We start from the raw sequence: 57671 nt of genomic DNA on the forward strand, positions 1-57671 counted from the left end.
GGCAGAGGCCGAAGCCAACTTCTACGCAGCTCTGGAAACTGAAACCATGGCCGCGTAGCTTACATCAACCGGCCTCCGGCAAACCCGGGGCGGTTCAGGTCTTGATTCACCCGGAGATTGCGCCCCTTTTCGTTTCTGCCAACTTTGCGCCACGACGCGGGTTTTTTTGCTTAAATTTCAGTCAAAAGCGTTGGCGCATTGGCCTCGATCACGACGGCATGCTGGACAGATGGTTAAACATAACTCAAGATGAAGGACAGATGGCTGCAAGAGCCAAGGGCAATCAAGCCTCGTTTCTCCTTTGCGTGAGGGGGGCGGGGCTTTTTTGATATGGGTGCGAAAAAACCGTGGAACTTCGTCTGGGTCTCGTCTTCTCTACAACCGGCAGCTATGCCGCGCTTGGGCAAAGCGCGCTTGCCGGGGCGCTGGGCGCAATCGAGACCATCGGTGAGCGCAACGGTGACCTGATCACGCCGGTGATCGCGGATCCCGGCGGCGATTTGGCAGCCTACGAGCGGGTGACGCGAGAGCTCCTTGAAAGTGGTGTCCGTCACATTGTCGGGGCGATCACCTCGTGGAGCCGAAAGGAGATGATTCCGCTGCTGGAACGGTATGGCGGACTTCTCTGGTATCCTTGCCCCTATGAAGGTTTCGAGAGCAATGATCACGTTGTCTACCTTGGTGCGTCACCGAATCACCATGTCATTCCGGCAATGGATTGGATCGCAGCGCAAGGTTTCCGGCGCGCCTTTCTCGTAGGCTCAAACTATGTCTGGGGGTGGGAAACTCTGCGGTTGGCGCGGGAATGCCTGACGGCCCGGGGGGTCGAGGTGGTGGGCGAGCGCCATGTTCCGCTGGGGATGATATCGCCAAGCCGCATTTTTGAAGAAATCGGCGACCAGAATGCAGACTGTGTCATCGACAGCCTCATCGGGCCGTCCAATACGAGCTTTCTTCAAGGCCTGGCAGCGCGCAACATGGCGGGCGCTCAACCTGTCCAGGTGGTGAGCTTCAACCAGACCGAGGCGGATCTCGATGAGATCGGACCGGCGGCCAACGGGCTGCTCTCGGCGGGAAGCTTTTTCGAGCCGAACGCATCTGACATGCTGCGCGACGTCGCGCGGAGACACGCTCCGAACCAGCGGGTATCTTCCTTTTTTGCAACCTCCTTCGCGGCGGTTGAGATCATTTCCGCCGCCGTCAGGAGGGCCGGCACCGACGATCCGTCGACAGTATTCCGTGCGGCGGTAGAAACACCCGTCGTTACGGCCATGGGGGCAATGCCGATTGACCCTGTGCTTCGGCATACAATGCTAACGCCCCGGCTTTCGATTGCCAGGAACGGTAGTTTCGAGGTGGTGCAATGCGCCGAGGCGCCCATCGCCCCGGATCCCTACATGACTTCTCAGACTGCCGGATTCCCCGGTTCCAACCCCGTGCCGCGACGCGAGTTGAGGGTCGTCAAATGATACGTGCGCCCGTGCATAACTTTTCCGGTCAGACAGCTATTGTCGTGCATCGATCGCCGGAAATCGGCCTCCGTATCAAGGAGCGCTGCCACCGGCTGGGCATACGCGCCCGGGTCCGAAGCGAAGACCTTGATGCCCAGGAGGTGCGAAATGCCGATATCGTAATCCTCGATATCGACACCGCCGATGACGGCATTTTGCCGTGGGAGCGCGCCACGGCGCCGATGCCGCTGATCGGGCTGATTGGATCGGAAAGCCCCGGGAGATTGGCATGGGCTCTGGCGCAAGAGGTGGACGCTTTCCTGCCACTGACGGGGCTGGGCAACCTCTTTTCCGCGATGGTGATCGCCCACGAGGTCTTCGCGCGGAAAGCCGAACGCCGCGCCCGCGAGGCTGAACTGGCACGCCGCGGCAATCTTCGGCTCGAAGTCATCCGAGCCGTTCTTGCCTTGATGGAACACGGGCGCGATGAGGCGCTTGCGCTGAAACAGTTGCGGACAATGGCGATGGTCGAGCAGATCAGCCTCGAAGACGCGGCTGTCAGACTACTGACGGAGAGGCGCATTGCCGGAGGGCGGGCAATATGAGCGACGCACAAACCCTACGTCCGAAATCTCAGAGCCGGTTCATAGTCGTGATCAGCGAACTGATGCGCCGCCCGCGCGCGGCGTTCGGCATGGCGGTGATCATGGTGATGGTTTTCGGCGCGGTTTTTGCGCCCTTGATCATGCCGCACGATCCATTCGAGCAAAGCTTCGACGGGCTCGACCTGATGGGCGGCCCGCTTCCGCCCGGCGGCGACTACTTGCTGGGCACAGATCTTCTGGGGCGGGACCTGGCCTCCCGCCTCATCCTCGGCACGCGCACCTCGCTGATCATCGGGCTGGTGGCGAACGGAATCGCGGTTATCCTGGGCGCGAGTGTCGGCATCGCGGCGGGGTTTTTCGGCGGCTGGACAGCAGCCATTCTGATGCGTTTCACCGACCTGATGATGGCCTTTCCGGCGCTGTTGCTGGCGATCGTCCTGGCGGCCATCTTTCAACCCAGCCTCATGATCGTCGCGCTCGTGATCGCCATGGTCAACTGGGTTCAGATGAGCCGCGTGATCTATACCGAAACGCGCAGTCTTGCCGAGCGCGAGTTCATCCAGGTGCAGCGCGCCATCGGCTCGTCGTCGCTCCGTATCCTCGGCAAGCACCTTCTGCCACACCTTCTGTCGTCGATCGTGGTGTTTGGAACGCTGGGCATTTCGACAACGGTATTGCTGGAGGCGACGCTGAGCTTCCTAGGCGTGGGCGTTCAGCCCCCGATGCCAAGCTGGGGCAATATCATCTTCGAGAACCAGACCTACTTCTCGACCGCGCCGTGGCTGGTGTTCATTCCCGGACTTCTGATCGTCCTGCTGGCGCTGGCATTCAACCTTGTGGGAGATGCCCTGCGCGACATTCTTGATCCGACACTGAAAGGCCGTCACGGATGAGTGGTTACCTTGTAAGACGTCTGATCGAAAGCGCGCTGATCCTGCTCGGGATCACCTTCGTGACCTTTGTGCTCCTGTATATGGTGCCGGCCGATCCGGCCCGCCAAATCGCGGGACGTTCGGCCACCGCCGAGACCGTCGCCAACATACGCGACCAGCTGGGGCTGAACGACCCGCTCTTCGTGCAGTATTTCCGTTATCTCGGAAACCTTTTGCAGGGCGACATGGGGCGCTCCTACCTCCAACGCGCGGAGGTTGCGGACCTGATCGCAGCGCGCCTGCCCGCATCGCTGCTGTTGATGGTGTCGGCCATCGTCACCGAACTGATCCTCGGGCTGACCATCGGTGTTGTCGCCGCGTTGCGCCGCAACAGACCCGCCGACCATACGCTGATGATTTTCAGCTTCGTCTCAATTTCGGCCCCTCAATTCGTGATCGGCATCCTGCTGCTCTATGTCTTTTCCGTGCAATTCGGGTGGTTGCCGATTGGCGGCTATGGCACTTTCGCGCACCTGATATTGCCGTCGATCACACTGGGGTTCCTCGGTGCGGGCTGGTATAGCCGGATGATGCGCTCGTCCATGATTGACGTGCTCGAGCAGGATTTCGTGCGCACCGCCCGTGCCAAGGGCCTGTCGCGCCTGCACATCATTACCCGCCATGTCATGCCCAACGCGATCCTTCCGGTCATCGCCATGATCGGGATCGATATCGGGTTGTTCATGTCAGGCATCGTTGTCGTCGAAAGTGTGTTTGGGTGGCCGGGGATTGGCCAACTTGCGTGGCAGGCCATCCAACGTGTCGACATTCCCGTGATCATGGGCGTGACCATGGTCTCGGCAACGGCCATCGTGCTCGGCAATCTCATTGCCGATCTGGTGGCTCCACTGATCGATCCCCGCATCAAGACCAAATGAAACCAACAGAGGAGAGAAGACCCATGAAAAGAAATACATTCTTGGCCGGCGTTGCCGGGCTGGCGCTTGCCGCAGGTGGCGCGTTTGCCCAGGTGAACGAGGACGCGCCGCAGGGTGGCGAGATGGTCGTGACCTACCAGGACGACGTCGCCACGCTTGATCCCGCGATCGGCTATGACTGGCAGAACTGGTCGATGATCAAGTCGCTGTTCGACGGGTTGATGGGCTATGAGCCCGGCACCACCACGCTGCGCAACGAACTTGCGGCCAGCCACGAGATTTCCGACGACGGCATGGTTCACACCTTCGTGCTGAAGGATGGAATCAAGTTTCACAACGGGCGCGAGATCATCGCCGAAGACGTGAAATACTCGCTGGAGCGCGTGACCGATCCGACGACCCGCAGCCCAGGCGCGGGCTTTTTCGGCATGATCGACGGGTTCGACACCTGGAACGCGGGCGAGGGCGACGGGCTGAGCGGCGTCGAGGTGATCGACGACAAGACCGTACAAATCACGCTGTCGCGGCCCGACGCGACCTTCACCCATGTCATGGCGCTCAACTTTGCCTCGATCGTGCCGCGCGAGGCGGTCGAAGCCTCGGGTGAGGATTTCGGGCGCGAGCCGGTTGGTTCGGGCGCCTTCCGTCTGGCAGAATGGACTCCGGGCCAGCAGGTCGTGTTCGAGCGTTTTGAAGACTATCACCGCGCCGGCGTGCCCAAGCTGGACAAGGTGACCTTCGACATTGGCCTCGATCCGACGGTGGCCTTGCTGCGGCTTCAAAACGGCGATGCTGATGTGCCCGGCGACGGTATCCCGCCCGCGCAGTTCCTGCAGGTGATGAACAACCCCGAGCAGGCCGACAACGTGGTCGAGGGCGGGCAGCTTCACACCGGTTACATCACTCTGAACACGCAAATGGCGCCGTTCGACAACGTGAATGTGCGAAAAGCTATGAACATGGCGATCAACAAGGACCGGATCGTCCAGATGATCAACGGGCGCGCCGTGCCTGCCAACCAGCCGCTGCCGCCGTCGATGCCCGGCTACGCGGACGACTACGAGGGCTACCCCTTTGATCCCGAAGCCGCGCGCGCGATGCTGGCCGAGGCGGGCTTTCCGGACGGCTTCACCACCGAGCTCTTCGTCATGAACGTCGATCCCAACCCGCGGATTGCGCAGGCGATCCAGCAGGATCTTTCCGAGATCGGGGTCAAGGTCGAGATCCGCAGCCTTGCGCAATCCAACGTGATCGCGGCGGGCGGCGAAGCGGATCAGGCCCCCATGATCTGGTCGGGCGGCATGGCCTGGATCGCGGATTTCCCGGACCCATCGAACTTCTACGGTCCGATCCTGGGCTGCGCGGGTGCGGTGTCCGGGGGCTGGAACTGGTCCTGGTACTGCAACAAGGAGCTCGATGCCCGCGCCGCGGAGGCCGACGCGATGGCCGATCCGGCCCTGGCCGATGAGCGCGAAGAGGCATGGCGCTCAATCTATGTCGACATCATGGATGACGCGCCCTGGGTGCCGGTGTTCAACGAGCAGCGGTTCACGCTCGTCTCGGACCGGATGGCGGGCGATGACAGCCTGTTCGTGGACCCGGTGCACATCCCGGTGAACTACGATTACATCTATTCCGTCGAGGCGGAGTGATTTCATGTGCAAGGCTTGCGATTACACAATCCATGGCCACCATCACTACGGGTGGGATCATTCGATCCCACCCGCCCAGACGGTGGCGCCGGGCAGCCGGGTACATTTCCAATGCCTGGACAGTTCAGCAGGACAATTGACCCGTGAAAGCACCGTCGCCGACGTCGCGACGTTGGATTTCGGCAAGATCAACCCGGTCACCGGCCCCGTCTACATCGACGGTGCCGAACCGGGGGACGTGCTGAAGATCACTCTGGAGCAATTCCACCCGTCCGGCTTCGGCTGGACGGCCAACATCCCCGGCTTCGGGCTGCTGGCCGACCAGTTCAAGGACCCGCATCTGAAGGTTTGGGACTACGACCCCGACACGCTGGCGCCGTCGCTGTTCTCCGACATCGCGAGAGTGCCGCTGAAACCTTTCGCGGGAACGATCGGGCTGGCCCCTGCCGAGTCCGGGCTTCATTCGGTCGTACCGCCGCGCCGGATGGGCGGCAATCTCGATATTCGCGATCTGTCCGTAGGGTCAGTGCTTTACCTGCCGGTCGAGGTCGCGGGTGGTCTGTTCTCTGTTGGCGACACCCACGCGGCTCAGGGCGATGGCGAGGTTTGCGGCACGGCCATCGAAAGCCCAATGGATGTCGAACTCACGCTCGACCTGATCAAGCAGGAAAAGCTGGACTTCCCGCGGTTCTCGACGCCAGGGCCGGTGACACGGCACCTGGACGCCAAGGGTTACGAGGTCACGACCGGGATCGGATCGGACCTCATGGAAGGCGCGAAAAACGCCGTCTCCGGCATGATCGACCTGCTCGGCAAGCAGCATGGGCTGTCGGCTGAGGATGCCTATCTGCTGTGCTCGGTCGCGGGCGATCTGCGCATCTCGGAAATCGTGGACATGCCGAACTGGGTCGTGTCCTTCTATTTCCCACGGGTCGTTTTCGAATGAAGCCTGACTCTGAAATCGGGCGGGGCGACACCGCGCGCCCCGTTCTTTCCGTTCGCGATCTGACCGTTCAAGTGGCGACCGGCGAAGGCGGGAAGACCGTTCTCGATCACCTGTCCTTCGATTTGCAGCCCGGCGAGACGCTGGCGCTGGCCGGCGAAAGCGGGTCGGGCAAGTCGATGACGGCACTGGCGATCATGGGACTTCTGCCGCGCCCGATGGCCCGGATCACGGAAGGATCCATCCTGCTGGGCGACCAGGACCTGGTTGGTCTGAACGACAAGCGGTATCGCGACATCCGCGCGCGGCGGATCTCGATGATCTTTCAGGAGCCGATGACCTCGCTGAACCCGCTCATGACGGTTGAGCGCCAATTGTGCGAGGTGCTGCTGGAGCATCGCATGTGCACGCGCAACGAGGCGCCGGCGCGGGCGCTCAAACTGCTGCGCGATCTGCGTCTGACCGACCCGGAACAGCGCATGAAACAATACCCGCACGAGTTGTCGGGCGGCATGCGGCAGCGCGTGATGATCGCCATCGCGCTTGCCTGCGAACCCGAGATCCTGATCGCCGATGAGCCGACGACGGCGCTTGATGTCACCGTTCAGGCCGAGATCCTTGACCTGATCCGCCTGATGCAGAAAGAGCATGGAACTGCCGTGCTGATGATCACGCACGACATGGGCGTTGTGGCCGAGATGGCCGACCGGGTCATCATCATGCGGGAGGGCAAGCCGGAAGAGACCGCCCCGGTGGAGCAGATCTTCGACGCTCCACGTTCCGCCTATGCCCGGCAATTGCTGGCGGCGGTTCCACGGCTTGGCCATGCGCCGGAGCGCAGCGTCAAGGACAGCGCGAAAAAGCTCGTGGAGGTAGATGACCTGAGCGTCCGGTTCAATGTAACCGGCGGAATCTTCAACCGGACTGTTGCTCGGCTGCATGCGGTCGAAGGGGTATCTTTTGAAATCCGAGCCGGAGAAACGCTCGCACTTGTCGGCGAGTCCGGCTCCGGAAAATCCACCATCGGCAAGGCGCTTCTGGGGTTGGTGCCCTGGGACGGGTCGGTGCGGATCGACGGCACACAAACCCGGGGAATGTCGCGCCGGGCGATGCGTCCGGTTCTGCGAGATATCCAGATGGTCTTTCAGGACCCCGGCGCATCACTCGATTCACGCATGACGGTGGGAGAGCAGGTGGTAGAGCCGCTGAAAGTGCACCAACTCGCCAGCGGTTCCGAGCTGACCGATCGAGCGGAATTTCTGTTTCAACGGGTCGGTCTATCCAACGATATGCTTTCGCGTTACCCGCACGAATTTTCTGGCGGCCAGCGCCAGCGTGTCTGCATTGCTCGGGCGCTGAGCCTGTCGCCCAAGGTGATTGTCGCGGATGAAAGCGTGTCTGCGCTGGATGTCTCTGTGCAGGCCCAGGTTCTGGACCTTTTGCAGGAGCTTCAGGACGCGGATGGCCTGTCCTATCTTTTCATCAGCCATGATATGGCCGTGGTTGACCAGGTGGCCGATCGAGTGATGGTGCTGCGCCTTGGGCAAGTGATGGAAGAAGGCCCGCGCGAGGCCGTGCTTCACGACCCGCGACACCACTACACACGCAGGCTCTTGTCGGCCGTTCCTGTTCCGGACCCGTCACGCACCCGGGCGCTCCTGCCGCCGGCGCCCGATGCGCAAAGCCCGGTCCTGGCACTCGGCGAAAGTTTCCAACGCGTCCGGCTTGAAACGGTCGCGGGCAGCCACCGCGTCGCGACCGGCACTTGACCCCATGACAGGCGACAGGATCGGTGATCCAGCTCGCCGTTCAGTGTCTTTTTGTCTGGCGTAATCTTTGGTTACTTGCCGGGGTGTCGCCATGAGCCACCTCCCGATCTCGACGGGAAGTTCCTTAACCTGAGCCCCGGTCGGGCCGCCTGCTTCACCGCCCGCGCCCGGCCCGGGCAGCCTGCAGAAGGCACAAGGGCGATGAGAGCACGATCAATCATTTCGCCGCGGAAGGCATGACAATATCTCCGCCTCACCGGCATTTACATACCAGTCTGCAGTTCCCTGTCTGCCCGAAGCCGGCTTGTTTTTCGGTCACGCAAAGCACGCACAGCGGCGGTTTTCAGAAGCGGTCGGAAACCTCCACGGCAACGTCGATCATGACCTGTTGGCGCTTTTCGCGGATGACCGTGAGCGCCCGCGCCAGTGCATCGGGCAGGTCCGATCCGCTGGTGACCTTTTCAACATGGGCGCCGCCGGCTTCGGCCACCTTCACATAGTCCGGGGCAGGGGCCAGGGAGGTCAGCGGCATGGTGTTCATGCGTGCCGCCGCCCCGTCGGGATAGGCGTTGCGAACCGAGCGACGGACCGCGTTCCAGAGGCCGTTGTTCTTGACGATGGTCAGCAGCGGCAGTTCGAGTGCATTGGCAATCTGGTGACAGGCTACGGGGTTGGCGAAGATGTAGGAGCCATCGCCGATACAGGCCACGGTCAGCCGGTCACGGTCGGCGAGCTGCGCGCCGAGGGCAGCGGGCAAGGCCCAGCCGAGACCGCCGGAATGCGGGTTGGAAAACAAGCGGTTGGGCCCCTGCAGATCCATCGCGCCGGCAACCACCCCAAGCTCGGAAAACACCACCCCGTCGGGGCCCAGCACCTCAGAGAGGCACCGGCTGAGCCACTCCGCGCTCATCGGGCTGCCGTCCCCGCCGCTGGCCGAGGCCGCAACCTGGGACCGACGCTGCAGGGCGCGCTCGCGCAGCGACGAGACGCGGTCGGCAACCGTTTGCCCGGGCACCGCGGCGGCGTCGAGCGCATGCAGGAAGGCTGTCGGGTCGGACTGGATCGCAAGATCCGTGCGGTAGCCACGCACCGGCATCTTCAGGAAATGCGGATCCGGCCCGACATGGACGATTCGAACCGCGTCGCCCGGCCGGTGTGCCGCCTCGATCCACGGGATGTCGCAATCCAGCGCGATGACGAGGTCAGCGCCGTCCAGAACCTCGCCGGGATCGTATCCGAGGAAGGCGGGGTGCGCGGAAGGCATGACGTTGCGCACCGAGAACGGCTCGCCGACGCCGATACCATGCCGGGTCGCGATCGCTTGCAGGGTCTGCGACAGCGCGCCGCCGGGATCGCCCCGCTGCACGAGGATCACGGGCGCCCGGGCCTCGGCAAGCCAGCCCGCCACCCGGGCGACCGCGCCCGGGTCGGGCTGCGCCGGGGTCGCGGCGGGGCGGGGGCTCGGCGCGGGGATGCGCGTATCGGGAAAACTCTCGCTGAGCGGTTCGCGCGGCAAGCTCAGATAGACGGGGCCGGCCGGCTCCGAGGCGGCGGCGGCGAGCGCGCGGGCCACCAGCGGCTCGGCCTGTTCCGGATAGCGCATCTCGTAGTGGTATTTCACAACGTCAGCCACGAGAGACGCCTGGTGATACATCTCCTGACCATACTGGATCGGGGTCATCCGCGCGCCCTTGCGGCCCTGCTCGGTGATCGGCGTGCGGCCTGACATCACCAATACGGGGATGTTGTCGGACGCGGCATTTATCACCCCCATGACCGCGTTTGCGAGGCCGACGTTCACGTGCACCATGATTGCCTGTGGCTCGCCGGTGACGAGGTAATAGCCATGTGCCATCGCCACGCTTGCGGTCTCGTGCGGCACGGTGACCGGCTCGGGAATCTCACTGGGTGGGATTTGGGAGATCGCTTCGATGATCGGAGGGAAATCCGTGCCCGCGTTCGCGAAGAAGTAGGAGACCCCATGGAACCGTAGCGCGGCAAGAAGCGCCTCGGCACCTGTAGATTCTCTATTTTTTTCAATATTTTCCGGCATCTTCCATTCCTCCGCCCGTCGAAACACAAGCCTTTATCGGCCCCTGCGACAAAATGCCCTTGCCAAAACGCCGATGGCAAGTGAATTTAGAATTCTCATAAAAAGAGATTCTTGGCGGACTTTGCGGGTCCGCGAAGTTCAGGGAGGAAAAAAATGCGCAAACTATTCACCGCCATGACACTCGGGCTCGGGCTCGCCGCCGGGGGCGCCTCGGCGCAGAACGTTGGCATCGCGACGTCGAACCCCGGGTCGCTGTTCCACAACATCGGCACCGCCGTTGCGAACGCGGCGAACAACGCCGGCCTCGACACGACGATCCAGCCGGCCACCAGCCCGAACCAGTTCATCCCCTACCTCAACTCGGGCGGGATCGAGTTCGGCGTCGCGAACCTTCAGGAGGTCAGCTACGCCGTGACCGGCGACGCCTGGTGGAACGGTAACGTCAACGACAACCTGCGCCTTGTCGGCATGCTGATGCCGCTCAACGAAGCCATCTTCGTGCGCAAGGACGGCGACATCATGAGCCTCGAGGATCTCAAGGGCAAACGGATGACCGATGGTTACACGGCGCAGAACACGATCCTGCCGCAGCTCTCGGCGATCTATGCCACCGCGGGGATGACCCGCGATGACGTCGAAAAGGTGTCGGTGGCTTCCGTCGTGGCCGGGGCCGACGCGTTCATGGCCGGTGACACGGTGGGCTTCATCTTCGCGCACGGCGCGGGCAAGGTCCGCGAAGCCGATGCCGCCGTCGGCGGCCTGCGGGCTCTGACGGTTGCCGACAGCAGCCCGGAGGCGCTGGCCAAGGCCCGCGAGCACTGGCCGACCGCGAACTTCATCACGATGCCGGCCGGCTCCGCGCCGGGCGTGCTTGAGGATGGCGTCTACATCTCCTTCCCGCAGGTGGTCTTCACCCATGCCGGCGTGTCCGACGACGTGGTCTATGCGATGGCGAAGGCGATGTACGGCGGCAAGGCGGACATGGCAGGCACCTTCCCGCCGTTCAACGCCTTCAACCCCGACGACATGCACGGGGACGGTGGCAACGTGGCCTTCCACCCCGGCGCGCTCAAGTTCTTCGAAGAAGCCGGCTTGAACTAAGGGCACCTCGATGTCGCAATCTCTGCCTGGAGAGGCCGCTCGCGGCCTCTCCCCCCGGCTCTGGCGCCCGGTCGCCGATGCGCTGGCGACCATCCTGATCCTTGTCGCCTGCGGTTGGGCGCTCAACCTGCCGCGCGAATTCGGCTGGTCGTTCTATCCCCAGCAGTTCTTCGCGGCGATCCTCGCGCTGGTGCTGCCGCTGGCCTTTCTCACGCTGCCCGCGCGCCGCTCGTCCCGTCGTGACCGGCTGCCGCTCTACGACGTGGGCCTCGCCATCGCCAGCTTCGTCATGGTCGCCTACATCGCGGTGCGCTACCCCGAACTGGTGTTGCAGATCTTCAGCCGACCCATGGCGGTCTGGCTGCCCGGGCTGATCGTGATCGGCCTGATCCTCGAGGCGCTGCGCCGGGCGACCGGCTGGGCGCTCGTCATCATCATTTCCGTGTTCCTGCTCTACGGTCTGTTCGGGAACGTCTTCCCGGGCCGCCTGCAGGGCCGCGCGCAGCCGTGGGACATGCTCGCCGGCTACATGGCCTTCGACAGCAACGGCATCCTCGGCCTGCCCATCAGCGTGGCCGCGACCGTGGTGATCACCTTCATCCTGTTCGGCACGCTGCTCGCCACTACCGGGGGCACCCGGTTTTTCACCGACGCCGCGATGCTGCTCATGGGCCGGTTCCGCGGCGGTTCGATGAAGATCGCCGTGCTGTCGTCGGGGCTGTTCGGGTCGATCTCCGGCTCGGCGGTGGCCAACGTGGTGGGCACCGGCGTCATCACCATCCCGATGATCAAGTCCGACAAATACCCCGCCCACAAGGCCGGGGCGATCGAGGCCGTCGCCTCGACCGGCGGCCAGCTCATGCCGCCGGTGATGGGTGCGTCGGCTTTCCTCATGGCCGAGTTCCTGTCGGTGCCCTATTCCACGATCGTGCTCGCCGCGCTGGTGCCGGCGATCCTCTATTACGTCGCCCTGTTCGTGCAGGCCGACCTCGAGGCCGCCCGGCTCGGCATCAAGGGCGTGGCGCGTGACCAGATGCCTTCGGGCAAGGGTGTCATCGGCGGCCTTCACTTCGTCTTCGCATTCGCCGTCCTGATCTACGCGCTCTTCGTCATGCGCTGGCAGCCGGAACGCGCGGCCCTGCTCTCGGCGCTGTCGTTGGTGCTGACCTCGATACTCCTGGGCTACAAGGGCGAGCGGCCGCGGTTCGGACAGTTGTTCAAGGCTCTCTCCACGACGGGCCACGCGGTTGTCGAGATCATCCTGATCTCGGCGGCGTCGGGCCTCGTGATCGGGGTTCTGAACGTGACCGGGCTCTCGTTCAACCTCACCTACCTGCTCGTCCAGGTCGGGGCCGGTTCGGCGGTGCTGCTGCTCGGGCTCTCGGCGATTGTGTGCATCGTGCTCGGCATGGGGCTGCCGACGCTGGGCGTCTACGTTCTGCTCGCCGCCCTCGTCGCGCCGGCGCTCGTCGAGGTGGGGATCGAGCCGATCGCGGCCCATCTCTACGTGCTCTACTTCGGCATGATGTCGATGATCACCCCACCGATCGCACTCGCGGCCTTCGCCGCGGCCTCGATTGCGCGGGCGGACGCGATGCAGACCGGCTGGGCGGCGATGCGCTTCGGTTGGTCGGCCTACGTGATCCCGGTGCTCTTCGCCTTCTCGCCCTCGCTGATCCTGATCGGGGCGCCTGCCGAAATCGCGGTGGCCATCGTCACGGCGGTGGTGGGGGTCTGGTTGATCTCCGCTGCGCTCGCAGGCTACTTCTCGCGCAGGCTCACCGGGGCCATGCGCGCCACCTTCGTCGTCTTCGGCTTCATGGCGCTGGTTCCTGCCGGGGCCTTCGAAGGGGCGATCTGGTCGGATCTGGTCGGTGTCGTCGGGGGGCTCGCCCTGATGGCGCGTGAAGTCATCCGGGGCCGCAGACAGCAATCAGAGGAACCAGCATGACCGGCACCGGCAGTGCAGAGCGCATCCTCGCAATCCTAGACGTGTTCACCGAGGATCATCTCGAATGGACGACGGAAGAGTTGATGGCCCGCCTCGGCTATTCCCGGCCCACGCTGTATCGCTATCTCAAGGCCCTGCGCGAGGCGGGTTTCCTGACATCGCTGCCAGGCGCGGGCTTCACGCTTGGTCCGCGCGTGGTGGAACTCGATTATCTCCTGCGCAAATCGGACCCTTTGGTTTCGACCGGGCAGAAACATCTGGAGGCACTGATCGACGCCTACCCATGCTCGGCCCTGCTGGTGCGGTGGTATGGCGCCAAGCTCTTGTGCGTGGCCTCGGAATCCTCCACGCCCAATCCGCTTTCGTCCTATGCCCGCGGACGTGCCATGCCCCTTGCCCGCGGCGCGATCAGCCGGGCGATCATGGCGTGGCTTCCGCGCCGCCAGCTGGAACCGCTTATTCTGGCCAACCTGGATGAGATGAAGCAGATGGGCCTGGGATCGACGTTGGATGAGGTCCTCGAGGCGATGCGCCTTGTCCGCCGCGCGGGCGCCGCGGTCGCGCATGGCGAGGTCACCCCCGGCGTGATCGGAACCGCCGCCCCGGTGTTTGACGCCGGGCAGTCTCCCATCGCCGCTGTGACCGTGACCATCGCCGGACGAGAGGTCACGCCCGAGACGCTCAATTCCATCGAACGCGACGTGAAAACCCGCGCCGCAGCGATCACCAAGGCCCTCGCCGAACGGCGCGTCGAAGCCCGGGAATCCGCCGGCGACTTCGCTCCAATCGAATTCGAACTAGAACGGAAATCGTCATGAAAAAGATCGACATCTTCAACCATATCTGGCCGGAACCCTTCTTCGATGCGTTGATCCGCGTTGTCGGCACGATGAGCGACATCACCAACCGCTCCGGGCAGGTGCCGATGATGACCAAGCTCGACAGGCGGTTCGAGGTGATGGACATGTTCGGCGAGGATTACGTGCAGATCCTATCGCTCGCCTCGCCGCCGCTGGAAATGATCGCCGGGCCGGAGCAGGCGCTCGATCTTGCCAAGATCGGGTCGGACTCGATGGCGGAGCTGTGCCGGAAATATCCCGAGCGCTTCCCGGGCTTCATCGCCACCGCCGCGCTCACCGCGGGCGATGCGGGCGTTGAGGAATGCCGGCGGGCGATCGAGGACCTTGGCGCCGTGGGCGTGCAGATCTTCACCAACGTCGCGGGCGACGCGCTCGACCACGAGAAATACGCCCCGTTCTTCGACTACATGAACAAGGTCGACAAGCCGGTCTGGATGCACCCGTCCCGCGGCGAGAAGTTCGCCGATTACAGGAACGAAGACCGCTCGGAATACGAGATCTGGTGGACCTTCGGCTGGCCCTACGAAACCTCCGCCGCGATGGCGCGCATGGTGTTCTCGGGCTTCTTCGACCGCTGGGAGAACCTCAAGGTCATCACCCACCACGCCGGCGGCATGATCCCCTATTTCGAGGGCCGTGTCGGCCCCGGCTGGGACCAGATGGGCGCGCGCACCACCGACCGCGATCTCAAGGCGGTAAGGGAGGCGCTCAAGCGTCCGCACCTCGAATATTTCAAGGATTTCCGTGCCGATACCGCCACTTTCGGTTCGAGAAAGGCGATCGAACACGCGATCGAGTTCTTCGGCGAGGATCACGTGCTCTTCGCGTCCGACGCGCCCTTCGACCCGGAAGGCGGGCCGATGTATATCCGCGAAACCATCCGCATCCTCGACGAGATGGACATCTCCGAGACCACGCGCCGCAAGATCTACCAGGATAACGCGGCAGCGCTCCTCGGGCTCGAGCTTTGAGGGGGCGGGACATGCAGATCGCACGACATTACATCAACGGCGAATGGCTGGGCGGCGAGGCGGCGCTGCGCGACAGCCTCAACCCGGCGGATGGCAGCGTTCTGGGCCAGTTTCATCCCGGATCGGCCGCCCTGGTCGACTCGGCTGCCAAGAACGCCCGCGAGACGTTCTTCGCCGCCGACTGGGCCGGCGCGCCGCCGCTGCGCGCGCAGATGCTCTACGAATTCGCCGACCGGATGGAGGCGATCCGCGACGAGCTGATCGACCTCGTGGTGGCCGAGAACGGCAAGCTGCGCTCCGAGGCTACCGGCGAGATCATGGGCTCGATCTCTGAAACCCGCTACTACGCGGGGCTAGCCCGCGCGATCCAGGGCCGGATGCAGGAAACCGCGCCGGGGGTGATGAGCCTGTTCGGCCGCGAGCCTGCCGGCGTCGCCGCGATCATCGTGCCGTGGAACGCGCCGGTCACGCTGTTGATCCGTTCGCTCACCCCCGCACTCGCCGCCGGCTGCACCTGCGTGCTCAAGCCCGCCGACCAGACCCCGCTCATCCATGCCCGAATCATGGAATGCCTCGCCGATTGCCCCTCGCTGCCCAAGGGCGTGGTCAACTCGGTCAACGAGAACGGGTCGGAAGTGGGCCGCGCGATGGTCGCCTCGCCCGACATCGACGTGATTTCCTTCACCGGCTCGAGCCACACCGGCAAGCTGATCATGGCCGGGGCCGCGCCGACGCTGAAGCGGGTGAACCTCGAGCTTGGCGGCAAGGCGCCCGCTGTCGTCTTCCCCGATGCCGATCTCGATCTCGCCGTGCGCGAACTGACCCATGGTTCGCTGGTGATGGCTGGGCAGATCTGCGTCGCCGCCACCCGTTTCCTCGTGCATGAGAGCATCCGCGAGGAGTTTGAAACGCGCATGGTCGCCGCCTATTCCGCGGTGTGCACCGGGCCGGGGGCCGATCCCGCGAGTCAGATGGGCAGCCTGATCGACATAGCCAACCAGAAACGCCTGATGGAGATCATCGAGCGCGCCGGTGACGAGGGTGAGCTTCTGCTCAAGGGCAAACCGCTGGCCTCCGGCGCCTTCCTCACACCGTCGCTGTTCCGGATCGACGACCTGTCGTCGCCGCTGGTGCAGGAGGAGCTTTTCGGCCCGATCGCCTCGGTCGAAACCTTCGCCGACGAGGCCGAGGCCGTGGCGATGGCGAATGCCACCGTCTACGGGCTGGCCGCGAGCGTCTTTACCCGCGATCTCAACCGCGCCATGCGCATGAGCCGCAGGATCCGCGCGGGCACGGTCTGGATCAATTCGCACACCCGTCTGCTCGCCGAGGCCGAAACCGGCGGCTTCGGCCAGTCGGGCCTTGGGCGTCTGCACGGGATCGAGGGGCTCGCTGACTTCCTCGAAACCAAGCACATCTACATGGAGACAGGAGCCGACTGATGTTCGATTTCGACAAGACATACGACGTCGTCATCGTCGGCGGCGGTCCGGTGGGCATTGGCCTCGCGATCGAGCTTGGTCAGCGCGGGCATACGGTGGCGGTGGCCGAGCGCACCCCGAAACTGCACGCGATCCCGAAGGGCCAGAACCTGACGCAGCGGACGATGGAGCACTTCCAGGCCTGGGGCTGCGAAGACGAGATACGCGCCGCGCGCACGGTGCCCAAGGGCTATGGCATCGGCGGCATGACCTCCTTCCGCACCCTGCTCTCGGGCTATCACTACGACTGGCTCCAGCGCGATCTCGTGCGCCCCTACTACAACACCGCCAACGAGCGCCTGCCGCAGTACCAGACCGAGGCCGTTCTGCGCGCCCGCGCCGCCGAGGTGCCGGGCATCGACATCGGGCTCGGCTGGAAGGCCGAAGGACTCGAACAGGGGGACGACAGCGCCACCGTCACCCTGCGCGGGCAGGACGGGGAGACCCGACGCCTCACCGGCCGCTACGTGGTGGGCGCCGACGGCAGCAATTCCACCATCCGCGAGCTGGCGGGCATTCGCCAGACCAGGTCGGAGCACGACAAGCTGATGGTTCTTCTCGTCTTCCGCTCGACGCAGTTGCACGAGTTGCTCACGCGCTATCCCGACAAGCAGTTCTACTGCGTGCTCGACCGCGAACTCGCAGGCTACTGGATGTTCTTCGGCCGGGTCGATCTTGGCAGCACATGGTTTTTCCACGCCCCGGTGCCGCTCGGCACCACGCGCGAGAATTTCGATTTCAAGGCCTATCTCGAACGCGCGGTGGGCGCCGAGATCGACGTCGACTTCGAGCACATCGGGTTTTGGGAACTGCGCATCGCGCTGGCCGACCATTATTCCGAGGGCCGGGTGTTCATCGCCGGGGATGCCTGCCACTCGCACCCGCCCTATGGCGGCTACGGCATCAACACCGGGCTGGAAGACGTGCGCAACCTCGGCTGGAAGCTGGCGGCGATGCTCGAAGGCTGGGGCGGCGCGCAGCTCCTCGACACCTATACCGAGGAACGCCAGCCGGTGTTCAAGGGCACCGCCGACCACTTCATCGAGCGCTTCATCCACGAAGACCGCGATTTTCTGAACGCCCATTCGCCCGAACAGGACGGCGAGGCGGCATTCCGCGAGATCTGGGACAACCGCAACCAGGCCGCGGCGGAAGTGATGCGCTTCGAACCCAACTACCAGGGCTCGTCGATCGTCACCGGGGAACCGGGCAAACCCGACGCGCTGGGCACGCACGAGTTCCGCGCCCGCGGTGGCCACCACCTCGCCCCGGCGACCCTTGACGACGGGCAGGGGGTGTTCGAGGCGCTGGGGCCGGGCTTCACCCTGCTTGCGCTCGGGGCCGATGCCGGGGTCGCGGGCCGCTTCGAAGAGGCCGCTGCCGACCTGGGCCTGCCGCTGAAGGTGGTTCCCTCGGGCGCCGGGTGCGAGGCCCGCACCCGCTACGAAGCTCCGCTCGTGCTCGTCCGGCCGGACCAATACGTCGCCTGGGCGGGCGACGATGGCGATCCGCGCGAAATCCTGGCGCGCGCGGTGGGTCGGGTGTGAGCCCGGCAGACCTTGAAAGCCTGCTTGTGGTCGCCTTCGGTTTTGCCGTGGGCGGCCTCCTCAAGGGAGCGACGGGCGCAGGTGCTCCGCTTCTCGCGGTGCCGCTGCTCTCGCTCTATTTCGACGTGCGTTTCGCGGTGATCATCTTCTCGATTCCCAACCTGGTTCCAAACCTCTGGCAGGCCTGGGCATACCGGCGAACGGCGCTGCCGCGTCCCTTCGTGCTGCGCTTCGCTCTCGCCGGGATGCTCGGTGCCGGTATCGGCACGTGGATACTCGCGACGGCGCCGTTGGAAAAACTCATGCTGAGCGTCGCCGCCGCGGTCACGCTCTACATCGTCTTCAGGCTCGTACGGCCCCATTGGCGGCTCGACTATGCCCATGGCCTGCGCCTCGCGGCCCCCGTCGGCACCCTCGCGGGAATTCTGCAGGGGGCGTCCGGCGTGTCGGCCCCCGTGTCGCTCACCTTTCTCAACAGCCTGGGGCTTGAGCGCAGCCAGTTCGTGCCGACGGTGTCGATGTTCTTCGTCGGCCTCGGGGTGGTGCAGATCCCGATGCTGATCGGCTACGGCATGCTCACCCCGAGACTGGCCCTGTGGTCGGCCGCCGCGCTGGTGCCGCTCATCGCGGCGATGCCACTTGGCGCAAGGATCGGCCGCCATGTTTCGCGCGAGGTCTTCGACCGGATCATCCTCGCCCTGCTTGCCGCGCTCGCCATCAAGCTCGTGGTCGAAGCGCTCTAGCGTTGGCAAGACAGTCGGGGGCCCGGCGAACGGATCGCTGTTCGAACAGAGGTGCGCGCGAACTACGTATGCCCCCTGCCGCCGCCGAATGATCCCGTGTCGATCGCGAGCAAATCGACGGTGTCAGTTGGATCTGAAGCCACCGTTGAACACAGCGACTCGGGAAGGCAAATCGCCTGATCGGAGTCCGGGGAAGCAGGCGCCAAGGGCGGGTGATGGCGCGCCCGAAGAAGCGGCTTTGGACGGACGCGGAGACCCGAGCGCAGTTGCACCAGCACGGGCAACCGGCGCAGGCACCGGCAGGGGGCCCCGACTTTACCGTGCCGCGCGCAGCCAGGACCCGTCAAGGCGCCATCTTGGCCCGGTCACCACCGTCGCCGTGGTCAGGTCATGGCCGAGCGCGAATTTCACCAGTGCCTCGAGCGAGATGGCCGTGCTGTAGGGCTCCGAGCGCCATTGCGCCAAGGTCCCGTCAGCCCCGGCGAAGAACAGCCCGGCCCGCCACGCAAAGCCTTCGGCCCCGGCGTCACCCTCCACCCCCGAAAGCGCCAGCGCACGGGATTGGCGGCTGGCCATCAGGTATCCGATCGCCCGGCTCACGGCGCGTTGGTGGGCGTTGAAAAGCCCCGCGTCCTGCGCGACCTCGGCGCCGATGTTGAGAAGCGCGCTCGCGGCCAGCGCGGTCGACAACTCGCTGGTCCGGTCCTTTCCGCCGGGGAACGAACCGTCCTCGCGCTGCATCTTCAGCAGATCGCCCAGCAAGACGCCCATCGCCGCGCGCAGCGCCGGGTCATGCATCATGCCTCCGTCGCGCACCGCCCGGCTGAGTGCGTATGGCAGCATCATCAACTGCGGATAATAGAGATCGCAATCGTCCACCCAGGCCCTGGCGTGCACCACATCCACGAGCATCCGCCTGGCATCGCCGAACCCGGCCCAGCCGGACGCGTTGTTCAGCGCAAGCGAGAACAGGGCATTGGCGTTCACCACGCACACGACGTTATTTACCCCGAGCGGCATGATCCCTTGCCCGGGCGCCGAGAAGGTGTCGAGGTTTTCGTCCTTGAGCCATGTCAGGAAGGCCCCCGTGGCGCGCCCCCCGGTCCAATCGCCATAGGCGGCGTGCTTGGTGCGCCCGACATCGCGAAAGCGCGGCAGGACGCGCAGCGCGGCCATGTCGGGCGTGATCCCGTCGCGCGGCTGCAACAGGCTGTGAAGCTTCTGTGTCGCCACCACGATCGCGGTGTCGTCGGCATCGTTGGGGATGTTGAAGGCGGCGTCGAAACCGTAGGGGTTTTCCTCCCTGTCCAGCACCCGACGCACCCAGCCCTCCGGCTGGAGGTCCTGCCCGGCGGTCGCGGCCTTCCACAGGGGATTGAGCGGCCCCATCAACAGCTTGGCCAGCGTCTCGATCCGCCGGACTGGGAGATTGACCGGGCCTGTCCGGGGCGCCGGGCTCGTCTCGCCGGGCCTCTCGCGCCAGAAATTGTAGGCCTCGCCCCGGCGGTAACCCGCGAGGCTCGCAACCGCGAGCGACCGCATCGGTTCGGTGAGCTGCCCGTGTGGTGGCAGGGAGGTGTCGTCGAGAAAATAAAGAGGGTAGAGGATCCCGGCGGTGACGAAGGGGTTGGAGTCCTGAACCGCCAAGAGCGACTGGCCCCGGGCATCCCCGAGCCGCTCCGGCAGGAAGTGAATCGTGTTGGCCCATTCGCCGACCGCGTTCCTGATCCTGTGATCGCCCACAAGACCCGAGACCTCGCGATAGCCGCGGCCGCCGAGACGGTTGACCAGAACCACCTCTTCGCAGGTGCGCTGTGGCGTCTGGCAATGGTCGTAAAGGCTTGAGAGACTGCCCGAGCGGTCGCGGATCTGGGTGGCATGGAGGTAGAGCAGCGCGCCATTGATCGTGTGCGCGATCTCGGGGGTCGCGCGCACGTTGGTCACGAAATCCGTGAAGCGGCGACTGGAGAGCGGCGGCGGCCCGGCATGGGGCCACTGGATCGTCGCGACGTCGGGCCGGACCGGCGGGGCGGCAGAACGCGGCCCGGCTCCGTCGATTTCACCGGCATCCTGCGGCTGCGTGCACGACATCAGGGTGAGCAGGAACCCCGCAGCCCAAAGCCCTGGGCCGCGCCCCGCCCGTGCCTCCGAGTGCCATCGCCGCCTGAGCCTGTGCATCACCATCCGTGGTCGACATCCCGCAAGTCGCCTGCTATTCGACGGCAAGCTCGCCTGATCCCGCCCGCCGAGCAAGTGTTTTGCGCCCCGGGCGGCGTCGGTCACATCCTGTCAGCCCGCCAGCCGCGCATCTGGATAGGGGGTCGGAAACGCCTTCTTCCGGTGATCCGGACCTGGCAGGCCGGGCAGGGCCTGATGAGATTGGGTCGATAATGCATTGTTTGCATCATCCGATCGGTAATCAGCATTTCGCGCAGCGAAATACATCCCCTACGATTTCCGATAACGTTGGAGATGCCTTGCTGCGGCATCGCTCGCGCCGCGCACATGGGTGGTCAACCTGAAGGAGGCATCAATGGGGTTTTCCGACCCGTTCCGGCTTGACGGAAAGAGATTGTTCATAACTGGCGGCAGCCGTGGCCTGGGGCGCGAGATGGCGCTGGCCATCGCCGCGGCCGGCGCCGATGTGTGCCTTGTCGCGCGCCCGTCCGAGAGCCTGCAAGCAACGGCGGACGACATCCGCGCACTGGGCCGAAACGCCTGGACCATCGAAGCCGACGTGGGCGACCCGGCGGCATGCGAGGCGGCCTGCAAGCAGGCGCTGCACCAGATCGGACCATTTGACATTCTGATCAATAATGTCGGTGGCCGACGGGTGAACATTCCCACCGAGGACATGCCGCTTGAGCAGTGGCACGAACTGATGGACCTGAACCTGACGTCGACTTTTCTGTGCAGCAAGATCATCGGTGGCGCGATGATCGAGCACGGGTCGGGCGGGCGGATCATCAATGTCGCCTCGATCAACGCAATGGTGGCGGGCCGGGGCATTGCCGGGCGGCATTACGAGACGGCCAAGGCCGGGGTGCTGCAGTTAAGCCGCAGTCTCGCGGTCGACTGGGCGCCGCACGGAATCACCGTCAACGCGATCTGCCCGGGCATCTTCCTGACCGAGCCCAACAAGGTCTGGTCACAGAAAAATCCCGAGATCATCGAGGGTTTGGTTCAGAACATTCCGCAGGGCCGGCTGGGTGAGCCCAAAGACATCGGTCCGCTGGCTGTGTACCTGGCGAGCGACAGCGCGAATTACATGACCGGTGCTTCCCTTGTCATCGACGGCGGCTACACGTGCCTGTGACAGGCCGGGTCATCTTGCGACATGAAGCGAGACCTTGAGTCGACTGGTCAGGTCTCCGAAGGTATCAGGACGATGCGCCGGGGTGAGAAGCTTTGTTTTCAGGCATTGAAGAAGGAAGGATGAGGCAGTGGCTGCTTTTGATCTGGTGTTGAAAGGCGGCCGTGTCATCGACACGGTGCAGGATCTCGATGGCCGTTTCGATCTGGGCTTCCGCGCCGGGAAGGTTGCCGCCGTCGAGCCCTGGATTGATCCGGAATCCGCGCTGGAGCTGCGTGATGTGTCCGGAAAGATCGTAACCCCCGGGCTCATCGATCTGCATACCCATGTTTATTGGGGGGGCACCTCTCTTGGCGTGGAGGTCGACGAGATTGCGCGCCGCAGCGGCACGACAACCTTCGTCGATGCAGGCAGTGCCGGGGCAGGGAACATCGCGGGGTTCCGCAAACATGTGATCGAACCGGCGGCACCCCGCATTCTTGCCTATCTCAACATCTCGTTTCCCGGGATTTTCGCCTTCTCGAAGTCTGTCATGGTGGGCGAGTGCGAAGACCTTCGCCTGTTGAATGCGCGGGAATGCATGGCCCTGGCGCGCGAACACGCCGATCTGATCGTGGGGATAAAGGCGCGCGTCGGCGCCACTGCCGGCGGACAATCGGGCCTTGCGCCGCTGGCCCTGGCCATCGAGGTGGCCGATGAGCTGGGTTTGCCGGTGATGGCGCATATCGACAATCCGCCGCCAACCCGGGAAGAGGTTCTCGGGGCGCTTCGGCCGGGCGATATTCTCACGCATTGCTTCCGCCCATTCCCGAACGCGCCAATCCACGGGAACGGCCAGATCCGCCAAGCGATCCTCGATGCGCGAGAGCGCGGCGTCATTTTCGATATCGGGCACGGATACGGTGGCTTCGGTTTTCGGTCCGCGCGCGCGGCTCTTGAGCAAGGGGTGCAACCGGACGTTCTGTCGAGCGATGTCCACGCCCTCTCGGTCGAGGGGCCGGCGTTCGACATCCTCGCGGTGATGTCGAAATTCATGGCGCTGGGCATGTCACTGACCGAGGTGGTCAAGGCAGCGACGGCCGCGCCGGCGCGGGCGCTGCGCCGGGATGATCTCGGCACGCTGCGCGTGGGGGCCGCCGGCGACGCGACGATCATCGAGGAAACCGCCGGCGATTTCCTGCATACGGATGCACTCGGCGAAGCGATCGCTGCCAAGAGCGGTCTCGCGCTGAGCGGAGTCGTGATCGGCGGCGCATGGTGGGCGGATGGGCCTTCGGCGGCGGCCTGACCTCTGCGGCCGCGTCACTTGCGATCCGACGGTGAACCTGCACGACTGGATCGTGGGCGTGTGTCACGACAGGGGCGCACCGATCTGGCCGGTTGCTACGCGGGGCGTTGGTCGCACCTCGACAGCGAGGCGCCAAGGACGGCCTCGTCGGCCAGATTTCACAACTTGATGCCGATATTCTTGGTCTGCACGTAGCCGAGCAAGGCTTCCTGGCCTTTCTCGCGGCCGTAACCGGACCGCTTCATGCCGCCAAACGGTGTTTCGATTCCACCGGCCCACCACTGGTTCACATAAACCTGCCCGGCGACAAGCCTGTGCGCCACCTTGTGGGCAAGGCTGAGGTTGTTGGTGTAGAGACCGGCGGCGAGGCCGAAATCGGTGCCATTGGCGATTTCAATGGCCTCTTCCGTGTCTTCGAACGGAATGATCACGACGACGGGCCCGAAAAATTCTTCCTGCGCGATCCGCATTTGGGGTGTCACGTCCCCAAACACGGTGGGGGCCATGAAGTAGCCATCGAGCCCGGCCACGCGCTTGCCGCCGGTGCACAGCGTGGCGCCTTCGTCGATTCCGACCTGGCAGAGCGCCTCGACACGGTCGAGTTGCCGGGCGGAGATCAACGGGCCCAACTCGGCCCCGTCGATCCCGGGGCCGACCGTGAGCGCCTCGGCCTTCGCCACAAGACGGGACACGACCTCGTCATAGAGAGACCGATGCACGATGAGCCGCGAACCGGCGGAACAGATCTGGCCTGCGTGTTTGAAGATGCCGGCGGCCGCGCTTTCTGCCACCTGGTCGAGATCGGCGTCGGGAAAGACGATCCCGCCGGATTTTCCGCCGAGTTCCATGACACATGGGATGACGCGCTCGGCGGCCGCGCGCAGAACGCTTTTGCCGGTTTCGACTGAGCCGGTGAAAACGATGTGGTCGATGTCGTCATGCGCCACAAGCGCCGCGCCGGCCTCGTACCCCAGACCGCAAACGATATTCACCGCGCCATCGGGAACGCCCGCGCGTTCACAAGCCTCGGCCAGCAAGAACAAGCTGAGCGGTGAATCCTCGGGTGATTTCAGAACCACGGTATTTGCGGTGGCGATGGCACAGGCAATGGAGCGCGCGCCCACTGGCAGCGGGCCATTCCAGGGGACGATCTGCGCGGAAACGCCGTAGGGTTCGTGCGTGGTGTAGTCGAGCAGGTCGGTCCCGATCGGGATCTGCCTGCCTTCGAGCTTGTCGGCAAGCCCGGCGTAGTAACGCAGGTATCGTTGCGTAAGGGGGAGTTCGGCGCGCCCTTTTTCCAGGGTCTTGCCATTGTCGAGGCATTCGACCTCGGCGATCTCGTCGGCGGCCTTTTCCAGCTCGTCAGCGATCCGGAACAGGAGCGCGCCGCGTTCATGCGGGGCCATGTCCTGCAACACGCGCGCTTTGAAACAGGAACGGGCCGCGGCAACCGCCTTGTCAATATCGGCGCCGGTGCCGCGCGCGACCTCGCAGATTTTCTGACCATTGCCAGGATTGATGATATCAATCCGCTGGCCGTCGGACGAGTCGACCCATTTTCCGCCGATATAGTTTTTCCAATAGGGCCGGATCTCGATGGACATGATGCGCTCTCCTTGGTCGCCGGACCTTGCGAGTCGGGCAAGATTCAGCTGCAAATTATCGCTCCCGGGAAGGCGTAAGGAAAATGCTGTTACTGGATGCGCCAATGCGAATTTCGCATGCCTCCGGGGGTGAATTCCAAGTTCCGCCGTGCTCTGATAGAAGAACCTTGGCTTGGCGTCGATGTGACGGGCGGCGGCCACGCAGGATAGGGAATGGGTCATGGAAATCAAATGGATCCTCGACTTTCTTTCACTTGTCGACACCCAGAATTTCTCCAGGTCGGCCGACCTGAGAGCGACAACCCAGCCGGCTTTCAGCCGGCGGATCAAGGCGCTCGAGGAATGGATGGGCGCCACCCTTTTCGACCGCTCCAATCAACCGATTGAATTGACCCCGGCGGGCAAGAGATTCCGGCCCGTCGCCGAAGAGGTTCTGCGCCGGTTGCTGCAAAGCCGCGAAGAGATCCAGCAACTCGGAAAGCACACCGAGCGCACGATTTCCTTTGCGGCCACGCACAGCCTTTCACTTGTCTTTTTCCCGCGCTGGATCAGGGAGATCGAAACCGAAACCGGCATTCTGCGAACCCGGCTCGAGTCGAAACGGATCAGCAGTTGCCTGCAATCGCTGTTGCGGGGCGAGGTGCATTTCATGCTGAGCCCGACGCACGCGTCGATCGACGTGGAGTTGCCGAAGGATCGTTTCAAGTCGGTCGCGGTCGGCGTCGACAGGCTCATTCCGGTATCGGCGCCGGATGAATCGGGCAAACCGCTTCATGCCCTGCCGGGGTCGGCGCAATCGCCGGTCAACTATCTCGCTTACGTGGGATCATCGGCAAGCGGGTTGGCAGTCGATTACCTTCTCCGGCATCTCGACCGCATGCCGAACCTGAACCAGGTTTTTGACTCGCATCTTGCCGGTGTGCTCAGGAACATGGCGCTGCAAGGCAGGGGGGTCGCCTGGCTTCCGGAGAGCGAGATTGTCAGCGAGCTTGAGCAACGGACGCTGGTCGAGGCCGGCGACGAAAGCTATTTCATCTCCTCGGAAATCCGCCTTTTTCGCAATGTCGATCTTCTGCCTGTCGAAGCTGAAGAGTTTTGGAACCGGGTTGCCGATGCGGGATCGGCATCGGCATAGACCGACCTTGCATTGGTCGCCCCGTGGCATCGCCGTTACGCTCGGATCGATACGAAGACGAGGTCGGAACCAATGAACGAACATTCGCCGCCACGGGTCGCAATTCTGGGCCTGATGCTGGAAAGCAACAACTTTGCACCTGTAACGACGGAAGCCGATTTTCTCGATCGGGTGTATCTCGCTGGCGATGAAATACTGCAGGACCTGGGCAGCGCGGATCCCATTTTGCCCACGGAATTGCGCGGCTTCGCAAAGGAAATGGACGCGCTGGCCGAATGGTCTCCAGTTCCCATTCTTATCGGGCTGGTAGAAGCCGGCGGGCCGCTGGACCAGAACTTCTTCCAACTGGCGTTCAACGAGATGAAGTCGCGCCTCGTCGCGGAAATGCCGGTTGATGCCGTGTATATCTGCAACCACGGCGCGATGATCACCACCGAAAACAAGGACCCGGACGGCGAGATATTCGCGATGGTGCGCGAGATCGTCGGTCCCGACGTGCCCGTGGTGGCTACGCTCGATCTCCATGGCAATGTCTCGCAGCGGATGGTCAGCGCGGCTGACGCCATCGTCGCCTACCGCACGAACCCTCATGTCGACATGCTGGCGCGGGGCAAGGAAGCGGCTGGCGTTCTGCTGGAGATGTTGGACGGCCTGAAGCCGGACGTTGCTTTCATTCGCCTGCCCATCACACCGCCAACGGTGACGCTACTGACAGAAGCCGGCCCCTACGCCGACCTCATCGACTACGGACAGACGCTGATCGACGGCGATGTTTTCAACGTTTCGATCCTCGGCGGCTTCGCCTACAGCGACACGCCGAAGAACGGTCTCGCGATCATCGTCAGCTCACGCCAGGCGAATGGATCGGCGCAGCGCGCCGCGCAAAAGATCGCCGATCGGGCCTGGGCTGAACACAAGCGCTATACTCCGGTTCTGACCTCGCTGGAGGACGCTGTGCAGACAGTGTGCGCCGTCGGCGCCGACGAAAAACTGCCGCCCGTCATTCTGGCGGACGTTGCGGACAATCCCGGCGGTGGCGGAAACGGCAACACCATGTGGATCATCGAGGCGCTTCACCGTGCCGGAGCGAAGGGTGTGATCGTTGGGGTGATCAATGACCCGGCGCTCGCGGCCGAAGCGACCGCGCTCGGCAAAGGCGCCCGCTTCGATGCGGTTTTCAACCGCGACAACGGAGACGAGTTCTCGCATCGGTTCGAAGCCGAAGCGACGGTTGTTCGGCTGCGCGATGGCGAATGCGTTGGCCGGCGTGGCTTTTACGCAGGCCGCAAGATGAACCTCGGTCCAACCGCATTGCTGGACCTTGGCGGCATCCAGGTGGTCGTGATTTCGGTGCGCACGCAATGCGCCGATCCGGCGTTTCTCGAAATGATGGGGCTCGACATCGGCGCGGCGCGGGCCGTTGTGGTGAAGTCCCGCGGCCATTTTCGCGCCGGCTTCGATGAGTTTTTCGGGCCTGACCAGGTGATCGAGGTCGATGCGCCCGGGCTGACTTCGCCAATCCTGTCGCGGTTCAACTTCAAGTATCTTCCGCGCCCGGTCTTCCCGGTCGATCAGGACGTTACCTGGCCTGCGCCGGCCTGAGCCCGGCTTAACTTTTTTCGTATTAAGAGGCGCACATGCAGATCATTTCAGAATCCGTAGCCCGAGAACTCGTCTCGATCGAGGCGGCGATTGTTGCGGTCGAGGGATGCTTTGCCGCGATGGCGGGCGGCACGGCACGCAATTTCCCGGTAGTCCGCGAGGCGATCGGGGTCAGTGACGCCGTCTACGGGGTGAAATCCGGAATTGACACAGGGGCGGAGGTGTTGGGCCTGAAGGCGGGCGGCTATTGGCCTCACAACCTTGCTCTGGGCAAAACCAACCACCAGTCCTCAACCTTGCTGTTCGACACGAAAACCGGACGCGCCTCGGCGCTCGTCAGCGCGAACTACCTCACGGGCGTGCGCACGGGTGCTTCCAGCGCGATCGCGACAAAGCACTTGTCGCGCAAGGACGCGACCGTTCTGGGGATTATCGGAACCGGTGGCCAGTCCGTTTTCCAGCTGCGCGCGACGATGGCGGTGCGCCCGCTCACCGCGGTCCATGCATGGGATCTCGATGAATCGAACCTGGCCCGGTTCGGTGAAACGGTCCGCGAGTTGGGTCTTGAGTTCCGCGGACATGCCGAGCGCGAGGCGGTTCTGGCGGCAGCCGACATCGTGGTTACGGCCACGCCTTCCCAAGCGCCCTTGATCGACAAGGCCTGGGTGCGTCCGGGCACGCATATTTCCGCGATGGGGGCCGACACCAGGGGCAAGCAGGAGCTTGATCCTGCGCTGGTTGCGAGCGCGTCGCTTTTCTACGACGAACTCGAGCAGGTGAAGACGATCGGCGAGTTCCAGCACGCCTTCCGCCTTGGGATGATCACCGAAGCCGATCTGCGCGGCAGCATCGGCCAGGTCATTGACGGAAGCCTGGCCGGGCGCCGTTCCGACGACGAGATCACCGTCTACGACGGGACCGGCGTGGCGCTGCAGGATCTCGTGGTCGCTGATCTCGCGGTGCGCCTGGCGTCAGAACAAGGCATGGGCACCAGCGTTGAATACTGAATCCCGGGTCCTCATTGCATCCCACTGACCCGGTGTAGTGCGACCCCGTCCCTGGTGGCGGGGTCGCATTTCCATTCACCACCCGTTCACGCGATGCCAGACGGCGACGATCTCGATGCCATCGCCGTTTTCGCTGTCGACAACATGGTAGCGGTCGTACATCGCCGCCGTCATGCAGACGTGGTTTGGAAAGATCCGCACCTTTTCACCGATCGGAAAATGATCGAGCGAATGACCGGGCACCATCGGTACGAGCCCGTGTTCCTGGAAAACGCGCGTGACCTTGAGCTGGGGATCGAGGGCCTCGCCGGCGACATTGGCGATCAGTCCGAACCCGATATCATTCGGCACGTTCTCGGTGCCACGGTCTTTCGACAACGCCAGTGCTCCGGCATCGACCGTGAGGTGGTTGAGATCGGCACGGTGGCTCGATACCTCCGCCAGCACGGAGACGGCGAGATCCTCGACGCGGCAGGAGCCGATCTGTGCCTGGAACATGTCGCCGAACATGTAAACCCCGGCGCGTGTCTCGGTGACGCCGTCGAGGTTTCTTGCATGCAGCGCGGTCGGGGTGGAGCCAAGGCTCACGTTCGGGCAATCGATGCCCAGTGCGCGTACCGCCTCGGCGGCTTCGACCACGGATCTGCGTTCGATCTCCGCCAGTTCCTCGATCTCTGCAAGGCTGCGGCAGGCATAGGAATGCCCGGCGTGGGTCATCACGCCATCGAATATCACGTTCGGGGCCGCGTCGAGGGCGCTCGCGATTGCCTTGAGGTCGTCCGATCCGGCTGGCACGCCGGTGCGGTTTTCGCCGCAGTCGACTTCGATCTGCACGTGGAAGGTGGCGTCGATCTCACCGTGCCTGGCGGCAATGGCGTGGGCGACATCGACGTTATCGGTGATCAGCGCGAGCTTGACGCCCATCGCCTGGATCCGGGCGACCCGTTCGAGCTTGTCGGGCGTTATGCAGACGGCATACTGGATGTCGCGCACGCCCTCGGCCGCGAAATACTCGGCCTCGCGCAAGGTCGACACGGCAATTCCGACGGTGCCAGCGTCGAGCACCAGGCGCGCCACGTCGATCGACTTGGCGGTTTTCAGATGGGGGCGCAGCGCGACGCCATTGCGCCGGCAAGCCGCGGCCATGCGCGCGATGTTGCGTGCGAGTTTCGCCCGGTCGAGCACAAGGCTCGGGGTGGGCAAGTCGAGGAGTGTTCGTGGTGTCATCCGGAAATGCCCCGCTCAGTCTTTTGACTCAAGGATGAATTCGTCGATCATCACGTTCATCCCCGCGAGCAATCCGCCATCGACAGGCAAGGCCACACCGGTGATGTATCCTGCGTCGTCAGACCCGAGGAACGATACCGCCTTGGCGATGTCTTCCGGTTCCGCGACGCGCCCCATCGGGTACCAGCGGGCGAGCTTCGTGAACACGTCCGGGTCCTTTCGCACGCGGATTTCCCACGAGGCGTTCTGGGTGCGCACCGAGCCCGGCAGCACCGCGTTGCAGCGCACACCGTGCCGGCCATATTCCGAGGCGACCGACTGGGTGAGGTTGATGATGCCAGCCTTGGCTGCGCTGTAGGCCGGGTTGCCGAAATAGCGCACGCCGTTCACAGAGGAGATGTTGACCACGGCGCCGCTATGCCGGGCCTTCATGCGCGGCAACACCGCGCGCAGGCAGTGGTAGGTGCCGTTGAGGTTTACATCTATTTCCTTGTGCCAGTCATCGAGGGCTATGCCGTCAATATCGCCGGCATCGGTGAAGGCGGCGTTGTTCACCAGCAGATCAATCGGCCCGAGCGTGCTTTCAAACCCGGCAACTGCCCGTTCGACCGCTGCCGCATCGGTGATGTCGGCTGCCACCACTTCGGCCCGGTGCCCGGCCTTGCGCAGCAGTTCTTTGGTTTCCTCGCCTTGTTCGGCATCAATCTCGATGATGCCAATCACGGCACCGTCTTCGGCCAGCCGCGTCGCGATGGCGCGCCCGATGCCATGGCCTGCGCCGGTGATGACAGCAGTTTTTCCTGAATAGTCAGGCATTGTTTGTCCTTTCCTGATCAGGCCAGCGCGGTTGCGATCCAGTCGAGAGCCGACAGGCGCATGTGGCCATAGTTGTAGAATGAGATCGAACTCGGCCCGAGCGCACGCAGGGCCGAGACGGCCTGCACCACCTCGGCGGAATCCGCCAGGTGCGGAAAGGTCGGGCGCACGATATAGCCGATCCTGGCGTCATCGCCGGCCCTTTTCCGCACCCACGCGGCGTCTTCAGCAATCTGCGCGACGCCCGTCTGATAAGCGGGCACCTCAAGGCGATCCGCCACCTTGGCAAGGGCTGCAAGATCACTGCCTTCGATCCAGCAGAGCGAATTCGGCGTTTGCGTCGTCGGAATGATTGCAAGGCCGACATTGGCGGGAATGGCCGCAACGATCTCGGCGACCAGCCCGGTCACGGTGCCGGCGCGCCATGCAATGTAGGCCTGCCAGTCGGGATCGGTTTGCGGGTTGGTTGCGGGCGGCGTGCCTTCGGCAAAAAATCGGTCGAGCTGGTGACGGGTATCATCGGCAAGACCCGCGATATCCACGCCCGCAGCCGCCGCGCCGGCCCGGCAGGCGGGGCAAAAACATGTGCCCATCATCACCTGCACCCGGTCGGGGAGCTCGATCAGTTCAAACTCGTGATGGTGACCGTGACGAAACGCCTGCCAGCCCGGTGTTTCCAGAGCGATCTCGCCAACGCCCGGCTGGGTTGCGGTATCGACGCAGAGCGCGGTGAGATAGTGGCGCACCTCGGGCTGGGCCGGGCACAGCGCATTGACCAGCTTGTCGCCATATACGGTTTGGGTGGTGAGATGCGGGTGCGCTTGCCCCAGCCGCGTGTTGTGCAGCCCCACAGTCCAGGCGGTGACGGCGAGGTCGGCTGCGTTTGTCGCGACCGCGCGCAAGGCGTCATAGTCGTCGGCCATTCGCGCGCGCTGTGGAACAAGTTCGCGATAGAGCGCGGAATCGGGCGTGAAATAGACGGTGCCGTCTTCAGGGAAATAGACCTTGCCCGAGGGGGCGTGGGGGCGCAGAAACTTGCCGGCATGGTAACTCGTCGCGAGGGTGACCCCGTCGATCCCGGTCGCTCGCAAACGGTCGGCCACATTGCCGGCCCCTTCGTCGCGCAGATCCCATGGGTAGAGGTACATGCTGTGGCGTTGCATCAAGGAGCGCGCTTTCCGAAATTCGTTTGTCTGAGGCTAGTCACGCCTTTCGGCGGGCTCCAATGCCGAGAAAACATCACAGAATTCAAAATCGGCATTCGGCTTTGACCGCCCTATGCCGATATCTTACGGACACCACGGCCGGCGCCGGCAATATTCGTGCGTAGGTCAGGACAAGGAGGGCAAAATGAAAAACATCGTCGTCACTGGCGGAAGTGGAAAAGCCGGTCGTGCAGTCTGCCGGGACCTGGTCGAGAACGGGTACAACGTGCTCAATATCGACATCCAGCCGTCGTCTGATCCGGTTTGCCCGTTCTACAAGGTTGACCTGAACGATCGTGGGCAGGTGATGGACGCGCTGCAGTGGACTGGTGGCAAGGATCACCCGTTTCGCCAGTTCGCCACCCCCGATGCGGTCGTGCATTTCGCGGCCATTCCGGCGCCCGACCTGGTGCCGGAAGATGTGACCTTCCGCAACAACATGGTCTCTACCTACAACGTCTTCGACGCGGCGCTGCGCACCGGCATCAAGCGCATTGTCTGGGCCTCCAGCGAAACCACGCTCGGCTTGCCGTTCAGCCCGTCGAACCCGCCCGCCTACGCACCGGTAGACGAAGAGCATCCGATGCGGCCCGAAAGCGCCTATTCGTTGTCGAAGGATCTCGGTGAGGAAATGGCGCGACAGATGCACCGCTGGAACCCCGACACCAGCTTCATCGGGTTGCGCCTTTCAAACGTCATGGAGCCGCAGGACTACGACAACTTCGCGGGCTGGCAGGACGATCCGCATTTCCGGGAATGGAACCTGTGGGGCTACATCGACGCGCGCGATTGCGCCCAGGCCGTGCGCAAGGCGCTGCATGTCGACTTCGTGGGCGCCGACAATTTCATTATCGCGAACGACGACACGGTGATGGAGAAATCCAGTGACGAGTTGATGAAGGAGGTTTTCCCCGACATCCCGCTCAAGAAAGAGCTGGAAGGGCACGAAACGCTGCTGTCGATCGACAAGGCTCGCCGCGTGCTGGGCTACTCCCCCGAATTCTCCTGGCGCAAGCGTTAAGCGCGCAAGAAATACAGGAACTTCCAGCACTCCAGCCGCAAGCCTGCGGCTGGAGTGAATGCTCGTTTTCGGGGCGAAATGGGTGATGCGCGCCGGACATACAGCCATGCAAAAGTTCTATTTTCAAAGCTCGAGAATCTGGCGCAGGCTTTTTTCTGTCATCCCGTGAGCAACATCGCCACAATGCGGTTTCGGCGGGAAAGTCCGACAGAGGAGAAACCAATGACCCCCAATAAAAAAACAACTCTCGCCGTCTCGACCCTGGCCCTTCTGGCCTGGTCCGGAGCGGCTCTGGCCGAAACCACCGTTGACTTCACGGTGGCGGAATACAGCTCCAAGACCGGCCCCTATTTCGAGGAAGTCGCGGCCGCCTTCGAAGCGGAAAACCCGGACATCGACATCAATATCGAAGTCGTGCCGTGGGATACGCTGCTTCAGCGCCTCACCACCGACATCGCTGGCGGTGCGGCCCCGGATATCTCGATCATCGGCACCCGCTGGCTGCTCGATTTTGCCGAGCAGGGGATTGCCGAGCCGGTCGACGATTACCTCACCCCCGAGTTCAAGGACACCTTCATCGACACCTTCATGGCGCCTTCGGTGATTGACGGTCAGATCATGGGCCTGCCGGTGGCCGCGTCGGCCCGTGCCATGCTGATCAACAAGGATCTCTATGCCGAGGCCGGTGCGACCCCGCCGACGACCTGGGATGAGCTCTATGAAGCGTCCAAGAAGATTTCGGAGGAAACTGACGCCTTCGGGTTCGGTCTGCAGGGCAAGGAAATCGAAACCGACGCCTACTTCTACTACTCGCTGTGGACCCATGGCGGCGACATCCTGAAGGAAGACGGCACCTCCGGGCTCGACACGCCGGCCGCGCTCGAGGCCCTCACGCTCTACAAGAAGATGCTCGACGAAGGTTTGACGCAGCCTTCCCCGACCAACTACAGCCGTGAGGACCTGTTCAACCTGTTCAAGCAGGGCCAGGTCGGGGCGGTGTTCACCTTCCCGATGCTGATCCCGCAGATCCAGGCCGAAGCGCCGGACCTGAACTACGAGGTGATGGAGTTCCCCGTCGCGACCACCAAGGCAACCTACGGTGTGACCGACACGCTGATGATGTTCGCGGATTCGGATGTGAAGGAAGAAGCGTGGAAGTTCATCGAATTTGCCTACAAGGATGAGTGGCGCACCAAGTTCGACCGTGGTGAAGGCTTCCTCCCGGTGACCAAGGGTGTCGCCGCCGAGGACTACTATACCACCGACAAGGATATCGCCGGTTTCGCCGCGGGCCTGCCTCACGCCAAGTTCGCGCCGACGATTGCGAACTGGGAAGAGATCGCCGACGTCACGGTGCGGGCGGTTCAGAAGGTCTACCTCGACCAGGCGACGCCGGAATCGGCGCTGACCGAAGCCGCCGAACAGATCAACTCGATCCGCGGCAAGTGAGTCACAATCGGTGGGGCGGCCTCGGCCGCCCCACCTCTCCCCCGGGCGGTGCGCCCCTTCTCTGACGCACGGGTGCGCAAATGAAATCCCTCGATGGCATGAAACCGCTTCTGATGATCCTCCCCGGCCTCGCGCTGGCGATGTTCATTATCGGATATCCGATTTACGATCTCGGCTTCACCTCGTTGCAAGAAGTGAGCCGGTTCGGCAAACTCCTCGGCTTCGTGGGATTCGACAATTTCAGGGAAGTCTTTTCCGATCCGCTTTTCTGGGCCTCGCTCAACCGCACGGTGATCTGGACGGTGACGGTCGTGCTGAGCACGCTGATCATCTCGCTGCCGATCGCATTGATCCTGAACGATGATTTCTACGGCCGTGGCCTGGCGCGGGTTATCATCATGCTGCCGTGGGCGGTTTCGCTCACGATGACGGCGGTGGTCTGGCGTTGGGCCTTGAACGGGCGCGCGGGGCTGCTCAATGCGACGTTGATGAACATGGGGCTCATCGACGAGCCGATCGAATGGCTGGCGGAGGCACAACTGGCCTTCACCGTCGAAATCCTCGTCGGCATTCTCGTGTCGATCCCCTTCACCACGACGATTTTCCTGGGCGGGCTGTCTTCGCTGCCACGCGATTCTTACGAGGCGTCGATGGTCGATGGCGCAACCCGCTGGGACCAGTTCCGGCACATCACCCTCCCCCTGATGAAACCCTTCATCAATATCGCCATCGTGCTGAACGTGATCTACGTGTTCAATTCGCTGCCGATCATCTGGGTCATGACAGAGGGCGGGCCGGCCAATGGGACCGACATTCTCGTGACCTACCTCTACAAGTTGGCCTTCCGCTTCGGCCAACTCGGGGAGGCTGCGGCGATCTCGCTGATCATGTTCGGTTTCCTGCTTCTGTTCACCATCATTTACGTGGCGCTCGTGATGCGGGGCGAGCGCCAGACAGACACCATCGAAGAGGACGAGTGACATGTCGGCCAAGCTGAAAAAATCGCTGCTCTACTGGCTGATGCTCTCGCCGCTCGTCGTGGTCATCCTGTTCCCGTTCGGGGTGATGTTCGTCACCGCTTTCCGCCCGCGCGAAGAGCTCTTCGTGTTCCCGCCGCGCTGGTGGTTTTCGGAATTCCGCTGGTCGAACTTTGTCGAAATGTGGGAAAAAACCAATTTCGGACAGGCCCTGTTCAACAGCCTCTACGTCAGTATCGCCGCGACGGCGCTTGGCCTCTTGCTGTCGATCCCCGCGGCCTATGCGCTCTCACGCTACCGGTTCCCGGGGAAAAGTGCCTACCGGACCTTTCTTCTTATGACCCAGATGATGTCGCCCATCGTTCTCGTGCTGGGGCTGTTTCGTCTGATGGTGGTGCTTGGGATGGTAAACAACCTCAACTCGCTCGTGCTTACCTACGCGGCGTTCAACATGGCCTTCACGATCTGGATGCTGCAAAGCTACTTTTCGACCATTCCGCGCGATCTCGAAGAGGCGGCGTGGATCGACGGGGCGACGCACTTCAAGAGTCTGATCAAGATCTTCCTGCCACTGGCCGTGCCGGCGATCGCGGTGACCTCGATCTTCAGTTTCATCAACGGCTGGAACGAATTCGTGCTTGCGCTGACGATGATCCGGTCGTCGGACGACTACACCTTGCCGGTGCAGATCTACAGCCAGGTGGCCGGGCGGTATCAGGTCGAATGGCATCACGTCATGGCGGCCACGATACTTGCCACCGTGCCGGTCGCGATCGTGTTCTCCTGGCTTCAGAAATACCTCATCCGCGGCATGGCGCTCGGCGCCGTGAAATAAGCGCGACGTATCAATACAGGGATAAGATTATGGCGGCCGTGACAATACAGAACGTGGAAAAGACCTTCGGGACGTTGAAGGTCATTCACGGGGTCAACATCGAGGTCAAGGAGCATGAGTTCGTCGTGCTTGTCGGTCCGTCCGGCTGTGGCAAATCCACGCTCCTGCGGATGATCGCCGGCCTCGAGACAATTTCGGACGGCGAGATTGTCATCGGGGAGAAGGTGGTCAACAACGTGCACCCGCGTGACCGCGATATCGCGATGGTGTTTCAGAACTACGCGCTCTACCCGCACATGTCGATCTTCGACAACATGGGATTCAGCCTGAAACTGCGCAAACGCTCCAAGGCCGAGATCGAGAAAAAGGTGAACGAAGCCGCTGGAATCCTGAACCTCGTGCCCTTCCTGCAGCGTGAGCCTCGTCAGCTTTCCGGCGGGCAGCGCCAGCGCGTGGCCATGGGCCGGGCATTGGTGCGCGACGCACAGGTGTTCCTCTTCGACGAGCCGCTGTCCAACCTCGATGCGAAACTGCGCGTCACGATGCGCACCGAAATCAAGGCACTGCATCAACGGCTCAAGACAACCTCCATCTACGTGACCCACGACCAGATCGAGGCCATGACCATGGCTGACCGGATCGTGGTGATGAACGCGGGGCGCGTCGAACAGATCGGTGCGCCGCTGGAGCTCTACGATCATCCCGGCAACCTCTTCGTGGCCGGGTTCCTCGGATCTCCCTCGATGAATTTCATCGAAGGCCACTTCTCGCGCAGCGACGGCGAGGCGGTCGTGGTTACCGAGGCCGGTACCAGACTGCCTGCGCCTGACCTTGCGGATGCGAAGGAAGGGCAGGCGGTTGTTTTCGGCGTGCGGCCCGAGCACCTGATCCTTGGAGCGAACGGGGTGGAGGCCACAGTGGAAGTGGTTGAACCCACTGGTGCGAATATCGAGGTTTTCGCAGATATCGGCGGCGCGGATATTTGCGCGGTGTTCTTCGAACGGCACCTTTTCGAGCCCGGCGAGAAGATAGGGCTTGGATGGGATACCGGGAAGGTCCACCTGTTCGACAAGGAAAGCGGCCAACGGATCTGAGGAGCGGCCATATGCACGAAGCGTTCGCGAAGGGAAACGTCGCGGTTGTAACCGGCGGCGCATCAGGGATTGGCCTGGAAGCCGCCAAGCGGTTTGCCGCACTCGGGATGAAGGTTTGCGTCGCCGATCTGCCCGGCGCAGCACTCGACGCGGCCGAATCCGCGGTGTCTGCCGCCGGGGCGCAGGTGGTTCTCTGCGTGCCGACCGACGTGGGCGATCCCGACCAGATCAAGGCGCTCGAGGCCCGGGTGACCGGAGAGCTCGGCCCGGTCAACGTGTTGATGAACAATGCGGGCATTCAGCCCGGAAGCTCGATCTTCGACGCCGAGGGCAATTGGCAGCGTATCATCGACGTGAACATGTGGGGCATCATCCGTGGCGGACAGGTTTTCGCGCCGGGGATGATCGCTTCGGGCAAGCCGGGTCTGATCATCAACACCGGCTCGAAGCAGGGTATCACCACGCCGCCGGGCGATCCGGCCTACAATGTATCGAAGACCGGCGTGAAGGCCTTCACCGAGGCCCTTCAACACGAGTTGCGCAACATCGAGGGCTGTGCCGTCGAAGCAAGGTTGTTCATCCCGGGTTTCGTCTTCACGCCGCTCACGGCGATGGGGCGAACCGAGAAGCCCGCCAGCGCCTGGACCCCGGAAGAGGTCGTCGATTACCTGTTCGCATCGCTTGAGCGCGACGACTTCTACATTCTGTGTCCGGACAACGAGGTCGACCGGGCGACGGACGAAAAGCGGATTGCCTGGGCCGCCGGCGACATAATTGAAAACCGCCCGCCGCTTTCGCGGTGGCATCCCGATTTCGGCGACTCGTTCAAGTCCTGGCTGGAGCGCTGAGACAGCCTCGGCGGTTTTCGGGGCGGCGGGAGTTTGAAAAAGCGCGGGCCGGTCACGGGGCCGAGTGACCGGGGGCGTTCCGGATCCCGCCCGCCGGGGCGGACCATGGACAGGGGCGGGATGATCTGATCGTATCGCCCGGATGGGACAAGCCGACAAACCGCAGCTTCGCGATGCACCGGACAACTGGCGCCAGGCGATGATCGGCGCGCGGTCTCCGGACGCGGCGTCCCGGCGCGCGCATCAGGTGCCGCCGGCGGACCGGGAATTCTTTCGTCGGCTTGCGCGGGCTTTCGTGCTCGCCAAGCAAGGGCAGGTCATCGACGCGCGGCGGGAGCTGGACGTAATCCAATCGGAATGCGAGCGGCAGGATGATCGCTCGGACCGGAAGAAACTCGAGCTGATCCTGGTCGATGCCCATGTCAGGGCCTACGAGGGGCGCACTTTCGCGGCCGCCGACATCGCGAACCTCAAATGGACACTTGAGGCGGCCCCGCGCGATGATTTCGTCGCCCAGGGGCTGGCACTGAACCAGCTCTGCCTCGCCTGCATGCACTCGGGACATCTGGACCGCGCGCAGGAATATGGCGAAAGCGCCATCCGTGCCTACCGGCAGGGGGCGGCCGAGCTGGGATCGCTGCACCTTCTCGCCCACCTTGGCCAGATCAAGCTGATGCGCGGAGATCTCGAGGGCGCCGCCCAGGAATACTCGATCATCGAGAACAGCCTCTCGGCCCTGCCGTCTCCCGGCACCGCGCTACTGGCCGTGAGCCGGGCCCTGCGCTCGGAAGTGGCCTATGAGACCAACGACCTGGCCGAGAGCGAGGCCTTGCTGGATAGCGCCATTGGCAGCATCGAGGAGAACGACGCTTGGCTCGACGTTCGGGCCGCGGCGTACCGGGTGCAGATCCGGCTCGCGTTCAACCACCTCGGCCTGCCCGGAGCACTTTCGGAGCTGTCGCATTTCGAGACCGCCGCCGAGAATCTCAAGATGCCGCGCCTGCTGCGCCTGATCAGGTTCGAGCGCATCCGCGTTCTCACCCTCAGCGACGAGATCGATGCGGCGATCAAGATCATGCGCTCCATGGACATCGACCCGCAACGCCTGCCTTCGCGCGACGACGACGACTGGGCGTTTCGGCAGGGCAGCACCGCGGTGGCGATCTCGCGCTGGCTGGTGCGGGCGCGACGCGCGCGCGAGGCCCTTGCCTTCATGGAAACGGTCGAGGATTTCGCGATCCGCCGCGGCCAGCTGCTTTCGCTGGCGAAACTCCGGGTCATCCGCGCTGAAGCGCACTGGCGCCTGAACCAGAAATCCGAAGCGACCAGCGCGTTGCTCTCGTCTGTCAGGCTGCTCGGAAACCAGCCGTTCCGGCGTTTCATTCTCGACGAGGGCCAGGAGGTTTCGCGGATCGTCCAGGCCGTGCTCGATGGCGATCACGTGACATCGCCGGTCAGTCGCCAGCAACGCGCGCGTTTCGCCGAACTGCACCATTACTCGACAGTGCAGAAACGCGAGGCGCGGCGGGTGGGGCCCGGGTCGCCGGCGGCGGTTGCCGCGGGGCACCCATCGGCGAAATACCTGGAACTCCTTGCGCTGGGCCTTTCCAACAAGGAGATTTCGCGGACCATGGGCGTTACCGTCAACACGGTGAAATACCACCTCAAGACCATCTTTCGCGAACTTCGCGTCCTGAACCGGACGCAAGCCGTCATGGAAGCCACCCGGCTGGGGATCATCAACCAGAACCACCCGGATAGGTAGTCGAAGGGCGGCCCGTCTGCGGTCAATCAGGGCGCGCGTGCCCGTGGTGCGGCCTGAAACGGAGAGAGCGCATGTTCCTTTCGACCTTCGAGTTGTTCAAGATCGGGATCGGTCCCTCATCGTCGCACACGATGGGCCCGATGATCGCGGCGAAACGATTCCGCGATGAACTCGCTGGCAGCCTGCCCGGCGGGGTCGGCCGAGTGACGGTGACGCTCCACGGGTCGCTCGCGTTCACCGGACGCGGTCACGCAACCGACCGGGCGATCTGCCTCGGTCTTCTGGGCGAGACCCCGTCGCAACTGGACCCCGACGCAGCGGAGGCGCTGGTGGCCGGCCTCCGGTCAGCCCGGCGCCTGGAACTGGGCGGCGATGCCCGCGTCTCGTTCGATCCCGATCGCGACATCATCTTCGACTACGGCCCGGCCTTGCCGGGGCATGCGAACGGCATGGTTTTCCGGGCGTTCGGCGCAGACGACGCAAACCTTCTCGAGCGCATCTTCTATTCGATCGGCGGGGGCTTCGTGGCGTCCGATAGCGAGCTTGAAGCAACCCGGGCACCCGGAGCGGATGGCGCGCGGTCGAACGTGCCGTTCCCGTTCGCGACGGCGGCGGCGATGCTGGAGATGGGCGCAGAAAGCGGGCTTTCGATCGCCGCGATGAAGCGGGCCAACGAAACGGCATCGGCGCCGGTGCCGGACCTCGATCAGGGTTTGAACCGGATCTGGGCGGCGATGGCGGCATGTATCGAGCGCGGATTGACGTCCGACGGGGTGTTGCCGGGCGGGTTGGGCGTGCGCCGGCGCGCGGCGGACATGCACCGCAAGCTCACCGAAACGAACCCGGCGCGCCAGAAGCTGCCCCATGCCGAGATGGATACGCTCCTGAGCTTCGCCATGGCGGTGAACGAGGAAAACGCGGCAGGCGGGCGGGTTGTCACCGCGCCGACGAACGGTGCGGCCGGCGTGATCCCCGCTGTGCTCAGGTATTACGTCGATCAATGCGATGGTCAGACATCCGGCGGCGTGCACGACTTTCTTCTGACCGCGGCCGCGATTGGCGGGCTGATCAAGCACAACGCGTCGATCTCCGGCGCCGAACTGGGCTGCCAGGGCGAAGTGGGCTCCGCCTCCGCGATGGCTGCGGCCGGGCTCTGTGCCGTTCTGGGTGGCACCAACGCGCAAATCGAGAACGCCGCCGAGATCGCATTGGAGCACCATCTCGGTCTGACCTGTGATCCGGTGGCCGGCTTGGTGCAGGTGCCCTGCATCGAGCGCAACGGGCTGGGCGCGGTGAAGGCGGTTTCGGCCTGTTCGCTCGCGCTGCATGGCGACGGGCGGCATTTCATGCCGCTGGACAATTGTATCGCCGCGATGCGGGCGACGGGGCAGGACATGAGTGACAAGTACAAGGAAACATCGCAGGGTGGACTGGCGGTGAACCTGCCGGCCTGCTGAGCAGAAAGCCGACCGGGAAAAGCCGAGGACGTGTTCGAGGTGCCAGTGCATTGCCTGGCGCCTCTTTTTTTCCCTTCGCACCGGCATCGTTCTTACTACCCTATTGGGTAGTCGATGCATCCAGGGGCGGCCTCTACGGTTTTCTGAATTCGACTTGGAAAGTGAAGCAGCCCATGACGAAAGTCCGTGTCATCACGCCGATCATCTCCGCCGGGTTTCGCGACGATGCCCCGCTCGTGGCCATGGTTCCGAGCGACTGCGAGCTGTCGTCCGTGTTTCTCGACAAGGGGCCGGCTTCGGTCGAGTCCGCCATCGACGAGGTTCTCGCCGCGCCCGGTGTGGTCGACGCGGCCTTGACGGCGCAAGCTGACGGCATCGAGGCCGTGGTCATAGATTGCATGCTCGATCCCGGCCTCGACGCCGCGCGTGAGGCGGTCACGATCCCGGTGATCGGTTGCGGCGAGGCGGGCCTCGCGGCAGCCGCCGAGGCCGGCGCGTTCTCGGTCGTGACGGTGCTCGATCGCCAGGCGCGCGCCTTTCGCGATCTGGCGGCCCAGCACGGGTTGGCAGATCGGCTGACTTCCGTGCGCGGCATCGGGGTTTCGGTTCTCGGCCTCGAGCAGGATCGGCCCGGTTCGATCCGGGCGACGATCGAGGCCTGTCGGCAGGCTGTTGAAGAGGACGGCGCGCGCGCCATCGTGTTTGGCTGCACCGGCATGCTCGGGTTCGCGGGGCCCGTCATGGCGGCGCTGGGTGACAAGCTCGACCGGGTGATCGACCCGTTGCCCCACGCCGTCGCGCTGGCGCATGCGGCTGCCGCGGCAGGAGAGGGAACCGACAAGTCGGTCTACCCGCTCCCCGATCCCAAGATCATCAAAGGGTATGCCGCCTGGGCCGCCCTGAGCCGCCAGATGGAACGCAAGTGATGGCAGCGGATTCGCACATCACCGCGGGGCGGCCTTCACCCGGATACCAGCGTCACCTGAAATGGCTGCTGGTGGTTCCGCTGGCGATCTTTTTCGTGGTGTTCTTCGTCATTCCGGTGGGCCTTTTGTTCGCCACTTCGTTCAATCCCCAGGTTATCGGACAGGTGGCGGTCACCTCGGAACTGACCCTCGACAACTACATCCGTTTCTTCTCCCGGTCGAACTACCTGATGGCCACCGGGCGCTCGGTGCTTTTGGCCACGATCGTTTCGCTGACCACCCTGGTCATCGCCTATCCGATGGCCTTCGTGATCGCGAAAACGAAGAACGCGGCGCGCAATACCGTGCTGTTGATCCTGGTCCTCGCAGCGATGCAGCTCGATATGGTGATCCGCATCTACGGCATGATGGTGATCCTTGGCGATAACGGGCTGATCAACCAGATGCTCGTGGCGATCGGCCTGACCGACCCGGACAACCCGGTTCAGCTGATGTACAACTTCCTCGGGGTCGTGCTCGGACTGGTCCAGTTCTCGCTGCCGTTCATGATCCTCACCCTCGTCGGCGTGATCCGCGGCATCAACCCGAGCCTTGAGGAGGCCGCGCGCAGCCTCGGCGCCACCCCGCGCAGAACCTTCCTGCGGGTCACGGTGCCGGCGTCGATGCCCGGCATCCTGTCTGGCTCGCTGCTGGTCTTCGCGCTTTCCATCAGTTCCTACATCGTGCCCGCGCTGATGGGCGGGTTTCGCGTGGGCGTGCTGCCGATCCACATCTTCCAGCAGGTGGCGGAAGGCGCGCGCTTCCAGTTCGGCGCGACCATCGCGGTCATCCTCTTCCTTATCAGCGCCGGCGCCGTTGCGGTCTACCTCAAGGTCGGTTCGCGCAATTCCGGAGGTCTTGCCTGATGGGACGCACCATTCCCCTGCCGATGCTGATCCTCGCGGTGCTCGGCTTTTGCTACATGCTCCTGCCCATCCTGGTGGTCGTCCTGGCCGGCCTGACCGCCGGCGAGTTCCTGACCTTTCCGCCGGAAGGATTGTCGCTGCGCTGGGTCGTTGCCTTCCTGCAATCGGAAAAATACCTGTCGGCCTTCTTCTTCTCGTTCCGCCTCGCCTTGCTGACGATGATCGTTGCGACGATCCTCGGCACGGCGGCCGCTCTCTTCCTGTCGCGCACCAGGTTCATCGGGCGCGGCGCGATGCGGGCCTTCTTCCTGTCACCGGTCGTCCTGCCCGGCGTGGTGATCGGCTTTTCGCTGTTCGCCTTCTACATCTCCACCGGGATCGGGCTGACGCGGACGATTTGGGGGCTCTGGATCGGCCACATCCTCTATTCGACGCCTTACGTGATCGGCACCGTCGGCGCGGCGCTGGCCAGCTACGACGTGTCGCTCGACGAGGCCGCGCGCAGCCTCGGGGCGTCGCCGATGCGAACCTTCCGCAAGATCACGCTGCCGAACATCAGCCAGGGCATCCAGGCCGGTTCGATCTTCGCCTTCATCGTGAGCTTCGGTCAGTTCGAGGTGTCGCTGTTCCTGTCGGCGCCCAACGCCGAACCCTTGCCGATCGCGATGTACAACTCGCTGCGCTACAAGTTCGACCCCTCGGCCGCCGCGGCCGGCATCTTCGCCATCATCCTGGTGACCGCCTCCGTGCTGCTCACCAACCGCCTGGTCAATATCGGGCGCCTTCTCGAGAAGAAATAAGAAACGACCGAACCCAACCAAGGGAGTATCTCCAATGACCACCAAGAAAACACTTCATACACGCCGCTCGTTCCTGCAGCGCAGCGCCGCGCTCGGGGCGGCCAGTGCAATCCCGTCGACCTTCTACATCAACCACGCCTGGGCTCAGGACACGAGTTACGACGGCGGCGTCTTCGATGCCGGCGGCGCGACACTGAACGTCGGCGAATGGGGCGGCGGCTGGGAAGAATTCGTCCGCAAGGCGCTGACCGACCAGTTCGAGAAGGACTTCAACTGCAAGATCAACTGGGACAGCTCGTTTCCCTGGTTCCCGAAGTTCGTGACCCAGGGCGCGCAGGACCCGGTGTTCGACATCTGTAACTGGAACCTGCCGAACCTTACCCAGACCAAGCAGGCCGGCGACTTCTTCCTGTCCACCGACGAAGTTCGCGAAAACGTGCCCAACGCGGCGGATTGCTGGGATTTCGCCTTCGCCAGCGGCGCGGGCGTGACCTGGGCCTACATGCCCTACGTCTATGCCTACCGGACCGACCGGGGCGACGCGCCCAACAGTTTCCGCGATTTCTGGGCCGACCGCTTTGCCAACAAACGCGGCACCTACGGCACCGAGAACGGGTTGATGCACGCCTTCTTCATGGCCACGGCGCAGGAGTTCGGCAAGGATCAATACGATATGGCGGCCGCCTTCCAGGCCCTCGAAGACGCGATGCCGATGAAGGTTTCCGAATTCACCTTCAACATGCTCTCGCTGCTCGAGCGGGGCGAGGTGGACATCGCCGTGCATATCGAGGGCGAGGCGCTTTCGCTCAAGCGCAAGGGTGCGCCGGTCGACGTCTGGCAGTGGGACAGCCACCCGATCCTGACCCAGACCAAGACCATCAGCCGCTACGCTGACCCGATGCAGAAAAAGCTGGCCTTCGCGCTCCTGAACCGCACGCTCAGCCCCGAGTTCCTCAACGCGTTCGGCGACGAGTTCATGTGGCGCCCGACCAACTCGAAGGCGACGATCACCGCGTCGCTGGCCGAGAACGGCGTGGAAAACACCGCCGCGGCCACCGAGGCCTTCTGGGTGCCGGATTGGGATTTCTTCGTCGAGAACAAGCTCGATATCACCGAGCGCCTCAATCAGATCTTCGGTCTCTGACCGGGCAATGAGGGGCCGGGTATGATCCCGGCCCCGTGGTTCCCGCGCTCATCAAGGAAAGCCAGATGTCTTCCGTAGAATTCCAGGGTGTCAGTAAGAAGTTCGGCGGCACGGTCGCGGTCGAGAAGACGGATATCGCCATCGAACAGGGCGAGTTCTTCTCGATGCTGGGGCCTTCCGGCTGCGGCAAGTCCACGACGCTCCGGATGTTGGCGGGGTTCATCGCGCCCACCACCGGCCGGATCTTGGTCAACGGCCGCGACATCACCGACCTGCCGCCGGAAGCGCGCGGGATTGGCATCGTGTTCCAGAATTACGCCATCTTCCCGCACATGAACGTCTTCGACAACATCGCCTTCGGGTTGGTGGAGCGCAAGCAAGACAAGGCGACGATCAAGCGAAAGGTCGAGGCCACGTTGGCGCAGGTTGGCTTGACGGGCTACGAGGGGCGCTTCGAGCGCGAGCTGTCGGGCGGTCAGAAGCAACGGGTCGCGCTGGCGCGCGTGCTGGTGATCGAGCCGGAGATCCTTCTGCTCGACGAACCGCTTTCGGCGCTCGACAAACAGATGCGCGAAGAGATGAAATTCTGGATCAAGGATATCCAGAAATCCATCGGCATCACCACGGTCTACGTCACCCACGACCAGTCCGAGGCCCTCACCATGTCGGACCGTATCGCGGTGATGAACGAGGGGAGGATGCTTCAGATCGGCTCCCCGGTCGATATCTACGAGAAGCCGTCTTCCCGGTTCATCGCGGAGTTCATCGGGGATTCGAACCTTCTGCGGGCGAGTGTCACGGAGCTCACCGACACGGGCTGCGTGGTCGACCTGGGCGAGGGTGTCGCGGTTCCCGCACGGGTGTCCGACGCGGTTTCCGTCGCCCCGGGTGAGCCGGTCGGCCTGTTGCTGCGCCCGGAAATGGTGCGGCTGATGCCTGCCCATGACGGCGAGAAACCTCGCCTGAGCGGCAAGATTGTCGACGAGGTCTACCAGGGCGCCTTGCGTCGATATCGCGTGGCCGCCGGCACGCACGAGCTGGTGGTGGAAGTTCCAAACCGCCCGGAGCTGGTGCGGATGGCCGCGGGCACGCCGGTTGACCTGTTCTGGAGTGCGGAAAGCGGCGTTGCCGTTCCCTGAAAAGCGCGTTGATCCACGTGCGAAACCCTTAATCCCGCGAGCCATGTGAGCCGCGGTATGGAGATTGCGATGGCAGATTTGGTGTTGAGAAACCGACAGGATGTCGAGGATTTCGTCAGGGGTTGCGCCTTCTACGCAACCGGCGGTGGCGGGTTGCCGGCGAACGGGATCGCGTCGCTGATGAGCGAGATCGACGCCGGGCGCGAGATGGTGATGGCCGACTGGGAAAGCCTCGCCGATGATGCCGTCACGGCGTGTCCGTTCCTCATGGGCTCCATCGCGCCGCACACGCCCGAGGTGCTGGCCGAGATGGAGGGGTTCGGTTTCACCGAGGTCGTCAACACCGAGAAGGACCGGATGCGCAAGGCGATCGAGGAACTCGAAGCCTACATGGGCGTGACCATCGACGCGATCGTCCCGATCGAGCTTGCCGGGGCCAATACCTCCGCTGCCGTCGCCGCCGCGTCGGAGATGGGCAAAATGGTTATGAACGGTGACTACACCGGTCGGGCCATCCCCGAGATCCAGCAGACGACGCCCTATCTTCACGACAAGAAGATCACCCCGATTTCCTCCGTCGATGCCTGGGGAAACGTCTGTTTCATCAAGGATGCCACCAACTACCGCGTCGCCGAGCGCCTTGGAAAGCTCATCAGCGCGGGCGCTTATGGCCTGGCGGGGCAGGCTGGCTTCGTTCTGTCCGGCAGGGAGACCAAGGATCTCCTCGTCAAGAACAGCCTCACTGAATGCCATGACCTGGGCGTCCTGATCCGCACATCGCGGGAAGAGGGCGCCGACCCGGTGGCGCGCGTGGTTGACGCGCTCGGCGGCTGGGAGATCCATCGCGGCACATTGGTCGATATAGATGACGAAGACCGGATCGGGTATTACTGGGGCACGCATACGATCACCGGCGAAGGCACCCATTCGGGCAAGCAGGCCAAGGTCTGGTTCAAGAACGAGCACCACGTCTGCTGGGTCGATGACGCGCCGGTCGTGACCAGCCCCGACATCATCGTGATCGTCGACAGCGAGACCGGCGAACCGGTTCCCAATCCGCTTGCCCGCGTCGGGATGAAGGTGGCGATCCTCGCCTTCCCGAGCCGGCCGGAATTCAAGAACGACAAGGCGGTGGATATCCTCGGGCCGCGGTATTTCGGGTTCGACATTGATTACCGGCCGATCGAGGAAACGATGGCGGACCGGGCTTAGGCCCGGATCCCCCTGTCGGTTTCGGGGTGACGCGGCGGAGCGATTGCCGGGTCGCCCACCGCCCGGTTTCGGCGGCGCTCTGGCAAAGGGGCGCGGCGGGACCCGGCGTGGCGCGGACCATCGCCATCGTCCCGGTCGCGACCCTCGGCCATCTCGGCCTGATCGCCGCGCTCGTGCGCCCGCCGGGGGCTGATCTTGGCGCACCCGGTTCGCGCTTGGGCCGTTCGAATGGCTGCTGCGGCGGATCACCTATGCGGGGGTGCGCGCCCGACGTCTATGACTTGCCAGCCGCGGGGCGCGGTCGCTATGTGATCGCGATACGAAAGAGGGGCGGGATGGCAAAGCAGGTTCGGCGAAATTCCTGGGCGCTCGTGTCCTGATGGCGCGGGGTCGGCGCAGCGCGCGCGGGCTGGCGGCGGGCCTGTCGTTCCTGCGGGTCCGCTTCGGGCACCTCTGGCTGCTGTTCGCCGCGCTCCTAGCGCTGGGGGTGAGCGGCCTTCCCAAGGTGACCTTCGACAACGCGCTGCTGCGGTTTTTCGAGAGCGATTTCCCGGCCTATGCGGAGTTCGTCGAGGTTTCGCGTGACTTCGAAAGCGACAGCAACGACGTGATCTTGCTGTTCGAGGCCGATGATCTCGCCGATCCGGTGGTGCTCGAAGCGGCGTCGGCGGTGCTGCTGGAAGCGCAGTTCATCGACGGTGTGCGCGCCGCCATCTCGCCGTTCTCGATCGAGATCGCCGCCGAAGATGGGCGCACCGAGCCGCTCGTGCCTTACCCGCCGCCCGATGCCGCGCGCATGGCGGAGCGGTTCGACGCGGTGCGCGGCGAAACGCCGGCGCTGCGCCGGCTGCTGGCGGAAGACCGGGCCGCGATGATCGCGGTTCTGCCGCTGGTCGCGGAGGAGGCGGTTCAGGCCGATGCACTCGCCGCGCTCGCGGCGCTCGTCGAACGGGCGGAGGGGGGCGGTGAAATCCGGGTCCGGTTGGCCGGCTACCCGGTGTTGCGCGCGAAACTGGCGCAGGGGCTGATCCTCGACGTGATCCTGCTCAACGCGATCGGGGCCGCCGTTGGCTTCGTCGTGGCGTCGATCGCCCTGCGCAGCGTCGCCCTGGGGGTGCTGACCCTTCCGGGGCCGCTGATTGCGCTCGTGCTCTGCCTCGGTGTCTTCGGTCACCTCGGGGTGGCGGTGACGACCGTTTCGGTCACCCTGCCGGTTCTGGTGATGATCCTCGCCACCATCGATTCGATCCACATCATCTTTGAGCGGACCCGCCAGGGCGATCGCGAGAGCCGCCGCGCGACGCTGCGCGCGGTTCGGCGCATCGCCGCGGCCTGCGTGTTCGCAGCCATCACCACGGCCATCGCCTTCGCCGTCCTCACGCTGTCGCGGGCCGAGATCATCGCCGAGCTGGGCGCAATGGGCGCCGGGGTTCTGCTGTTGTCGGTGGTGATGGTGCTCCTGACCCAGAGCCTCGTGCTCGCGGCGGCGGGGCGGAGGCCGTATTTCCGCGAGAAGTTCGCGCGGGTCGCCCAACGGCCGCCGAGCGGCTGGCGGTTCATCCATCTGCCCCGCGTCGCGCTGTCGCAGCCGCGCGGGGTGACCCTTGCCGCCATCACTCTGCTCGCCGCCGCCCTGGTGGTCTACAGCCAGGCAGGCCCCCGGTATTTCGTGCTCGACAGCCTCGCGGAACACGATCCGTTGCGCATCACCTTCAACGATGTCGAGGAAAAGGTCAGTCCGATCTCGATGCTCGAAGTGGCGGTGCGCGGCACTTCGCCGGCGCTTCTGGGCGCGGTCGAAGCGAGCATTGCCGAGGTCACGGGGAGCGATCTCGTCCAGTCGGCTGCCTCGGTTGCCGGCACCGCACCGGGCGGCATCGACGGCGCACCCGATGTCATTGCCGGCCGGCTGCTCTCGCAGGACGAAACCCGGGCGCTCGTCACCGTGCCGTTCCGCTACCAGAGCGGGGCCGAGACCCTGGCGCTCGCGGCGCGGGTCGACGCGGCGCTGGCTGAGAACCCCGCGCTCGCCGGTGCCGAGATCAGCCCGGCGACGGGCATGTCGGTGATGTCGGCGGCGGTGATCAGCGGCATCCTGACCGAACTCAACCGGGGCCTCGCGATCGCGGTTCTTGCCGTCGCCGTGCTGATCGGGTTGTGGCTCCGGTCGGCGCGGATCGCCCTGATCGCGCTCATCCCCAATCTTCTGCCGGTGGCGCTGATCGGCGGCTGGCTGGCGTTTTCGGGGCAGGGGATCGAACTGGCAAACGGGCTGGCGCTCACCGTCGCCTTCGGCGTCGCGGTGGACGATACGCTGCACGTGTTGAACCGCATCCGCCTCAGCGGCGGGTTCGCGCGGATCGAACCGGCCCGCCTGCGCGCGGCGATGCGCGAGGCGACGCCGGTTCTGGTGACCACCTCGGCCGTGCTGGTCCTCGGATTCGGCGGCTCGGCCTTCGCCGCGACGCAGGAGGTTGCCGATTTCGGCACCATCGCCACGTCGGTCTTCGTGCTGGCTCTGTTCGCCGATTTGCTGGTTCTGCCGGCCGCAGTTGCATTCCTGGGCCCGCGTTTCTACCTTTCCGCTCGAAAAGGACAGCGATGACACATCCCTTCAGAATTCTGATCGTCGCGGCCAGTCTTGGCGCAGGCCCGGCGCAGGCGGCCGATCTTTTCGCGGCGGTTGGCGGCTGGATCGGCTCCGGCAGCCTGGCCACCACCGTCGAGCGCCCGATGCAGCCCGCAAGGTGCGAGGTCGATGTCGAACCGAAGGCGCCCGGCACGGATGTGAGCGTCACCGGCAAATGCCTCGTCTCGATCGGCGGGTCCGACATTTCGTTTCGCATCCTGCGCGCCGGGGAGGGGCGCGTGCGCGGGGCGATGTGGTCGGCCGCGACCGACGAGGTGCTGCAACTGACCGGCAGCGAGAAGGACGGCGCGGTCGACATGCGCGCGACGACGCCCCTGGTGGAGAACGGCAGGCGCTATGAAACCATGATCACCGTGCGGGAACCGGATGCTGAAAGCTTCGCGATACGCCAGATGGTGCGGGCTGACGAGGCCGAGCCATGGCGCGTGATCGTCGACATGACATACCGGCAGCGCTGAGCCTCGTGGCCGGAACCTTTGCCGCATCCATCTTGCGCAGGGGAGCGTATAGTGGGGTGAGCGGGAGCGAACGGGGGGTGAATGCCGGTCAGCGACATGAATTTTGACGCCGTATTCGTCGGCGGCGGATTGGCGAGCTGCCTCTCGGCCCTTCGCCTGCGCGCGGCCCGGCCGGACGCCCGGATTGCGATCTTCGAGGCCGGCCCCGCGATCTGTGGCAACCACACCTGGTCGTTCCACGGCCCCGACGTGAGCGCCGAGGCGCATGGCTGGCTGGCGCCGATGGTGGCCCACCGCTGGGAGCGGCAGCACGTGATCTTCCCGCGCTATTCGCGGATGCTGGAAACCCCCTACATGTGCCTCACCTCGGAAACCCTGCGCGCACAGGTGCGCGCCGCCGAGGGGATCGAGGTGTTCGAGAGCCGGCCCGTCGCCGCCATCGCCGCCGAGGGATTGACCCTCGAGGACGGGGGCAGCGTTGCCGCGGCTTGCGTGTTCGACGGGCGCGGCTTCGCGCCCAGCCCGGCGTCCGAGATCGGGTTCCAGAAGTTCCTTGGCCTCGAGGTCGAATGCGCCGCGCCACATGGGCTGGAGGCCCCGGTGATCATGGACGCCACCGTGCCGCAGCGCGACGGCTATTGCTTCATCTACCTTTTGCCGTTCTCGCCCACCCGGGTTCTGATCGAGGAAACCTATTACAGCGACGGTCACGATCTTTCGCCTCAGGTGCTGGAAGAAAACATCCGCGGCTATGCCGCCGCGCGCGGCTGGCAGATCGAGACGGTGGTGCGGCGCGAGCAGGGCGTGCTGCCGATCGCGCTCACGCTTGATGCCGAGGCGCTCTGGCGCGATCTGCCCGGCACCGCCGTGCCGATCGGGCTGCGCGCGCATCTGTTCCACCCGGTCACCGGCTACAGCCTGCCGACGGCGGTGGACACCGCCGGGCGCATCGCCGCCCACACCGGTCCGCTCACCACCGGGGCGCTGCGCGCCGTGCTGCAGGCTCAGGTGATCTCCACCGCCGGGCGCAACGTATTCCTCAGGATGCTGAACCGGATGCTGTTTCGTGCGGCCGAGCCGGAAAAGCGTTACCTTGTCCTGCAAAGGTTCTATGGCCTGCGCGAGGGCTTGATCGAACGGTTCTATGCGGGGCGGCCGACGCTGGCCGACAAGGCCCGCATTCTCGCCGGCAAACCGCCAGTTCCGATTGGCAAAGCAATGGGATGTATCCGTGAATAGACCTGCCAGCGCAGACGAGCTGAAAACCCCGGGCAGCCGGGCCATCGTGATCGGCGCCGGGTTCGGCGGGCTGGCGCTCGCGATCCGGCTGCAGAGCGCCGGGATCGCCACCACCGTTCTGGAGAAGCGCGACAAGCCGGGCGGGCGGGGCTACGTCTACGAGCAGGACGGCTTCAGGTTCGATGGCGGGCCGACGGTGATCACCGACCCGGATGCGCTGAAGGAGCTCTGGCAGCTCTCGGGCCGAAACATCGACGATTACGTGACCTTGATGCCCGTCTCGCCGTTCTACCAGCTGTGCTGGGAAGACGGCACGCGGTTCGATTACGTCAACGATCAGGATGAGTTGAACGCCCAGATCTCGAAGCTCTCGCCGAAGGACGTGGACGGGTACAAGAAGTTCATGGCCTATTCCGAGGATGTCTACCGCGAGGGATACCTCAAGCTCGGCGCGGTGCCGTTCCTCGATTTCAAGAGCATGATGAAGGCGGCGCCGCAGCTGGTGCGGGTGGGCGCCTACCGGTCGGTCTATTCCAAGGTGTCGTCGTTCATCGAGAACGAATACCTGCGCCAGGCGTTCTCGTTCCACACCCTGCTGGTGGGGGGCAACCCGTTTCAGACCTCCTCGATCTACGCCCTGATCCATGCGCTCGAGCGCCGTGGCGGGGTGTGGTGGGCCAAGGGCGGCACCGGCGCGCTGGTGCAGGGCATGGTCAAGCTGTTCGAGGATCTCGGCGGCACGCTGCGGACTTCGGCCGAGGTTGAACGGATGGTGACGCAAGGCAACCGGATCACCGGCGTGCAGGTGGCGGGCGAGGTTCTCGAGGCCGATCTCGTGGCCTCGAACGCCGACGTGGTGCACACCTATGGCAAGCTGCTCGGCGGCACCAAGCGCGGGAAATCCTATGCCCGCAGCCTGAAGAAGAAACGCTTCTCGATGTCGCTGTTCGTGACCTATTTCGGCCTGAAAGGCGCGCCCGAGAACCTGCGCCACCACATGATCCTGTTCGGCAAGCGCTACAAAGGGCTGATCGACGAGATCTTCAAGGCCGACAAGCTTGCGGACGATTTCTCGCTCTACCTGCATTGCCCCTCGGTGACCGATCCGAGCGTCGCGCCGGAGGGCCACAGCACCTATTACGTGCTCTCGCCGGTGCCGCACCTGGGCACCTCGGAGATTGACTGGGAGGTGGAGGGCCCGCGCTACCGCGAGCGGATCTTCGACTACCTCGAGAAGCACTACATCCCCGATCTGCGCGAACGGCTCGTGACCTCGCATATCCTCACGCCGCACGGCTTTCGCGATGATCTGAACTCGCATCTCGGCTCGGCGTTTTCGGTGGAGCCGATCCTCACGCAATCGGCCTGGTTCCGCCCGCATAACCGCGACGCCTCGATCCCCAACCTCTACATCGTTGGCGCCGGCACCCATCCGGGCGCGGGGATTCCCGGCGTGGTGGGCTCGGCGAAGGCCACGGCGGGGCTGATGATCGAGGACGCGAAGGCCAGGGCCCCCGCATGACCGGGGCCGCCGCCGACCTGGTTCGTTTCGGCGAGCAATCCATCGCCAAGGGCTCGAAGAGCTTCGGCATGGCCGCCAGGCTGTTCCGCCCCGAGATCCGCGCCGACGTGGTGATGCTCTACGCCTGGTGCCGCCATGCCGACGACCTGATCGACGGGCAGGAGTTCGGCTTCGGCCAGGAGGCCGACCACCGCGAGGGCCAGAACGAACGGCTGCTGGAACTGAAGGCGAAAACCGCCCAGGCGTTGAGCGGCGCGCAGGTGGACGATCCGGCTTTCGACGTGCTGATCTCGGTGACCCGCAACAACGAGATCCCCGCCCGCCATCCGCAGGACCTGATCGAGGGTTTCGAGATGGACGTGAACGAGCGCAGCTATGCCACTCTGGGGGACACGCTCGATTATTGCTACCACGTCGCCGGGGTTGTGGGGGTGATGATGGCGATGGTGATGGGCGCGCGCGCGGCGCGGGTGCTCGACCGGGCGAGCGATCTCGGCCTCGCCTTCCAGCTCACCAACATCGCGCGCGATATTGTCGACGATGCCGGGGTTGGCCGCCGCTACGTGCCCGAAGATGTGCTCGCGCGCCACGGTCTCAACGGTGAAACCTACGCCGCGCCGCAGAACCGCGCCGCGCTTCATGCCGCCGCCTGCGATCTGCTGGACGAGGCGGAGAAATACTACGCCTCGGCCCGCTGGGGCTTGCCGGCGCTCGACTGGCGGTCTGCCTGGGCCATCGCCTCGGCGGCGCGGGTCTACCGCGCCATTGGGCAGAAGCTGCGTCGCAAGGGGAGCAGGGCGTGGGAAAAACGGATCTCGACCGGCAAGCTCACCAAGATCGGGCTCGTCCTGCTGGCGCTGGGCGACGTGATCGCCTCGCGCTTCCGGCGCGAAGAGAACGGCCCCGACCGCGACTGGCTCTACAGCCGGCCCACCGGCGCGTCCTGAACCTGCGCCGCGTCCTCTTCGCTTTCGTACATCGCCAGATGCATCTCTTCGCGGTTGCGGCGCAGCTCTTCCTTGAGCCTGTCGACCGGCGGCGCCCAGATGAAGCCGAATGAAACGCAGCCGTCGCGGCCCTTGACCGCGTGGTGCAGCCGGTGCGCCTGATAGACCCGTTTCAGATAACCGCTGCGGGGCACGTACTTGAACGGCCAGCGGTGATGCACGAGCCCGTCATGCGCCATGAAATAGAGCGCGCCGTAGGCGGTCACCCCGGTCGCGATCCAGAACAGCCAGTCGCCGAGCCAGAGCGAGAGGGCGAACAGCAGGATCGCGGTCGCAGAGCCGACGACGGCGTAGAGATCGTTTTTCTCCAGGCCGCCCTCGTGCGGAACATGGTGCGATTTGTGCCAGCCCCAGCCCCAGCCATGCATGATGTACTTGTGCGACCACCAGGCGATGAATTCCATCACCGCGATGGTGACGAGCACGATCAGCGCAGGCAGGATCACCGAACCGAACATGACAAACCCTCTCCGTATCCCCGCTGCACGGGACCGCTATACCGTCAGGCGGGCTGTTCCGAAACCTGTTTGAAGACGCGACAAATCAACTCGGCGATTTCATCCTGCTGCAGGCCGGACCGCTCCAGCGCCGCGCTCGCCTTCTCGAGATGGGAGCGGCAATCGCTGGATGCGGCCTCGAAGCCGGCAAGGCGGATCAGGGTCGCGCTGCCATCGTCCTTGTGGCTGTCTTTCCCGGTTTCCTCGCTCGTCGCGATCTGGTCGAGGATGTCGTCGCGGGTCTGGAAGGCGAGGCCGAGGTGATGGGCGAAGCCGCGCACCTCGTCGAGCTGGGCTTGCGACGCGCCGGCGGCGATGGCCCCGAGCTCGGCGGCGGCGACGAAGAGCACGCCGGTTTTCATCCAGTTGATGGTGTCGAGGTCCTCCGCCGACTGCGCCGTGGCCTTCTCGCGCAGATCGAGTTCCTGCCCGGCGACAAGGCCCGCGGTTCCGATCGCCTCGGTGAGCACGCGCATCGCACGGGCGCGGATCGTCTCGTCATGGCTCGGCGCCCTGGCGATCTGTTCGTAGGCGAGGTTCATCAGGCCGATGGCGGCGAGAATCGCCGTGGCCTCGCCATAGATCCGGTGCACCGCCGGCCGGCCACGCCGCATCGTGGCATCGTCCATGCTCGGCAGGTCGTCGAGGATGAGCGAGGCGCAGTGCACGAACTCGACCGCGGCGCCCGCCGCGTGCGCGAATTCCGCATTGCGCCCGCCAGCGGCCTTGTTGATCATCATGCACAGGATCGGACGGACCCGTTTCCCCCCGGCGAGGATCGCATCGCGCATGGCGGCGTGAAGCGTCGCGGGCGCACCGGCGCATTCGGAAAGCCGGGCCTCGAGGTAACGCTCCGCCCGGTCCCGCGTTTCGGAGACCGGATCAGCCAAGGGTTCGGCGGCGTCGGTTTGCTGTGTGTTCATCAACAAGTGAGATCACTCCTCCGCCTTTTCTCACTCAGGTCATAAGGTTAATACGTCAGATACTTGAAACCGGATGACATTTTCGTGCGTAGACTGCCATAACCGCGTGTTTCTGGCCAGAACGCGGTTGGCGTGAACGGGAGGATCAGCGTGGGAAATCACCATGTGGAGCGCAAGGAAGATCACATTCGGATCGTTCTCGACCGCAAAAGCAGCCAATCCGCACTGACCACCGGTCTCGAGACGGTTCGTTTCCTGCACAACGCCCTGCCGGATCTCGATCTCGGCGAGATCGACCTGTCATGCACGCTCGCCGGGCGGCGGATCGCCGCCCCGGTTCTGGTCAGTTCGATGACCGGCGGCCCGGTGCGCACCGCCGAGATCAATCACAACATCGCGGCGGCCTGCCAGGCGCTGGGCCTGCCGTTCGGCGTCGGGTCGCAGCGGGTGGCGCTGGATCATGGCGGCATGGCCGGGCTGGGGCCCGAGCTGCGCCGGATCGCGCCGGACGTGCCGATCTTCGGCAATCTCGGCGCGGCACAATTGCGCGGCGACGACGCGTTCGACATGGCCCGCCGCGCGGTGGAGATGATCGGAGCCGATGCCCTGTTCATCCATCTCAACCCGTTGCAGGAGGCGATCCAGCCGGAGGGCGACCGCAACTGGCGCGGCCTGTTCGACCGGATCGCCGCACTGGCCGAGACGCTGGGCGTTCCGGTCGCGGTCAAGGAGGTGGGTTTCGGCCTGTCCGCCTCGCTGTGCCGCCGGCTGCACGAGGCGGGTGTTCAGATCCTGGACGTGGCCGGGGCAGGGGGCACCAACTGGGCGCGGGTCGAAGCCGCCCGCGCCACGCCGGACCGGCACGCCCTCGGCGCCACCTTCGCCGATTGGGGGATCCCCACCGCGCAGGCCATCCGGCAGGCCCGCGCGGCGGTGCCGGGCGCCACGATCATCGGCTCGGGCGGGCTCTCGTCCGGCCTCGACGTGGCCCGCGCCATCCGCCTCGGCGCAGACATCGGCGCGATCGCCGCAGGGGTTCTGAAGGACGCGATCGCGTCGCAGGGCGACCTGGAGGCCCGGCTGTCGGCGGTTGTCGAGGAATTGCGGATCACCTGTTTCTGCACCGGCTCCGCCGATCTCGACGCGTTGCGGCGGGCCGACCTGATGCCGGACCAGCTTCCCCCGACATGAGCCGGGCGCGCGATCCCCGGTCAGGACGGTTTGCGCGGCAGGATGGAAATATCGGTGACCAGGGCCTTCAACCGGTAGCCCTTGTCCATCATCCTGTCGATCTCGACCAGAACCCGCTCGAGGCGCGGCTCCGACAGGATGATATAGATCAGGATGTTGGTGTCGATATCCAGCATCCCCGATTGGATGCCGCTGGCGCCGGCGCCGTGACCGGATACGACGGTGTATCCGCCGATCCCGTGCGGCGCCAGTTTCTTCAGGATCATTTCCTCCAACTGCTTGGAAGTGATGATGGTCAGAAGTTTCTTTTGTTCGAGGGAACGCATTTCAATTCCTCCTGGTCGCCCCGTCCGTTCAGCCCGCAACAAGCAGTTCGGCGGCGGCATGGTAGAGCGGAATGCCGATGACGACATTGAACGGGAAGGTGACGCCGAGCGACAGGGTCAGATAGAACGACGGGTTCGCCTCGGGAACGGCA

Annotated in this window: 50 protein-coding genes (1 of these 50 running past the window's edge); 40 read left to right on the top strand and 10 right to left on the bottom strand. The window is 64.3% G+C overall.

The genetic code is table 11. The features are described 5' to 3' along the window. The 8 genes from IEW01_RS17690 to IEW01_RS12050 all read left to right on the top strand — a co-directional run. A partial coding sequence (locus IEW01_RS17690) for a hypothetical protein (protein WP_229738230.1) occupies positions 1-329 on the top strand: 329 nt, incomplete at its 5' end. 18 nt (positions 330-347) lie between these two features. Further along, on the top strand, positions 348-1469 hold the full coding sequence (locus tag IEW01_RS12020) for a transporter substrate-binding protein (protein WP_188528001.1): 1122 nt from the start codon (positions 348-350) through the stop codon (positions 1467-1469). After that, complete coding sequence (locus IEW01_RS12025; protein WP_188528003.1) at positions 1466-2056, top strand: ANTAR domain-containing response regulator; 591 nt, start codon at positions 1466-1468, stop codon at positions 2054-2056. The genes IEW01_RS12020 and IEW01_RS12025 overlap by 4 nt, the downstream gene beginning before the upstream one ends. After that, positions 2053-2949: an ABC transporter permease gene (locus IEW01_RS12030; protein ID WP_188528005.1), complete on the top strand. Its 897-nt coding sequence runs from the start codon at positions 2053-2055 to the stop codon at positions 2947-2949. Before IEW01_RS12025 ends, IEW01_RS12030 begins: the two co-directional genes overlap by 4 nt. After that, positions 2946-3866, top strand: a complete 921-nt coding sequence (locus IEW01_RS12035) for an ABC transporter permease (RefSeq protein ID WP_188528007.1) — start codon at positions 2946-2948, stop codon at positions 3864-3866. Before IEW01_RS12030 ends, IEW01_RS12035 begins: the two co-directional genes overlap by 4 nt. A gap of 23 nt (positions 3867-3889) precedes the next feature. Continuing rightward, positions 3890-5518 carry an ABC transporter substrate-binding protein gene (locus tag IEW01_RS12040; protein WP_188528009.1) on the top strand — a complete coding sequence of 543 codons (1629 nt, stop codon included), beginning with the start codon at positions 3890-3892 and terminating at the stop codon, positions 5516-5518. A 4-nt stretch (positions 5519-5522) separates the two neighbouring features. Next, the gene (locus IEW01_RS12045; RefSeq protein ID WP_188528011.1) at positions 5523-6464 is read left to right on the top strand and encodes an acetamidase/formamidase family protein; all 942 of its coding nucleotides are present in this window, start codon (positions 5523-5525) and stop codon (positions 6462-6464) included. Next, positions 6461-8230, top strand: a complete 1770-nt coding sequence (locus tag IEW01_RS12050; protein WP_188528013.1) for an ABC transporter ATP-binding protein — start codon at positions 6461-6463, stop codon at positions 8228-8230. Before IEW01_RS12045 ends, IEW01_RS12050 begins: the two co-directional genes overlap by 4 nt. A gap of 343 nt (positions 8231-8573) precedes the next feature. On the opposite strand, the gene IEW01_RS12055 is transcribed toward IEW01_RS12050, so the two are convergent. Continuing rightward, the gene (locus IEW01_RS12055; protein ID WP_188528015.1) at positions 8574-10283 is read right to left on the bottom strand and encodes a thiamine pyrophosphate-requiring protein; all 1710 of its coding nucleotides are present in this window, start codon (positions 10281-10283) and stop codon (positions 8574-8576) included. 153 nt (positions 10284-10436) lie between these two features. On the opposite strand from IEW01_RS12055, the gene IEW01_RS12060 reads away from it, so the two are divergent. From IEW01_RS12060 to IEW01_RS12090, 7 genes are read left to right on the top strand one after another with little or no spacing between them, the layout of a single operon-like run. Then, positions 10437-11384 (top strand): TAXI family TRAP transporter solute-binding subunit, encoded by a 948-nt coding sequence (locus IEW01_RS12060; protein WP_188528016.1) that lies wholly within the window; start codon positions 10437-10439, stop codon positions 11382-11384. A 10-nt stretch (positions 11385-11394) separates the two neighbouring features. Next, on the top strand, positions 11395-13335 hold the full coding sequence (locus IEW01_RS12065) for a TRAP transporter permease (protein WP_188528018.1): 1941 nt from the start codon (positions 11395-11397) through the stop codon (positions 13333-13335). Continuing rightward, complete coding sequence (locus IEW01_RS12070) at positions 13332-14153, top strand: IclR family transcriptional regulator (protein ID WP_188528020.1); 822 nt, start codon at positions 13332-13334, stop codon at positions 14151-14153. The genes IEW01_RS12065 and IEW01_RS12070 overlap by 4 nt, the downstream gene beginning before the upstream one ends. After that, positions 14150-15166 carry an amidohydrolase family protein gene (locus IEW01_RS12075; RefSeq protein ID WP_188528022.1) on the top strand — a complete coding sequence of 339 codons (1017 nt, stop codon included), beginning with the start codon at positions 14150-14152 and terminating at the stop codon, positions 15164-15166. The genes IEW01_RS12070 and IEW01_RS12075 overlap by 4 nt, the downstream gene beginning before the upstream one ends. Positions 15167-15177: 11 nt before the next feature. Beyond that, positions 15178-16608 carry an aldehyde dehydrogenase family protein gene (locus tag IEW01_RS12080; protein ID WP_188528024.1) on the top strand — a complete coding sequence of 477 codons (1431 nt, stop codon included), beginning with the start codon at positions 15178-15180 and terminating at the stop codon, positions 16606-16608. Further along, entirely contained in the window at positions 16608-18194 is a 1587-nt protein-coding gene (locus tag IEW01_RS12085; protein ID WP_188528026.1) for an FAD-dependent monooxygenase, read from the top strand. Before IEW01_RS12080 ends, IEW01_RS12085 begins: the two co-directional genes overlap by 1 nt. Next, complete coding sequence (locus IEW01_RS12090; protein WP_229738232.1) at positions 18191-18937, top strand: sulfite exporter TauE/SafE family protein; 747 nt, start codon at positions 18191-18193, stop codon at positions 18935-18937. Before IEW01_RS12085 ends, IEW01_RS12090 begins: the two co-directional genes overlap by 4 nt. Positions 18938-19252: 315 nt before the next feature. Here the strand turns inward: IEW01_RS12090 and IEW01_RS12095 are convergent, their stop codons facing one another. Beyond that, positions 19253-21028, bottom strand: coding sequence for a hypothetical protein (locus tag IEW01_RS12095; RefSeq protein WP_188528028.1), 1776 nt, complete (start codon positions 21026-21028; stop codon positions 19253-19255). Between the two features lie 442 nt (positions 21029-21470). Between IEW01_RS12095 and IEW01_RS12100 the strand changes: the two genes are divergently transcribed. Together IEW01_RS12100 and IEW01_RS12105 are read left to right on the top strand one after the other, a co-directional pair. Beyond that, positions 21471-22253: an SDR family NAD(P)-dependent oxidoreductase gene (locus tag IEW01_RS12100; protein ID WP_188528030.1), complete on the top strand. Its 783-nt coding sequence runs from the start codon at positions 21471-21473 to the stop codon at positions 22251-22253. Between the two features lie 175 nt (positions 22254-22428). Beyond that, entirely contained in the window at positions 22429-23538 is a 1110-nt protein-coding gene (locus IEW01_RS12105; protein WP_229738275.1) for an amidohydrolase/deacetylase family metallohydrolase, read from the top strand. A gap of 158 nt (positions 23539-23696) precedes the next feature. Here IEW01_RS12105 and IEW01_RS12110 read toward each other — a convergent pair whose 3' ends face one another. After that, positions 23697-25343: an aldehyde dehydrogenase family protein gene (locus IEW01_RS12110; protein WP_229738234.1), complete on the bottom strand. Its 1647-nt coding sequence runs from the start codon at positions 25341-25343 to the stop codon at positions 23697-23699. Positions 25344-25362: 19 nt separating this feature from the next. Here IEW01_RS12110 and IEW01_RS12115 point away from each other — a divergent pair, with 19 nt between their 5' ends. The 3 genes from IEW01_RS12115 (at position 25363) to IEW01_RS12125 (ending at position 28886) form a co-directional block, all read left to right on the top strand. After that, entirely contained in the window at positions 25363-26277 is a 915-nt protein-coding gene (locus tag IEW01_RS12115; RefSeq protein ID WP_188528034.1) for a LysR family transcriptional regulator, read from the top strand. A gap of 72 nt (positions 26278-26349) precedes the next feature. After that, the gene (locus tag IEW01_RS12120) at positions 26350-27879 is read left to right on the top strand and encodes a M81 family metallopeptidase (RefSeq protein WP_188528036.1); all 1530 of its coding nucleotides are present in this window, start codon (positions 26350-26352) and stop codon (positions 27877-27879) included. Positions 27880-27914: 35 nt separating this feature from the next. Then, positions 27915-28886 (top strand): ornithine cyclodeaminase family protein, encoded by a 972-nt coding sequence (locus IEW01_RS12125; RefSeq protein ID WP_188528038.1) that lies wholly within the window; start codon positions 27915-27917, stop codon positions 28884-28886. A gap of 75 nt (positions 28887-28961) precedes the next feature. Here IEW01_RS12125 and IEW01_RS12130 read toward each other — a convergent pair whose 3' ends face one another. The 3 genes from IEW01_RS12130 to IEW01_RS12140 are packed head-to-tail and all read right to left on the bottom strand — an operon-like array spanning position 28962 to position 32095. Then, entirely contained in the window at positions 28962-30113 is a 1152-nt protein-coding gene (locus tag IEW01_RS12130) for an alanine racemase (RefSeq protein ID WP_188528040.1), read from the bottom strand. Between the two features lie 15 nt (positions 30114-30128). Further along, a complete protein-coding gene (locus tag IEW01_RS12135) occupies positions 30129-30929 on the bottom strand; it encodes an SDR family NAD(P)-dependent oxidoreductase (RefSeq protein WP_188528042.1) in 801 nt (266 codons plus the stop codon). Positions 30930-30946: 17 nt separating this feature from the next. Continuing rightward, on the bottom strand, positions 30947-32095 hold the full coding sequence (locus IEW01_RS12140) for a hypothetical protein (protein WP_229738235.1): 1149 nt from the start codon (positions 32093-32095) through the stop codon (positions 30947-30949). Positions 32096-32279: 184 nt separating this feature from the next. On the opposite strand from IEW01_RS12140, the gene IEW01_RS12145 reads away from it, so the two are divergent. The 19 genes from IEW01_RS12145 (at position 32280) to IEW01_RS12235 (ending at position 54522) form a co-directional block, all read left to right on the top strand. Continuing rightward, positions 32280-33155, top strand: a complete 876-nt coding sequence (locus IEW01_RS12145) for an NAD-dependent epimerase/dehydratase family protein (protein WP_188528046.1) — start codon at positions 32280-32282, stop codon at positions 33153-33155. A gap of 222 nt (positions 33156-33377) precedes the next feature. Continuing rightward, positions 33378-34604, top strand: coding sequence for an ABC transporter substrate-binding protein (locus tag IEW01_RS12150; RefSeq protein ID WP_188528048.1), 1227 nt, complete (start codon positions 33378-33380; stop codon positions 34602-34604). 80 nt (positions 34605-34684) lie between these two features. Beyond that, positions 34685-35584, top strand: a complete 900-nt coding sequence (locus IEW01_RS12155; RefSeq protein WP_229738236.1) for a carbohydrate ABC transporter permease — start codon at positions 34685-34687, stop codon at positions 35582-35584. 1 nt (position 35585) lies between these two features. Then, positions 35586-36416 (top strand): carbohydrate ABC transporter permease, encoded by an 831-nt coding sequence (locus tag IEW01_RS12160; protein ID WP_188528052.1) that lies wholly within the window; start codon positions 35586-35588, stop codon positions 36414-36416. A 29-nt stretch (positions 36417-36445) separates the two neighbouring features. After that, entirely contained in the window at positions 36446-37510 is a 1065-nt protein-coding gene (locus tag IEW01_RS12165) for an ABC transporter ATP-binding protein (protein ID WP_188528054.1), read from the top strand. An 11-nt stretch (positions 37511-37521) separates the two neighbouring features. After that, the gene (locus IEW01_RS12170) at positions 37522-38358 is read left to right on the top strand and encodes an SDR family NAD(P)-dependent oxidoreductase (RefSeq protein ID WP_188528056.1); all 837 of its coding nucleotides are present in this window, start codon (positions 37522-37524) and stop codon (positions 38356-38358) included. Between the two features lie 142 nt (positions 38359-38500). Then, the gene (locus tag IEW01_RS12175; protein ID WP_188528058.1) at positions 38501-40123 is read left to right on the top strand and encodes a LuxR C-terminal-related transcriptional regulator; all 1623 of its coding nucleotides are present in this window, start codon (positions 38501-38503) and stop codon (positions 40121-40123) included. Between the two features lie 71 nt (positions 40124-40194). Continuing rightward, a complete protein-coding gene (locus IEW01_RS12180) occupies positions 40195-41580 on the top strand; it encodes an L-serine ammonia-lyase (RefSeq protein WP_188528060.1) in 1386 nt (461 codons plus the stop codon). 173 nt (positions 41581-41753) lie between these two features. Then, positions 41754-42506 (top strand): aspartate/glutamate racemase family protein, encoded by a 753-nt coding sequence (locus IEW01_RS12185; RefSeq protein ID WP_188528062.1) that lies wholly within the window; start codon positions 41754-41756, stop codon positions 42504-42506. Beyond that, entirely contained in the window at positions 42506-43411 is a 906-nt protein-coding gene (locus IEW01_RS12190) for an ABC transporter permease (protein WP_188528064.1), read from the top strand. The genes IEW01_RS12185 and IEW01_RS12190 overlap by 1 nt, the downstream gene beginning before the upstream one ends. Continuing rightward, positions 43411-44211, top strand: a complete 801-nt coding sequence (locus tag IEW01_RS12195) for an ABC transporter permease (protein ID WP_188528066.1) — start codon at positions 43411-43413, stop codon at positions 44209-44211. The genes IEW01_RS12190 and IEW01_RS12195 overlap by 1 nt, the downstream gene beginning before the upstream one ends. Positions 44212-44245: 34 nt before the next feature. Beyond that, positions 44246-45355: an extracellular solute-binding protein gene (locus IEW01_RS12200; RefSeq protein ID WP_188528068.1), complete on the top strand. Its 1110-nt coding sequence runs from the start codon at positions 44246-44248 to the stop codon at positions 45353-45355. Between the two features lie 65 nt (positions 45356-45420). After that, entirely contained in the window at positions 45421-46494 is a 1074-nt protein-coding gene (locus IEW01_RS12205; RefSeq protein WP_188528071.1) for an ABC transporter ATP-binding protein, read from the top strand. 69 nt (positions 46495-46563) lie between these two features. Further along, complete coding sequence (locus IEW01_RS12210; RefSeq protein WP_188528072.1) at positions 46564-47706, top strand: S-methyl thiohydantoin desulfurase family protein; 1143 nt, start codon at positions 46564-46566, stop codon at positions 47704-47706. A 379-nt stretch (positions 47707-48085) separates the two neighbouring features. Then, complete coding sequence (locus IEW01_RS12215) at positions 48086-50311, top strand: efflux RND transporter permease subunit (RefSeq protein WP_188528074.1); 2226 nt, start codon at positions 48086-48088, stop codon at positions 50309-50311. Further along, a complete protein-coding gene (locus tag IEW01_RS12220) occupies positions 50308-50814 on the top strand; it encodes a hypothetical protein (RefSeq protein WP_188528076.1) in 507 nt (168 codons plus the stop codon). The genes IEW01_RS12215 and IEW01_RS12220 overlap by 4 nt, the downstream gene beginning before the upstream one ends. Before the next feature lie 96 nt (positions 50815-50910). Beyond that, the gene (gene crtY / locus IEW01_RS12225) at positions 50911-52053 is read left to right on the top strand and encodes a lycopene beta-cyclase CrtY (protein ID WP_229738237.1); all 1143 of its coding nucleotides are present in this window, start codon (positions 50911-50913) and stop codon (positions 52051-52053) included. Further along, positions 52046-53575 (top strand): phytoene desaturase, encoded by a 1530-nt coding sequence (locus IEW01_RS12230; protein WP_229738238.1) that lies wholly within the window; start codon positions 52046-52048, stop codon positions 53573-53575. Before crtY ends, IEW01_RS12230 begins: the two co-directional genes overlap by 8 nt. Beyond that, complete coding sequence (locus IEW01_RS12235) at positions 53572-54522, top strand: phytoene/squalene synthase family protein (protein WP_188528082.1); 951 nt, start codon at positions 53572-53574, stop codon at positions 54520-54522. Before IEW01_RS12230 ends, IEW01_RS12235 begins: the two co-directional genes overlap by 4 nt. Here the strand turns inward: IEW01_RS12235 and IEW01_RS12240 are convergent. Then, entirely contained in the window at positions 54495-55040 is a 546-nt protein-coding gene (locus IEW01_RS12240) for a sterol desaturase family protein (protein ID WP_188528085.1), read from the bottom strand. The two genes, IEW01_RS12235 and IEW01_RS12240, sit on opposite strands and share 28 nt — an antisense overlap. A 44-nt stretch (positions 55041-55084) precedes the next feature. After that, entirely contained in the window at positions 55085-56002 is a 918-nt protein-coding gene (locus IEW01_RS12245; protein ID WP_188528087.1) for a polyprenyl synthetase family protein, read from the bottom strand. A gap of 150 nt (positions 56003-56152) precedes the next feature. Here IEW01_RS12245 and fni point away from each other — a divergent pair, with 150 nt between their 5' ends. Beyond that, on the top strand, positions 56153-57193 hold the full coding sequence (gene fni / locus IEW01_RS12250; RefSeq protein WP_188528089.1) for a type 2 isopentenyl-diphosphate Delta-isomerase: 1041 nt from the start codon (positions 56153-56155) through the stop codon (positions 57191-57193). A 20-nt stretch (positions 57194-57213) separates the two neighbouring features. On the opposite strand, the gene IEW01_RS12255 is transcribed toward fni, so the two are convergent. Further along, the gene (locus IEW01_RS12255; RefSeq protein WP_188528092.1) at positions 57214-57519 is read right to left on the bottom strand and encodes a DUF190 domain-containing protein; all 306 of its coding nucleotides are present in this window, start codon (positions 57517-57519) and stop codon (positions 57214-57216) included. A gap of 28 nt (positions 57520-57547) precedes the next feature. Next, a protein-coding gene (locus tag IEW01_RS12260) for a sodium-dependent bicarbonate transport family permease (protein WP_188528094.1) crosses the window boundary here: on the bottom strand, positions 57548-57671 show its end. The gene runs 875 nt beyond the window's last position; the window shows 124 of its 999 coding nt (coding positions 876-999); its start codon lies beyond the right edge, outside the window; its stop codon occupies positions 57548-57550.

It is taken from the genome of Sinisalibacter lacisalsi, assembly GCF_014640115.1.
GTDB lineage: Bacteria > Pseudomonadota > Alphaproteobacteria > Rhodobacterales > Rhodobacteraceae > Sinisalibacter > Sinisalibacter lacisalsi.

Coding starts and splice junctions, on each gene's coding strand:
- IEW01_RS12025 (WP_188528003.1), top strand. CDS start 1,466: ATGATACGTGCGCCCGTGCATAACTTTTCCGGTCAGACAGCTATTGTC.
- IEW01_RS12030 (WP_188528005.1), top strand. CDS start 2,053: ATGAGCGACGCACAAACCCTACGTCCGAAATCTCAGAGCCGGTTCATA.
- IEW01_RS12035 (WP_188528007.1), top strand. CDS start 2,946: ATGAGTGGTTACCTTGTAAGACGTCTGATCGAAAGCGCGCTGATCCTG.
- IEW01_RS12040 (WP_188528009.1), top strand. CDS start 3,890: ATGAAAAGAAATACATTCTTGGCCGGCGTTGCCGGGCTGGCGCTTGCC.
- IEW01_RS12045 (WP_188528011.1), top strand. CDS start 5,523: ATGTGCAAGGCTTGCGATTACACAATCCATGGCCACCATCACTACGGG.
- IEW01_RS12050 (WP_188528013.1), top strand. CDS start 6,461: ATGAAGCCTGACTCTGAAATCGGGCGGGGCGACACCGCGCGCCCCGTT.
- IEW01_RS12055 (WP_188528015.1), bottom strand. CDS start 10,283: ATGCCGGAAAATATTGAAAAAAATAGAGAATCTACAGGTGCCGAGGCG.
- IEW01_RS12060 (WP_188528016.1), top strand. CDS start 10,437: ATGCGCAAACTATTCACCGCCATGACACTCGGGCTCGGGCTCGCCGCC.
- IEW01_RS12065 (WP_188528018.1), top strand. CDS start 11,395: ATGTCGCAATCTCTGCCTGGAGAGGCCGCTCGCGGCCTCTCCCCCCGG.
- IEW01_RS12070 (WP_188528020.1), top strand. CDS start 13,332: ATGACCGGCACCGGCAGTGCAGAGCGCATCCTCGCAATCCTAGACGTG.
- IEW01_RS12075 (WP_188528022.1), top strand. CDS start 14,150: ATGAAAAAGATCGACATCTTCAACCATATCTGGCCGGAACCCTTCTTC.
- IEW01_RS12080 (WP_188528024.1), top strand. CDS start 15,178: ATGCAGATCGCACGACATTACATCAACGGCGAATGGCTGGGCGGCGAG.
- IEW01_RS12085 (WP_188528026.1), top strand. CDS start 16,608: ATGTTCGATTTCGACAAGACATACGACGTCGTCATCGTCGGCGGCGGT.
- IEW01_RS12095 (WP_188528028.1), bottom strand. CDS start 21,028: ATGTCGTGCACGCAGCCGCAGGATGCCGGTGAAATCGACGGAGCCGGG.
- IEW01_RS12100 (WP_188528030.1), top strand. CDS start 21,471: ATGGGGTTTTCCGACCCGTTCCGGCTTGACGGAAAGAGATTGTTCATA.
- IEW01_RS12115 (WP_188528034.1), top strand. CDS start 25,363: ATGGAAATCAAATGGATCCTCGACTTTCTTTCACTTGTCGACACCCAG.
- IEW01_RS12120 (WP_188528036.1), top strand. CDS start 26,350: ATGAACGAACATTCGCCGCCACGGGTCGCAATTCTGGGCCTGATGCTG.
- IEW01_RS12125 (WP_188528038.1), top strand. CDS start 27,915: ATGCAGATCATTTCAGAATCCGTAGCCCGAGAACTCGTCTCGATCGAG.
- IEW01_RS12130 (WP_188528040.1), bottom strand. CDS start 30,113: ATGACACCACGAACACTCCTCGACTTGCCCACCCCGAGCCTTGTGCTC.
- IEW01_RS12135 (WP_188528042.1), bottom strand. CDS start 30,929: ATGCCTGACTATTCAGGAAAAACTGCTGTCATCACCGGCGCAGGCCAT.
- IEW01_RS12145 (WP_188528046.1), top strand. CDS start 32,280: ATGAAAAACATCGTCGTCACTGGCGGAAGTGGAAAAGCCGGTCGTGCA.
- IEW01_RS12150 (WP_188528048.1), top strand. CDS start 33,378: ATGACCCCCAATAAAAAAACAACTCTCGCCGTCTCGACCCTGGCCCTT.
- IEW01_RS12155 (WP_229738236.1), top strand. CDS start 34,685: ATGAAATCCCTCGATGGCATGAAACCGCTTCTGATGATCCTCCCCGGC.
- IEW01_RS12160 (WP_188528052.1), top strand. CDS start 35,586: ATGTCGGCCAAGCTGAAAAAATCGCTGCTCTACTGGCTGATGCTCTCG.
- IEW01_RS12165 (WP_188528054.1), top strand. CDS start 36,446: ATGGCGGCCGTGACAATACAGAACGTGGAAAAGACCTTCGGGACGTTG.
- IEW01_RS12170 (WP_188528056.1), top strand. CDS start 37,522: ATGCACGAAGCGTTCGCGAAGGGAAACGTCGCGGTTGTAACCGGCGGC.
- IEW01_RS12175 (WP_188528058.1), top strand. CDS start 38,501: ATGGGACAAGCCGACAAACCGCAGCTTCGCGATGCACCGGACAACTGG.
- IEW01_RS12180 (WP_188528060.1), top strand. CDS start 40,195: ATGTTCCTTTCGACCTTCGAGTTGTTCAAGATCGGGATCGGTCCCTCA.
- IEW01_RS12185 (WP_188528062.1), top strand. CDS start 41,754: ATGACGAAAGTCCGTGTCATCACGCCGATCATCTCCGCCGGGTTTCGC.
- IEW01_RS12190 (WP_188528064.1), top strand. CDS start 42,506: ATGGCAGCGGATTCGCACATCACCGCGGGGCGGCCTTCACCCGGATAC.
- IEW01_RS12195 (WP_188528066.1), top strand. CDS start 43,411: ATGGGACGCACCATTCCCCTGCCGATGCTGATCCTCGCGGTGCTCGGC.
- IEW01_RS12200 (WP_188528068.1), top strand. CDS start 44,246: ATGACCACCAAGAAAACACTTCATACACGCCGCTCGTTCCTGCAGCGC.
- IEW01_RS12205 (WP_188528071.1), top strand. CDS start 45,421: ATGTCTTCCGTAGAATTCCAGGGTGTCAGTAAGAAGTTCGGCGGCACG.
- IEW01_RS12210 (WP_188528072.1), top strand. CDS start 46,564: ATGGCAGATTTGGTGTTGAGAAACCGACAGGATGTCGAGGATTTCGTC.
- IEW01_RS12215 (WP_188528074.1), top strand. CDS start 48,086: ATGGCGCGGGGTCGGCGCAGCGCGCGCGGGCTGGCGGCGGGCCTGTCG.
- IEW01_RS12220 (WP_188528076.1), top strand. CDS start 50,308: ATGACACATCCCTTCAGAATTCTGATCGTCGCGGCCAGTCTTGGCGCA.
- crtY (WP_229738237.1), top strand. CDS start 50,911: ATGAATTTTGACGCCGTATTCGTCGGCGGCGGATTGGCGAGCTGCCTC.
- IEW01_RS12235 (WP_188528082.1), top strand. CDS start 53,572: ATGACCGGGGCCGCCGCCGACCTGGTTCGTTTCGGCGAGCAATCCATC.
- IEW01_RS12240 (WP_188528085.1), bottom strand. CDS start 55,040: ATGTTCGGTTCGGTGATCCTGCCTGCGCTGATCGTGCTCGTCACCATC.
- IEW01_RS12245 (WP_188528087.1), bottom strand. CDS start 56,002: ATGAACACACAGCAAACCGACGCCGCCGAACCCTTGGCTGATCCGGTC.
- IEW01_RS12255 (WP_188528092.1), bottom strand. CDS start 57,519: ATGCGTTCCCTCGAACAAAAGAAACTTCTGACCATCATCACTTCCAAG.